Annotated in this window: 50 protein-coding genes and 2 pseudogenes; 19 read left to right on the top strand and 33 right to left on the bottom strand. The window is 46.3% G+C overall.

Annotation, left to right across the window (positions count from 1 at the left end; all coding sequences use genetic code 11):
- Positions 1-131: 131 nt before the first annotated feature.
- On the bottom strand, positions 132-2,447 hold the full coding sequence (locus IQ263_RS02670; protein WP_194066059.1) for a cation:proton antiporter domain-containing protein: 2,316 nt from the start codon (positions 2,445-2,447) through the stop codon (positions 132-134).
- Between the two features lie 118 nt (positions 2,448-2,565).
- On the opposite strand from IQ263_RS02670, the gene IQ263_RS02675 reads away from it, so the two are divergent.
- The 3 genes from IQ263_RS02675 (at position 2,566) to IQ263_RS02685 (ending at position 5,552) form a co-directional block, all read left to right on the top strand.
- Positions 2,566-3,660 carry an acyltransferase family protein gene (locus tag IQ263_RS02675; RefSeq protein WP_194066060.1) on the top strand — a complete coding sequence of 365 codons (1,095 nt, stop codon included), beginning with the start codon at positions 2,566-2,568 and terminating at the stop codon, positions 3,658-3,660.
- Positions 3,661-3,866: 206 nt separating this feature from the next.
- The gene (locus IQ263_RS02680; protein ID WP_194066061.1) at positions 3,867-4,808 is read left to right on the top strand and encodes a M23 family metallopeptidase; all 942 of its coding nucleotides are present in this window, start codon (positions 3,867-3,869) and stop codon (positions 4,806-4,808) included.
- A 207-nt stretch (positions 4,809-5,015) separates the two neighbouring features.
- On the top strand, positions 5,016-5,552 hold the full coding sequence (locus IQ263_RS02685; protein WP_194010712.1) for a late competence development ComFB family protein: 537 nt from the start codon (positions 5,016-5,018) through the stop codon (positions 5,550-5,552).
- Between the two features lie 240 nt (positions 5,553-5,792).
- On the opposite strand, the gene psb29 is transcribed toward IQ263_RS02685, so the two are convergent.
- Positions 5,793-6,506 (bottom strand): photosystem II biogenesis protein Psp29, encoded by a 714-nt coding sequence (gene psb29, locus IQ263_RS02690; protein WP_194066062.1) that lies wholly within the window; start codon positions 6,504-6,506, stop codon positions 5,793-5,795.
- A gap of 331 nt (positions 6,507-6,837) precedes the next feature.
- Here psb29 and IQ263_RS02695 point away from each other — a divergent pair, with 331 nt between their 5' ends.
- Positions 6,838-7,488, top strand: coding sequence for a chromophore lyase CpcT/CpeT (locus IQ263_RS02695; protein ID WP_194066063.1), 651 nt, complete (start codon positions 6,838-6,840; stop codon positions 7,486-7,488).
- Positions 7,489-7,734: 246 nt separating this feature from the next.
- On the opposite strand, the gene IQ263_RS02700 is transcribed toward IQ263_RS02695, so the two are convergent.
- The gene (locus tag IQ263_RS02700) at positions 7,735-8,097 is read right to left on the bottom strand and encodes an STAS domain-containing protein (protein WP_106149243.1); all 363 of its coding nucleotides are present in this window, start codon (positions 8,095-8,097) and stop codon (positions 7,735-7,737) included.
- A gap of 60 nt (positions 8,098-8,157) precedes the next feature.
- The gene (hemF, locus tag IQ263_RS02705; RefSeq protein WP_194066064.1) at positions 8,158-9,201 is read right to left on the bottom strand and encodes an oxygen-dependent coproporphyrinogen oxidase; all 1,044 of its coding nucleotides are present in this window, start codon (positions 9,199-9,201) and stop codon (positions 8,158-8,160) included.
- Between the two features lie 191 nt (positions 9,202-9,392).
- Here hemF and IQ263_RS02710 point away from each other — a divergent pair, with 191 nt between their 5' ends.
- From IQ263_RS02710 to IQ263_RS02725, 4 genes are all read left to right on the top strand, one after another.
- A complete protein-coding gene (locus IQ263_RS02710; RefSeq protein ID WP_194066065.1) occupies positions 9,393-10,463 on the top strand; it encodes an Mrp/NBP35 family ATP-binding protein in 1,071 nt (356 codons plus the stop codon).
- Positions 10,464-10,712: 249 nt separating this feature from the next.
- Positions 10,713-10,904: an NAD(P)H dehydrogenase subunit NdhS gene (locus IQ263_RS02715; protein WP_194066066.1), complete on the top strand. Its 192-nt coding sequence runs from the start codon at positions 10,713-10,715 to the stop codon at positions 10,902-10,904.
- 340 nt (positions 10,905-11,244) lie between these two features.
- Positions 11,245-11,913 carry an HAS-barrel domain-containing protein gene (locus IQ263_RS02720; protein WP_194066067.1) on the top strand — a complete coding sequence of 223 codons (669 nt, stop codon included), beginning with the start codon at positions 11,245-11,247 and terminating at the stop codon, positions 11,911-11,913.
- A 36-nt stretch (positions 11,914-11,949) separates the two neighbouring features.
- Complete coding sequence (locus IQ263_RS02725) at positions 11,950-12,249, top strand: Rieske (2Fe-2S) protein (RefSeq protein WP_194066068.1); 300 nt, start codon at positions 11,950-11,952, stop codon at positions 12,247-12,249.
- Positions 12,250-12,372: 123 nt separating this feature from the next.
- Here IQ263_RS02725 and IQ263_RS02730 read toward each other — a convergent pair whose 3' ends face one another.
- Together IQ263_RS02730 and xrtO are read right to left on the bottom strand one after the other, a co-directional pair.
- On the bottom strand, positions 12,373-15,240 hold the full coding sequence (locus IQ263_RS02730; RefSeq protein WP_194066069.1) for a TIGR02921 family PEP-CTERM protein: 2,868 nt from the start codon (positions 15,238-15,240) through the stop codon (positions 12,373-12,375).
- Positions 15,227-16,783 carry an exosortase O gene (gene xrtO, locus IQ263_RS02735; protein ID WP_228049751.1) on the bottom strand — a complete coding sequence of 519 codons (1,557 nt, stop codon included), beginning with the start codon at positions 16,781-16,783 and terminating at the stop codon, positions 15,227-15,229. Before xrtO ends, IQ263_RS02730 begins: the two co-directional genes overlap by 14 nt.
- A gap of 123 nt (positions 16,784-16,906) precedes the next feature.
- Here xrtO and smpB point away from each other — a divergent pair, with 123 nt between their 5' ends.
- The 3 genes from smpB (at position 16,907) to IQ263_RS02750 (ending at position 19,068) form a co-directional block, all read left to right on the top strand.
- Positions 16,907-17,374 (top strand): SsrA-binding protein SmpB, encoded by a 468-nt coding sequence (gene smpB / locus IQ263_RS02740; protein WP_193971280.1) that lies wholly within the window; start codon positions 16,907-16,909, stop codon positions 17,372-17,374.
- Between the two features lie 780 nt (positions 17,375-18,154).
- A complete protein-coding gene (locus IQ263_RS02745) occupies positions 18,155-18,841 on the top strand; it encodes a tetratricopeptide repeat protein (RefSeq protein ID WP_228049752.1) in 687 nt (228 codons plus the stop codon).
- A complete protein-coding gene (locus tag IQ263_RS02750) occupies positions 18,838-19,068 on the top strand; it encodes an Osc7112_2153 family protein (protein WP_194066071.1) in 231 nt (76 codons plus the stop codon). The genes IQ263_RS02745 and IQ263_RS02750 overlap by 4 nt, the downstream gene beginning before the upstream one ends.
- A 474-nt stretch (positions 19,069-19,542) precedes the next feature.
- Here the strand turns inward: IQ263_RS02750 and IQ263_RS02755 are convergent, their stop codons facing one another.
- The 3 genes from IQ263_RS02755 to IQ263_RS02765 form a co-directional block, all read right to left on the bottom strand.
- Complete coding sequence (locus IQ263_RS02755) at positions 19,543-20,982, bottom strand: IctB family putative bicarbonate transporter (protein WP_194066130.1); 1,440 nt, start codon at positions 20,980-20,982, stop codon at positions 19,543-19,545.
- Between the two features lie 226 nt (positions 20,983-21,208).
- On the bottom strand, positions 21,209-22,102 hold the full coding sequence (locus IQ263_RS02760; RefSeq protein WP_194066072.1) for a sensor histidine kinase: 894 nt from the start codon (positions 22,100-22,102) through the stop codon (positions 21,209-21,211).
- 394 nt (positions 22,103-22,496) lie between these two features.
- A complete protein-coding gene (locus IQ263_RS02765; protein ID WP_194066073.1) occupies positions 22,497-23,939 on the bottom strand; it encodes a 1-acyl-sn-glycerol-3-phosphate acyltransferase in 1,443 nt (480 codons plus the stop codon).
- Positions 23,940-25,065: 1,126 nt separating this feature from the next.
- On the opposite strand from IQ263_RS02765, the gene IQ263_RS29130 reads away from it, so the two are divergent.
- Positions 25,066-25,197, top strand: a complete 132-nt coding sequence (locus tag IQ263_RS29130) for a hypothetical protein (protein WP_255515802.1) — start codon at positions 25,066-25,068, stop codon at positions 25,195-25,197.
- On the opposite strand, the pseudogene IQ263_RS02770 reads toward IQ263_RS29130, so the two are convergent.
- The 13 genes and pseudogenes from IQ263_RS02770 to IQ263_RS02830 all read right to left on the bottom strand — a co-directional run bounded on the left by IQ263_RS02770 (position 25,157) and on the right by IQ263_RS02830 (position 37,914).
- Positions 25,157-27,327: pseudogene (locus IQ263_RS02770) on the bottom strand (S8 family peptidase). The gene IQ263_RS29130 and the pseudogene IQ263_RS02770 overlap by 41 nt on opposite strands.
- Before the next feature lie 702 nt (positions 27,328-28,029).
- Entirely contained in the window at positions 28,030-28,176 is a 147-nt protein-coding gene (locus IQ263_RS02775) for an anacyclamide/piricyclamide family prenylated cyclic peptide (RefSeq protein WP_194066074.1), read from the bottom strand.
- A gap of 303 nt (positions 28,177-28,479) precedes the next feature.
- Complete coding sequence (locus IQ263_RS02780; RefSeq protein ID WP_194066075.1) at positions 28,480-29,991, bottom strand: LamG-like jellyroll fold domain-containing protein; 1,512 nt, start codon at positions 29,989-29,991, stop codon at positions 28,480-28,482.
- Positions 29,992-30,229: 238 nt separating this feature from the next.
- Positions 30,230-30,445 (bottom strand): cyanobactin biosynthesis system PatB/AcyB/McaB family protein, encoded by a 216-nt coding sequence (locus IQ263_RS02785; RefSeq protein ID WP_194066076.1) that lies wholly within the window; start codon positions 30,443-30,445, stop codon positions 30,230-30,232.
- A 12-nt stretch (positions 30,446-30,457) separates the two neighbouring features.
- Positions 30,458-32,443: pseudogene (locus IQ263_RS02790) on the bottom strand (S8 family peptidase).
- A gap of 263 nt (positions 32,444-32,706) precedes the next feature.
- The gene (locus IQ263_RS29700; RefSeq protein ID WP_370588929.1) at positions 32,707-32,913 is read right to left on the bottom strand and encodes a transposase; all 207 of its coding nucleotides are present in this window, start codon (positions 32,911-32,913) and stop codon (positions 32,707-32,709) included.
- Between the two features lie 754 nt (positions 32,914-33,667).
- Positions 33,668-35,674: an RNB domain-containing ribonuclease gene (locus IQ263_RS02800; protein ID WP_194066077.1), complete on the bottom strand. Its 2,007-nt coding sequence runs from the start codon at positions 35,672-35,674 to the stop codon at positions 33,668-33,670.
- Positions 35,675-35,974: 300 nt separating this feature from the next.
- Complete coding sequence (gene rpsR / locus IQ263_RS02805; protein WP_194010705.1) at positions 35,975-36,190, bottom strand: 30S ribosomal protein S18; 216 nt, start codon at positions 36,188-36,190, stop codon at positions 35,975-35,977.
- A gap of 168 nt (positions 36,191-36,358) precedes the next feature.
- A complete protein-coding gene (rpmG, locus tag IQ263_RS02810) occupies positions 36,359-36,547 on the bottom strand; it encodes a 50S ribosomal protein L33 (protein WP_015175916.1) in 189 nt (62 codons plus the stop codon).
- A 38-nt stretch (positions 36,548-36,585) separates the two neighbouring features.
- On the bottom strand, positions 36,586-37,119 hold the full coding sequence (locus IQ263_RS02815) for an RDD family protein (RefSeq protein ID WP_194066078.1): 534 nt from the start codon (positions 37,117-37,119) through the stop codon (positions 36,586-36,588).
- Between the two features lie 101 nt (positions 37,120-37,220).
- Positions 37,221-37,508: a type II toxin-antitoxin system RelE/ParE family toxin gene (locus IQ263_RS02820; RefSeq protein ID WP_228049753.1), complete on the bottom strand. Its 288-nt coding sequence runs from the start codon at positions 37,506-37,508 to the stop codon at positions 37,221-37,223.
- On the bottom strand, positions 37,483-37,713 hold the full coding sequence (locus IQ263_RS02825) for a hypothetical protein (RefSeq protein WP_194066079.1): 231 nt from the start codon (positions 37,711-37,713) through the stop codon (positions 37,483-37,485). The genes IQ263_RS02820 and IQ263_RS02825 overlap by 26 nt, the downstream gene beginning before the upstream one ends.
- A gap of 54 nt (positions 37,714-37,767) precedes the next feature.
- Positions 37,768-37,914: a hypothetical protein gene (locus IQ263_RS02830; protein ID WP_194066080.1), complete on the bottom strand. Its 147-nt coding sequence runs from the start codon at positions 37,912-37,914 to the stop codon at positions 37,768-37,770.
- 165 nt (positions 37,915-38,079) lie between these two features.
- Between IQ263_RS02830 and IQ263_RS02835 the strand changes: the two genes are divergently transcribed.
- Positions 38,080-38,934, top strand: a complete 855-nt coding sequence (locus IQ263_RS02835; protein ID WP_194066081.1) for an SGNH/GDSL hydrolase family protein — start codon at positions 38,080-38,082, stop codon at positions 38,932-38,934.
- A 232-nt stretch (positions 38,935-39,166) separates the two neighbouring features.
- Here the strand turns inward: IQ263_RS02835 and IQ263_RS02840 are convergent, their stop codons facing one another.
- The 3 genes from IQ263_RS02840 to IQ263_RS02850 form a co-directional block, all read right to left on the bottom strand.
- On the bottom strand, positions 39,167-40,066 hold the full coding sequence (locus IQ263_RS02840) for a DUF4436 family protein (RefSeq protein WP_194066082.1): 900 nt from the start codon (positions 40,064-40,066) through the stop codon (positions 39,167-39,169).
- A gap of 172 nt (positions 40,067-40,238) precedes the next feature.
- Entirely contained in the window at positions 40,239-41,735 is a 1,497-nt protein-coding gene (locus tag IQ263_RS02845) for a carotenoid oxygenase family protein (protein ID WP_194066083.1), read from the bottom strand.
- Between the two features lie 201 nt (positions 41,736-41,936).
- Entirely contained in the window at positions 41,937-43,388 is a 1,452-nt protein-coding gene (locus IQ263_RS02850) for a folate/biopterin family MFS transporter (RefSeq protein WP_194066084.1), read from the bottom strand.
- Between the two features lie 221 nt (positions 43,389-43,609).
- Here IQ263_RS02850 and IQ263_RS02855 point away from each other — a divergent pair, with 221 nt between their 5' ends.
- From IQ263_RS02855 to IQ263_RS02865, 3 genes are read left to right on the top strand one after another with little or no spacing between them, the layout of a single operon-like run.
- A complete protein-coding gene (locus IQ263_RS02855) occupies positions 43,610-43,969 on the top strand; it encodes a hypothetical protein (RefSeq protein WP_194066085.1) in 360 nt (119 codons plus the stop codon).
- A complete protein-coding gene (locus IQ263_RS02860; RefSeq protein ID WP_194066086.1) occupies positions 43,953-44,414 on the top strand; it encodes a cupin domain-containing protein in 462 nt (153 codons plus the stop codon). Before IQ263_RS02855 ends, IQ263_RS02860 begins: the two co-directional genes overlap by 17 nt.
- Positions 44,415-44,420: 6 nt before the next feature.
- The gene (locus tag IQ263_RS02865; protein WP_194012047.1) at positions 44,421-45,056 is read left to right on the top strand and encodes a class I SAM-dependent methyltransferase; all 636 of its coding nucleotides are present in this window, start codon (positions 44,421-44,423) and stop codon (positions 45,054-45,056) included.
- A gap of 379 nt (positions 45,057-45,435) precedes the next feature.
- Here the strand turns inward: IQ263_RS02865 and IQ263_RS02870 are convergent, their stop codons facing one another.
- The 3 genes from IQ263_RS02870 to IQ263_RS02880 form a co-directional block, all read right to left on the bottom strand.
- Positions 45,436-45,909, bottom strand: a complete 474-nt coding sequence (locus IQ263_RS02870) for a hypothetical protein (RefSeq protein WP_194012048.1) — start codon at positions 45,907-45,909, stop codon at positions 45,436-45,438.
- A gap of 240 nt (positions 45,910-46,149) precedes the next feature.
- Complete coding sequence (locus tag IQ263_RS02875; protein WP_333192282.1) at positions 46,150-47,433, bottom strand: cation:proton antiporter; 1,284 nt, start codon at positions 47,431-47,433, stop codon at positions 46,150-46,152.
- A gap of 200 nt (positions 47,434-47,633) precedes the next feature.
- The gene (locus IQ263_RS02880) at positions 47,634-48,773 is read right to left on the bottom strand and encodes a universal stress protein (RefSeq protein ID WP_194066088.1); all 1,140 of its coding nucleotides are present in this window, start codon (positions 48,771-48,773) and stop codon (positions 47,634-47,636) included.
- Between IQ263_RS02880 and IQ263_RS29140 the strand changes: the two genes are divergently transcribed.
- Positions 48,765-48,887, top strand: coding sequence for a hypothetical protein (locus tag IQ263_RS29140; RefSeq protein ID WP_255515797.1), 123 nt, complete (start codon positions 48,765-48,767; stop codon positions 48,885-48,887). The genes IQ263_RS02880 and IQ263_RS29140 overlap by 9 nt on opposite strands.
- A gap of 274 nt (positions 48,888-49,161) precedes the next feature.
- Here IQ263_RS29140 and kdpC read toward each other — a convergent pair whose 3' ends face one another.
- The 5 genes from kdpC to kdpA all read right to left on the bottom strand — a co-directional run bounded on the left by kdpC (position 49,162) and on the right by kdpA (position 54,942).
- Positions 49,162-49,791, bottom strand: coding sequence for a K(+)-transporting ATPase subunit C (kdpC, locus tag IQ263_RS02885; RefSeq protein WP_194066089.1), 630 nt, complete (start codon positions 49,789-49,791; stop codon positions 49,162-49,164).
- Between the two features lie 98 nt (positions 49,792-49,889).
- Positions 49,890-50,159 (bottom strand): K(+)-transporting ATPase subunit F, encoded by a 270-nt coding sequence (kdpF, locus tag IQ263_RS02890; protein ID WP_194066090.1) that lies wholly within the window; start codon positions 50,157-50,159, stop codon positions 49,890-49,892.
- 79 nt (positions 50,160-50,238) lie between these two features.
- Entirely contained in the window at positions 50,239-50,847 is a 609-nt protein-coding gene (locus tag IQ263_RS02895) for a Uma2 family endonuclease (protein ID WP_194066091.1), read from the bottom strand.
- A gap of 99 nt (positions 50,848-50,946) precedes the next feature.
- Complete coding sequence (kdpB, locus tag IQ263_RS02900) at positions 50,947-53,043, bottom strand: potassium-transporting ATPase subunit KdpB (protein ID WP_194066092.1); 2,097 nt, start codon at positions 53,041-53,043, stop codon at positions 50,947-50,949.
- A 75-nt stretch (positions 53,044-53,118) separates the two neighbouring features.
- Complete coding sequence (gene kdpA, locus IQ263_RS02905) at positions 53,119-54,942, bottom strand: potassium-transporting ATPase subunit KdpA (protein WP_228049754.1); 1,824 nt, start codon at positions 54,940-54,942, stop codon at positions 53,119-53,121.
- Between the two features lie 827 nt (positions 54,943-55,769).
- On the opposite strand from kdpA, the gene IQ263_RS02910 reads away from it, so the two are divergent.
- Together IQ263_RS02910 and IQ263_RS02915 are read left to right on the top strand one after the other, a co-directional pair.
- Complete coding sequence (locus IQ263_RS02910; RefSeq protein ID WP_194066093.1) at positions 55,770-56,876, top strand: sensor histidine kinase; 1,107 nt, start codon at positions 55,770-55,772, stop codon at positions 56,874-56,876.
- Positions 56,866-57,558: a response regulator transcription factor gene (locus tag IQ263_RS02915; RefSeq protein WP_194066094.1), complete on the top strand. Its 693-nt coding sequence runs from the start codon at positions 56,866-56,868 to the stop codon at positions 57,556-57,558. Before IQ263_RS02910 ends, IQ263_RS02915 begins: the two co-directional genes overlap by 11 nt.
- Positions 57,559-57,671 lie beyond the last annotated feature (113 nt).

Genomic DNA, 57,671 nt, shown 5'->3' on the forward strand with positions numbered 1-57,671 from the left:
GGAGAGTGGGAGATGGGGAGATGGGGAGAGTGGGAGAGGGAAAAATCTTCCCTCGAACCTCTTTCTTCTTCCCTCGAACCTCTGACTAATGACCAATGACTAATGACTAATGACTAATGACTTCAAAATGACTAATCGCTAAACAGCTTTTCGCTGACTTGAGCCGTGACAAAAGGCAGCTTTAAGGCAGGTTGCGGAACCGGGGGCGAGGCCGTCCGCTGCATCAAGCCGAGCTCGTAGAAGCCGCCGCACAGCAGCAAACGATCGCCCTCTAGCAAACTGCTAGTTCCATCCGGCCAGCGAGTAAATTTCCCTTCCCGGCGGATCGCCCGCACTTGCACGCCGTACTGGGCGAGTACATCTACCTCTGACAGTTTTTTGCCAGCCCAAGGGCTTTTTGGTGGCAGCCTCAGCCACTGACAAGAACTGTCGCCATGCGGCACAGAAACTTCCCCCTTCGCCAGCAATTCAAAACTGATGAGTTCTTCCGGTTCTCCCACGACAAAAACTCGATCGCCCAACTGCAAAGCTGTCTTTCCGTTGGGATAATCAATTTCCTCGCCATCTTTGCGGACGATCGCCATCACGCTGACCCCTGTCAACTGCCGCAAATTAGTTTCTTCCAGAGTCATGCCGGCGATCGGAGAGCCCTGTGGCAAGTTGTACCACTCGCTGTTCATATCTCGAACCGCCACCTTCAAATCCCGCGAAATCGCCAAAGGTTCGCGCGCCGGCCGCAATTCCAGATAGCGGCTGCTGCGAATTTGCTGGACTTCCCGCCCGATCGCCATTGGCGAGACACCTATGCCGCCGAGCAAGTGGGCCGACAGTTCTAAACTAGCCTCAAACTCTGGCTGCACAACTTCCCACGCACCTAGTTGATAAAGCAGTTCGATGTCTTTATCTTGGTTGGCCTGCACGACAATATCCAAATCGGGAACTAATTCTAAAGCCCGCTTCAGACACAAGCGAGTGCTCATGGGATCGGGAAGGGCGATCGCCATTGAAGCAGCCCGTTCGATCCCGGCAGATTCCAAAACGTGCAAGCTAGCAGCATTCCCGTAAATGTAGGGAATTCCTAGCACTCTGCAATCTTGAATTCTCCTTTCTGACTCATCGATCACCACAATTGAACAGTTGCGGCCCTGCAGTATTTTGACTAAATTTTTGCCAACTCGCCCGTAGCCACAAATCACAACATGATTTTGTTCCGGCAAATTTTCCGCGATTTCCACAGGTTGAGATGTTTCGTCAAAATATCGCTGCAAAGGCCCGAAATTTTCCGCCCAATTCAATAATTGCGGCACACTTCTCAATACAAACGGAGTCAGCACCAAGGTGACTGCTGTCGTTCCTAAAATTAATAGATAAACTTCTCGCGAAACCAGTCCCATCATTTGACCGGAACTAGCGAGTACAAAGGAAAATTCTCCGATTTGAGCTAAGCCCAAACCTACGATCAATGCTGTTTTTAACGGATAACCAAATAGTCGGACGAGGGGCGTGATTATCAAAAATTTGCCAACAAATACTAGAAATACCAGTCCCAGAATTAATTCTAGATGGCTCCAGAGAAACATCGGGTCGATTAACATACCGATGGTGACAAAAAATAAGGATGCAAAAATATCTCGCAAAGGCTCAACGTAAGTTAGAGTCTGGTCGGCATATTCCACCTCAGAAATCATTAAGCCCGCCACAAATGCGCCCATCTCGATCGAGAAACCCAAATATTCTGTCAGCAGCGCAATACCTAAAGCCAGAACCACAACTCCCAGCAAAAACAGTTCGCGGCTTTCTGTTTTCGCGAGATAGCGCAGCAATTGCGGGACAATCCAAATGCCTGCAACTACAGCACCAGCAGCAAATAAGCCGATCCGCAGCAGAGCCCAAGCTACCGTCATGCCGATCGCCTCTGCAGGCTCGTTGAGAGCCGGCAAAACTGCTAACATCAGCCCCAATGCTAAGTCTTGAACTACTAATATTCCCAGCATGACTTGGCCGTGGGAAGTACCGCTTTCGTTGCGTTCCATCAAGCACTTGAGTACAACTGCTGTAGAGGAAAGCGACAAAATCGACCCTAAAAACACGCCTTGAGCGGGCGATTCTACCCAGCCCACGCCCAAGGAAATTGCAGTTGTAAAGGCGATCGTCAGCACAATTTGCAAGCCCCCCCCGCCCAGACTAATTGCTTTAACTTTCTGGAGTTCGGCGAAGGAAAACTCTACTCCCAAAGCAAACAACAGAAAGGCAACACCGAATTCAGCGAGGGTGTCTACCTGAATTAATTCTTTAATCAGCCCCAAACCTGCAGGCCCAATTACGATCCCTCCTAGGAGGTATCCGAGGATTACTGGCTGTCGCAACAGCGATGCAAAGAGTCCTCCTGCTGCGGCAGCAGCGAGAACTATAACTAAGTCAACGATCAGTCGGAAGTCTTCTTGCACAATTTTATGAAAAAATTATAAAGTTATATTATAGTATCTAATGTGTTGACTATGTTTAGTGGTTGGACTATAGTTGAGGAACCAGCACGACGGCTACCCTTAACTAAGGTATTTTCTAATGACACAGAGTTCAACTCCTCACAAAAAGCTTAAGCTCTTGCAAGTTTATCGAGGCATTGCGGCTTTATTGGTGGTCATGGTTCACATTTACTTTACGAGCGCGGAAACCTTAAATCAAATTACTTTTTTACATTTATTTAAGACTGGGTGGAGCGGTGTAGATTACTTTTTTGTATTGAGCGGTTTTATCATGGTATACGTTCACGGCTCGGCGATAGGTAAAAAAGACCAGTTAAAATCTTTTTTAGTCAAGCGCGCCGTGCGAATTTATCCGATATACTGGATAATTACTCTGACTGTTTGGTGTTTATTTCTAGTAATTCCAGGTTTTGCTAACAATCAAGATTTAAGTGTGGGAAAGGTAATTGCGTCGCTGCTCTTGATTCCTCAAAAAGACAAGCCCATTCTGCAGGTAGGTTGGACTTTAATTTACGAAATATATTTTTATTTATTGTTCAGCATAGCTATCTGGCTGAAGCCTAAACATTCTGTGCCTATTCTTTCGGGTTGGCTATTGGTAACGTTTTTAGTTTTTCGTAAGATTATAAAATTACCCCAGGATTCTTTTTTGCTGGAAACAGTATTTGGAGAGATGAATCTAGAATTTGTTTTGGGCTGCTTGGCTGCGTATATTGTGATTAAATATAACAATAGTATCGGTAAATACAGGTGGATATTGTTTGGGATAGGAAATTTAGGATATGTTATTGTAGGAGTGCTCGCCGCATGGGGAAACATATGGTTCTCGCGCATCCTTAGTTTTGGAATGCTAGCAACTCTGTTAATCATTGCTATCACCTTGATAGACCTCAAGGATTCCCCGAAAATTCCTGATCTTTTAATTTTCTTGGGAGATGCCTCATACTCGATATTTTTGACCCACTTCCCAGTGATTTCAGCAATTACAAAAATAGTGCAAAAGGCAAATTTAGGAAAATATTTCGACGGTTTCTTTGCTCCCGCTCTAGTGGCAGTGTTCGCCGTAGTTTTCGGTTGCATATTCTACTCTCTGATAGAAAAACCATTGACAGTTTTTCTGCGGAAAAATTTTGTAGAAAAAATGTTTATTCCTAAAGCAGAAGGCAGAATCTAAAAAAGCCGAAGGTTTGCCGGCGTTAGAAGCTAAAAATCCCGATACTTTCGGCTGTGGAATGAATCTACTTCTAACTGGTTATTGTTACTTTCGGACAGAGAGAGCCTAAACTGTGATTTTAGTCATCAAAAACTCACTGAGTCTAGATATTTGAGATGTATAGTCAACAGAAATATCTGCTTGACAACCCTTAAGGAAAGCTAACTATGATAATGACTGTGAATCGACGCAAGTGCGGGCAAAGTGCAAAAATAATTGCGGCTGCTATTTTCCGGTGGCGAGGGTTCAAGGCAAACCAGCTAACGGTGAGTTTGAGTGGGGGAATTGTTGCCAGCATTTTCAGTCTGGTATCGCCCGTGCAAGCTTTGCAGGTAGTTGTCACTCCACAAAATCCCGAACTGGGAGATACGCTGTCAGTAATTATTCAGGTTGACGGTAACGGCGGGGAAACTCCAACAGTTTCTTTACAGCAGAAAAACTACCCCGCGTTTCCAATGGGCAACGGCCGCTTTCGGGCCCTGTTACCGACGACACCGGTAGAGAAACCCGGTGCCCGCGTTTTAGAAGTCGCAGGTGACGGACAGATACAGAAGTTGAACGTGCAAGTGCGCGATCGAAATTTTCCCACTCAGTCCATCTGGCTACCTCCGGGTAAAGACTCCGAAGGTACAGATGCCGAGTTCGATCCCGTAGACGCATTTAAAGCACTGGTGACACCCGAAAAGTTTTGGAACGGCAAATTATTGCGCCCTAACTCTGGAGAAGTTACCACTATTTATGGCGTGCAGCGATACTATAATGGAGTATTTGCTAAAGACTACTACCACCGCGGCGTGGATTACGGCGGTGCTTACGGTTCCCCTATAATCGCACCCGCAGCAGGTCGGGTGTCTCTGGTGGGACGCGAATCCCAAGGGTTTAAAATCCACGGAAATGTCGTCGGTATCGACCACGGTCAAGGGGTAGCAAGTATTTTGATGCACCTCAGCCGAATTGATGTCAAGGAAGGCGATTTCGTCAAAGCCGGTCAAGTAATCGGTGCTTTGGGGTCAACTGGAGCTGCGACAGGCCCTCACCTGCATTGGGGGCTGTACGTGCACGGGCAGTCTGTCGATCCCGTACCTTGGCGGCTTCAGGGAATTGAGTAGGAATTTATACGGGTTTTGACGAATAAAGCCGTCAATTATGGGGTAAGTTTGTGGCTAGGGTGTTTAGATAACTGTTATGGGTTATCAGTATTGAGTTAGGATTTGTCTAAAAATTCTCAACTCAATCCTCAAAACTCGAATCTCAAGACGCTAACAATAGCGTCTTCACAAAACTCTATTAATGATGCCGTTGAGTGGGAAGCATATATGAGTATTGAAAAAATTGTTGAACAAGCTTTGCAAGACGGCTATTTAACGCCCTCTATGGAAGCTGAGGTGGGACGGATCTGCAACACGGCTTCGGAATTGTCGATCGAAGAGTATATGGCTCTCGATCGCCTGATGGGCTCGTTGTTAACCGGGGAAGTCGTGGTTCTGCCCCGCAAACAGTTCATCAACGTGATGGAAGAGTTGGTGCTCAGCGAGGCGATCGCCAGGGTGGCCGAGATTGAGGAGAAGACTGACCTGAGTCTGGATGTGGGAGATATTGCGGCTTATGCTTTAAATAGGCTGCCGCCTCTGTATGCTACTACGGAAGAGGGAGCTCATTTTCAAAGAGCTAGGGCTAAAGAACAACTTCACGATTTGATTTCCAAAGAAGTCAACGCAGCGATCGCCCGCAACTTGGACAGGCCAGACACCCCAAACCCCACAGCTTTGGGCAAGTCTTCTGGAAACGAAGTTCTTTCACAGCTAAGCACTTGGCTGCAAGCTAACGCCACTAATTTTGAGCAGCAGCCTTAGTACAACAAACTACTCTATCTTGCTTAAATCAATCCCGCTCTCTTGAGAGAAAGCGGGATTTCTAGTTCTTGAGCAACCCAGATCGATCGCGCGTCCGGTTCATTTAGCGGACACAATGTAATATCAAATCCTCTCTTCATCGGAATAGTAAATTCACAGTTAACAGTTAACAGTTAACAGTTAACCGTTAACATCACCAGGAGTGCGACTGGAATTGATATGACTTGTTTTTTCCAACGATTAATTGTTGCTGTCAGAAGAGTCTGCCGTGGGGCTGACGGTAACTTTTGCCTCTCGCTTTTCCCGTTTTTTCCGTTCCGCTTGGATGACATCTTGAAGCACTATTCGCGCTTGGGCCATTTTTTCCAAATTGCTGCGGTACAAATCTAAATCTTTGCTAACTTTTTCTTCAGGGAGGTGCAAGGCCGCACTGATTTTGGCGATCGCGCCGTTTCGCGTTTCTTGGTCTTTTACCATTTCGGGGTCGGCTTTTTCTAACAACGAAAACAAGCCGATCGCGAACAAGCGACTGTACTTAAATTGAGGGTTGCTGGCGATCGCCCCTAAAGATGCTTGCAAATCTCCTGTATCTTCAAAGCTGGTGGAGCGATCGAGCCACGAGAGCAAATCTGACCCAGAAAGTCTGCCCGCCATGCTTTCCAAGCGCTGAGCGTCTTGTTTGTAGCGTTCGGGATCGTCTTCTAGGGACTTACACAAAGCGTTAAAAATCGAAAGTCTGTCTGCTTCAGGGACGTACCCGAGCATGAATCGATCGAAAGCTGTCACCACGCCCAAAGCATAAATCGGGTCGTATTGAAAATCGGCATTCGCCGAAAGCAAGTGCATTTCTACCATCAACTCTTCCACCACCCGACGGTAAATTGAGTTGATCGGTCGAGTGTGAATCGTATAGAAACTTCGCTTAGTATCTGAAACTGTACGGTTATTGTTCACCTGATGTCTTATAGATAAATAATTTTGCAGCAGCGCGCGCCGCGTGAGTAAAGTCGTGAAAGTCTATGGGCTTTGCTGACAAAAATTGCCAGTTTTTTTTATTTGTACCAGCCCTCAAGCGAGGCAAAATTTTATCTAAAAGATTTTGCGCGCGATCGGCAGCCACAAATAAACTGTCGCACTACCAGGGCAAAACCCAAGTATCTTTACAATCATAGCTCTTCTGGGATCGCTCACCAATCTAATCTTCTGACTTGCCCGCCCAGAACTGGCAACCCATATCACAATAAATGCTGAATGTCAAGTCTAAATACTGAAAAATCCAACAAATATGACAATTTCTCCTGAATTAATAGCTTTAGCCCAGTACATGGCGGGCGAATTTGACAACCGGGAACAAGCGCTAGCAGACCCGGCTTGGTACGTCCACCTTCGTTTGTGGCAAAGACCCCTGCCTGCGGATATATTTTCCGAGCCTGGGATTGCCCTGTTTGCCGAACAAGCCAACATTCTGGAACTAGACAAGCCCTACCGCCCCCGCATCGTGCAACTGAGGCACGCAAAGACAGCGCCGGGACTTATAGAAGCTCAGTATTATATGTTCAAGGATATTGCAGCCGTCAAAGGAGCAGGTAGCAACCCCGACTTGTTAGCAAAACTAACCAGGGAGGAAATCGAATTCCTCCCTGGCTGCACCCTCTCCGTGGCGGTGCAAAATTTAGCCTCAAACCGCTATCGTTTTCGGGCATCTCTGCCGGAGGGAACTCACTGCGGCTTTGCCTACGGCGGGCAAAATTACCAAGTAGACTTGGGATTTGAAGCAGCAGGGGAGGAATTTCTCAGCTACGACAAAGGAATAAGCCCCACGACAGGCAAGGCTATCTGGGGAGCTTTAATGGGCCCTTTGAGATTTGTCAAGCGCCAAGATTTTGCTTCTGAGATACTGGCCAATAGGTTTGGGAGCAAATCAGACGGCGGTTGAAACCGCGTCTAGACAAATAAAATCAGCCTCCGTGGACTAAAGAAGAACAGCGCGTAATTTTCACCGTCTTTGTCTTTAACCTGCACGGCTGCAGGTTTTGTTTGACTTTCTGGCGATTGCAATCGCGCGGTCTTCTTCTGCGGAGACAAGTTTTGTTTGACAAGAAGCGGTTTCAACCGCCGGATTTTCTGGGCGAGTCTCAAGCTTAAATTGTCCTTACGCCGCAACCGATATCGGCGGGATCGCTCAACTGGCGCGCGGCACCCCCTCTAAAGCTTCTTCTTCCGTTTCAAAGATTTCAAACACAGAATCCATCATGGTGACTTCAAACACCAGTTTGGCTTCTGGATGAACATTGCAAATGCGGAAACTTCCCTTAACTTTATCCGCATCGCGCATACCGGCTACCAATGAGGTCAGGCCAGAACTATCGATAAAGTTTACCTGACCAAGATTCACGACGACATGGCGGCTGAGTTTGGAAATACACTCTTGCAACTTGAGGCGGAATTGCCAAGCTGTCGTGATGTCCAACCGTCCTGTCGGTGCTAAGACGATAACTGTTGTACCGTCAGATAGCGTGTGGGTTTTTTGATCAATATGAATCACTGACCCTTCCCTCAAATTTATTACTATTTATCGCGGTGGTTACTTTCCCAGTAGTTTAACTCAGGTCGGTGACTGCTGAGGCATCCAATTCGCCCAATCTTGCGGTTTTAAGAACTTCGAGTAGAGTTCGGCTTCTGGAGAGTTGGGTTCTGGCTCGAAACAATACTCCCAGCGTACCAAAGGTGGCAGGGACATGAGAATCGATTCGGTGCGTCCGTTGGTCTGCAAGCCAAAGGTTGTGCCTCGATCGTACACCAAGTTAAATTCAACGTAGCGGCCGCGGCGGTAAAGTTGGAAATCGCGCTCGCGCTCGCCGTATTCTTTCGATCGGTGCTTTTCTATAATTGGGGTGTAAGCCGGCAAAAATGCGCGACCGCAGTCCTGTACGAAGGCGAACAGCGACTCCCAGCTTCTGGGTTCTGGGTTTCCGGCATTCTTGCTGTATTCAGCAGCTTTTCCTTTGACATTCTGGTCGCGGTAAAGCGGGCCTTGACCGTTTTGGTAGTCAAAAAACAGGCCGCCTACACCGCGAGTTTCTTGGCGGTGCGGCAGGTAGAAATATTCGTCGCACCAGAGTTTAAATGTCTGGTAATAGTCCGAGTGGTGTTTGTCGCAAGCTGCTTTCAGAGTTTTGTGAAAATGAGCTGCATCCTCAGCCAACGGGTAATAAGGAGTCAAATCGACACCGCCACCAAACCACCAAATCGGCCCAGCCTCAAAATAGCGGTAATTGAGGTGAACCGTAGGCAAGTAAGGATTGCGGGGGTGCAGCACCATCGAAGTCCCAGTCGCGTAAAAATCGTGACCTGCCGCTTCTGGGTGCTTCGCAAGAATCAAAGCCGGCAAACTTTCGCCCCAAACTTCGGAAAAATTAACTCCGCCTTGTTCAAAAACATTGCCTTCGCGCATCACGCGAGAACGTCCGCCCCCGCCTTCGGAGCGTTCCCAAGAGTCTTCCTTAAATTTGCTGCCACCGTCGAGCTGTTCGAGGGCTTGACAAATTTCATCTTGTAGGGTTTTCATAAATTGGCTGACTCTAACTCTAGAGTCAGCGGGCGGCAAAAACACAGAAGAGTTGGTTTTAAGTGTGGTAGAAACTGTCATAAGAATTTCTGTTGTCAGATTTGAGTCTTAGACGGGGGATGATTTCCCAATCCAGTCGGCATTGTAATTATGCCACCGCAGGTCTGCAAATGATCGTAATGAAGATACATTAAAAAATAGCAACAAAAATATACTTTAAATTGCGATCGAAAATTCGCTAACCCAATTGCAGAGCTATGGTGGAGAACACAATGCCCGAGACACTCGATATTAGTTCAGTTTTAGAGATCCTGCGACCCGTGCAAGACCCCGAACTGCAAAAAAGTTTGGTGGAATTGAACATGATTCGTAACATTAAAATTGACGGCGGTACAGTCAGTTTTACTTTAGTGCTGACAACGCCTGCTTGCCCGCTGCGAGAATTTATTGTCGAAGATTGCCAAAAAGCGGTCAAAAAGTTGCCAGGAGTCGAAAAAGTGGTGGTGGAAGTGACAGCCGAAACGCCGCAACAGAAGGGAGTGACCGATCGCCAAGGAATAGAAGGAGTCAAAAATATTATCGCAATATCCAGCGGCAAAGGGGGCGTTGGCAAAAGCACGGTAGCGGTAAACGTGGCTGTAGCGCTGGCGCAAACCGGCGCGAAGGTGGGTTTGCTAGATGCGGATATCTACGGGCCCAATGACCCAAATATGTTGGGTTTGGGAGACGCGAAAGTGATGGTTAGGGACGGAAAAAGCGGGGAAAGCCTCGAACCGGCTTTCAACTACGGCGTCAAATTGGTGTCAATGGCGTTTTTAATTGACAAAGACCAGCCTGTAATTTGGCGCGGCCCGATGTTGAACGGGATCATCCGGCAGTTCCTCTATCAGGTGAATTGGGGCGATTTAGACTATCTGATTGTCGATATGCCTCCGGGTACGGGAGACGCACAGTTGACAATGGCGCAAGCGGTGCCGATGGCTGGTGTGGTAATTGTGACGACGCCGCAGACGGTGGCTTTGTTGGATTCCCGCAAGGGGTTGAAGATGTTCCAGCAGTTGGGAGTCTCGGTATTGGGAATTGTGGAAAACATGAGCTATTTTGTCCCGCCGGATATGCCTGACAAGCAATATGATATTTTCGGTTCCGGTGGCGGGGAAAGGACGGCTGCGGAGTTGGGAGTGCCGCTGTTAGGCCGCATTCCGCTGGAAATTCCGCTGCGGGAAGGTGGCGATTCCGGTGTGCCGATCGTGGTGGGACAACCGGATTCTGCTTCGGCGAGGGAGTTGCGGGCGATCGCGGGTAGGATTGCTGGTAAGGTTTCGGTAGCAGCCTTAGCCTAACAAAATTAGTCGGGGACGCATCGGTGCCGAGAAACCGGGTTTTTGTGATGTTTACTTCGTTGCAGCCTGCCGATTCATAAAAAACCCGGTTTCTTGAGTCCCAGCGCCTCCCGAACTAACTTTTAGTCTCCTTCGGGGGATGTTCCTAGGAACTCAGATGAGGGATGTTCTGCCTTGGGTTTTAGGCTCAAGTCTCGATCGCCAAAAAACAGTAAACTATAAACAGTCAAACTTAACTTTCAAACAATTATGATTTTTCCAGGTTCGGCAGTTCGAGTTAAAGATAAGGGCGAGATTTACTACGGCTTTCAAGGACTTGTCCAGCGAGTTACCGACGGGAAAGTCGCGGTATTGTTTGAAGGCGGCAACTGGGACAAGCTGATATCATTTCGGCTGTCGCAGTTAGAACTTGTGGATGCTACGGCTGGTCGGGTGAAGTAGTCATTGGTCATTAGTCATTGGTCATTAGTCATTGGTCTGAAGAGAATTGAGAATTGGGAATTGGTAAGCTAACCAAAACCTGAACACTCACGGAATAAGCTGTCGCGCATTGAGATTGTATATTCAGGACGTGCTTTGAGACCAACCCACTCACAGTTAGATTGTTTGTTGGTAGACAATTGAAATGCTCAAAAACAGATAGTTAATAAGTAACAGAAAACCAATGACTAATGATCAATAATTAATAACCAATAACTAACAACCAATAACCAATAACTAATAACCAATAACTAATAACCAGTAACTAATAACCAATAACTAATAACTAATAACTAAAATTATGCGTTTACCTTTACCCCAATTTGCTACAAAAGAGCGCCATCCCGATCGCATTGCTGAGGTAATCGAGACGGCAACTTCGGAATTTATGGCTCAATGTTTGGAACCGGATGACTTGAGTTTTCCGGTGATGCCGCCTTTTGGAAGTTGGGTTAAGGCGCTGGATGAAGAGTCAAAAAATCAAATCTACGGTGTGGTTTATTACGCGACGACTAGCCCGATCGACTCGGTGCACAGAGCTCGCGCCTTGGGTTTGTCGCTAGAAGAGTTGCGGGAAGAACAACCGCAGATTTTTGCGATGCTCAAAACCGAGTTTAGAGTGGCGATTGTCGGGTATGAAGCGCCACCGGAAAAGTTCAACGGTAACGGCCCGTCGAGGGGTAAAATTTATCAGTATTTGCCGCCGCGCCCGCCGCAAATTCACCAGGCGGTTTATTGTTGCGAACCGGATGAGGTGATTGATTTTACGGTGAAGTTGGATTTTTTGAGGACGCTGCTGGGGGTGACTAATGCGCCGGTGGATGCGCTGACGGCGGCGACGATTCGGGAGATTTATCAGTTGCGAATGCGCGATCGATCTTGGTTGGTGGAAGCGGGCAGGAGTTTGAGTGTTTTGTTGAAGGATGATTATGACAGGTTGCGGTTGATTTTGAGTCAGATTCATCCGTAGAATATGGGATAAGTAAATAGAAAAGTATAATTTTTTATGTGGGTAGAGATCGCAGCGCTAAATCAGATTCCCGAACGGGATATTTTGAAAGTAAAAGTTGAGGATATTTCGCTGATTTTGAATCGCCAAGGTGCAAATATCACTTGTTACCGCAATGCTTGCACGCATTTAGAATATCCGATCGATATGGGTAAGGTTGATAGCGGTATCATTACCTGTCCGTTTCACAAATTTAGGTTTAAGTTAGATACTGGTAAGTGCTTGAATTCACCGGATTCGCTGGAATCTTATCCGGTAAAGATTGAGGGCGAGATCGTTTTTGTCAATATCGATTAGTCATAGTTTACTTGTTTTCTGAGTCCCCAGCGCCAAGCCAAGAAACCGGGTTTCTCCGATAATTTAGGCATCCTCACCGAGATTGAGGAAGAAACCCGGTTTCTGAGTCAGGGCGCGCGCTTTTCAACTTACCGTTTTTGCGCGACGCTGACGGAGGAAAATCGCCAAAAGCCCGATCGCCCCAACGATCAAAAGCAGCCATTCTTCCGGTTCAGGAACCCCAGAAACATTCAAAGGATTGCTAGGTTTAGTCAACTCCTCCTTACCCGATTCTACCTCGCGTTCAAATCGATCGTTTTTACCTTCCGCCGCCTTTAGCTGCGCCCTTTGCTCGTCATTAACTAACACAATCATCGAAGAATAGGGCGTGACGACTTTAAAAGTTTTAGCAAGCGAGTGCATCGCATCCAATTGAGTCAATTGATTAGCAGTTTTCTGCTTGCTGAGTGCCGTTATCAACTGTCGCGCCGCTATCGGTTTAAAACCTTCATTTTCATCATTAGTTATTTTCGGAACCCCTGCAGCCACCTTCGGAGTTTTGGCATAACTCCAAGCATAACCATCAACAACATTAACTACAGATTTCCCCGACGCTGCCATCGTCGCCACTCGCTGCATTGCTTCTTTGATATCGGTAGAAACTCCGCCGCCGCTATCTTGAATCACCTTTAAAGTAGCGTCGTCATAGCCAGGGGGCAAACCTCCTAAATGCACTGTCCATAAAGGTGCAGCTAGGGAAACGCTGGTTTTGCGATCGTCCGATAACTCGTAACTGTGGCGATCGCTCACCAAGAATACAGTATCATAACTTCTATTGCCGCGCAACTGTGCAAACTGTTGCAGAATATCCTTAGGTTGGACAGTACCATAAAACGTCAACTTTCCTACATCAAAACTGCGTAGATTTTCCACCAACCTCGGCGGCATCCCCGCCGCACTCGACACATATAAATCCACACTGTTTGTAGCTAAAACATTCTTTTTTAACCAATCAAAAGTCTCCTTAAGTTCTTGACTTTCTGCCGCCATACTCCGAGAAGTATCCAGCACCAAAGCCAACTTTTTAACGTTTGGCAAAAAGTAATTTATCTCAATCAGCGGCTGAGCCGAAACAGTATTTTGGCCTGGTAAATTCGCTAAATACGGTATTGTTTTTGGCGTTGCAACTGCGGGTAAAAATGCTGGAAGCCAAGTTTCTTTTGCCTCCTTACCCTTGTATTTAATCTCCTTTCCAGCGATAACTCGGCGAGTATTTTGATTCCAAAAAATATTGCGTTTTTCCGCTAAACTCGGCATCGCCCAACCCTGGGCTTGTCGCAGGACTTTGTAAGTCAGCCACAAGTGCATTTCCGTCGGCCCATTAGTAGGTGCAAACTCTCGTTTAGGCGGAACAGGAAAAGCTCGCAAGCGATATTGTTTCGGGCCAATTTGTTCGAGCAAAGCCGGATCTACCCTTTCTACTACCTGCTGGTTGTAAACTTGTTGGGCGGCACCTCTGGGCGACACAGTAAAAGCAAAACGCTTTTGCAAATCCCCAGTATCGCCCAGCCAAACTCCTGTAACTGCGGCGCTTTCCGGCAGAGAAAAGTAATAAAATACTTCTTGCAAGTTGGGCGTTTGATTTTTGTAAACTTCGTAGATTTGAACGTCAGCCCAATCGCCGTTTTCTTTGACTGTAACTTCTTGGGAATCCAACCATACTTTTTCCTCATTGACATTCAACAAACCAGCCTTAGCTTCTTCCCGGTTAGATGTTGACTGCACCGCGTGTTTTACTGCTTCTGTGTCACCTTTTTGAATTTCAGTATCGAAGAATCCAGCGTAAAGTTTTTCGGCTTTTTTGACATCGGAACCGGAGCCTTGATACAAAAACGACGACATTAAAATATTATAGCTGTTCTGTACGCTTTTAGCTGCTTGGTCAGGCAGATTTAAAGTATTTTTGTACAGCGAGTAAATGTGGTCATTTTCTCCCACAGTGCTCAGGTAGCGGTAAGGAGACAAATAGGCGTTAACTAAGCCCGATCGAATCATATCAGACTTGGCTAATAAAGTTTGACGCGCCGTCTCATTAGCTGCGGGAGTTTCCAGAATTTTCATTGCTTGAATTTGCGGCTGCTGCTGCAAAGCTGCGAAAATAGCCAACCAAGCTGCCATAACTCCCAAGCTGCCCGCGATTGCTTGATTTTTTCCGTATTGCGAAGCAAAACTCTTTAATATTTTGCGGGCAGATTGGATGTAGAGAAAGCCGTAAAGCGAAGGCATTACTACGAATAAGCTGGAGGTAAAACCAAACAAGATTAAGGATAATGGCAGCCACCAAATTATTTCAAATGAACTGTACTTGAAAGATTCAATCAGTGGTGTCACCCAAGCAAAACTAAAAAATCCAACTATTATCACAATTGCGACAGGCAGTGCGTAAAACATCAGCAATGCGGCTGCCCAAATGCCAACTAGCAACATTAAGCTGTGAACTCCTAACTGTATCCAGGCAATTTGTTTGTTGCCAATTAATCCACTCACAGGTTGCGGTTTGCTTTCAGCATCTTGAGATGTTGCAACATCTTGAATATTTTCTATTTTTCCTAAATATCCGTAGAAGATTTCTACTAAAAATCCTGCTATACACAATCCTATTGTCCCAATAATTTGAGAGCTAGGTGGATTTAGTTCCCGCAGCAGAAATAACCTGATTAAGCAGAGCAAAAATAAGGGCGCTTCTACGCCGTAAAAAAGACGCATTAGCTGCAATGGTTGGTTGCTAAAACGCTTGTTGAATCCGATGGTTGTAAATACTGTCGGTACGGCTATTAGTGCTGTTAAGGTTAAGGAAAATTCCAGGGGGATAATTCCGTCTATTGTGGCTTGGATTAACGGGATTCCCAGGTAGGGCAAAATTCCCAGATAAACAATTGACAAAAACGTCAGGTTCCACAGCCAAAATATTAACTGAAAAATTATGTTCAATGCCAGCTTAATTTTTTTCATTTTTTGCTGTTTTTAAGCTATAATTAACGGTGTTATGTACGTTTTTAGCAAAAGATTGGACTTCGGAACTTTTGGGGTTTACGGAATTGTCAAAAAGAATTGACACAAGCACCCAAGTATGATTTTTGTGGTTGATGTCGCGGCGGATTCGCTCTAAGAAATTATCGGTTGTTTGCTCGGAAGATTGTAGCCAGTAGGTGGCAGATAGTTGGTTGTCTTTGACAGACAGCCAGCGGGCTGCGATGGCAGGAGTTAGCTGTTTTCTTTCTATGCGGTTGACGGGGATGCCGCTGGCGATAAAGCACAACTCTGGTGCGTGATAAGTCTGCCAGGATGTGCTGGCTACGGTTAGCATGGAACCGCGCAAGTTACCGGAGATAAATCTCTTTTTTTCTGTTTTGGTGTCTGGGTAATTGCCGAAGAATTTTTGTTCGCTGGGATTCAGGGGGATTGGTTCGGATATGATTTGTTCGGGAAATTTCAGGGGGGCGATCGCTACTTGTTCGCTTTCTACATGATAGAATTGAGAAATTGCTGCCAACACAGCGACGGCCGCAATTAGTCCGGCTTTTGCTAAGGGCTGATTTTTGAGGATTTCTGCATCTGGTTGCGACTCAAGATTAATTTGTTTGGCTGCGGAAATTTTTGGTATTTTTTGCAGCATCAACCAACTCACAAAACAAGCGCTAACTAAACCGACTATTCCCAGGGGTACGTGCAGGATTTCGGCATAAATTGGCTGTTGAAAAACTTGGGCAACTAATACTAATACGACTACCCGCAAAGCGTTAGCCGAAACTAACATTATGAAGTTGACGGCGCATACTGCGAGCCATTTAAAACCCAATTGACGGCTTTCTAACCAGGTAGCAGCTAGCAAAAATAGTGTCCCTACTAAGAGGGTTTTAATGCCGCTGCAAGGTACGTCTACTTGAGCGATGCCGTTTTCTAAGACGATGATATCGTAGGAAGAAATAGCCCCGATTTGGAAAACCGATAGCAATTTTTCTACTACCTGAGCTGTCAGCACTCGCGCCGGCAAACCCAATCCGTTATTGAGCTGAGTGTTGAATGGTAAAATACAAGCTAGCAGCCCCGCGATTGGCAGGTTTTTTCGCCAAAAGTTCGGCTCTACCATTAAGCCGTACAGCCCGTAGGTTCCGAGGATAAATAGCAGGATGGTAATTTGTTTGATGTCTATTATGCACCCTGCGGCGATCGAGCAAACGCTCGCACCCAACATTAATACCAGCGGATAGCGCCTCACAACGAATTTGGGGGACAATGCGGGCGGGCGAGTTCCCGAAATGAGCGATCGCACTACTAATGCTACAATCAGAAAACTAATTACTATCTTGTACAGTGTCGGTATCTCAACAAACGAGGATAACAGCCATTTAACTGCCGAGATATTGGCAAAAAACCAAGTGAGCGACAGTAAAAAAGGAGCTAACCAAACCAAATTAACCGCAGGATAAGGAGTAACAGAATCTGGAATTCCAGAATCTGGAATATTGGTGCGCTGCATGATACCGCTTGACATTCACGTTGGTGACATCTTAGCTCAGCAACATTGGTAATGCCTAGACCTGAAATTTAAGTTTTGTCAAGCTTTTATTTTTTCTACAGACAAGCTAGCGTTATAATAATTTCAGCGGAGGTAAAAATGAGCGAAAAAAGTCCGGGATACAAAATTGTTAGCGATAACCGACAAGCGCGGCATCTCTATGAAATTATAGAGACCTATCAGGTGGGCATCGAGTTGAAAGGAACCGAAGTTAAATCTATTCGGGAAGGAAAAGCGAATTTGCGGGACGGATACGGCTTAGTTCGGAACGGCGAACTGTGGCTGATCAACGTTCATATTTCGCCTTGGAGAAGTGCTAGCAACTATTTTAATCACGAACCAAGACGCACTCGCAAATTGCTGATGCACAAGCAGGAAATTCGTAAACTAATTGGGAAAGTGGAAGAAAAAGGTTTGACTTTAGTGCCGTTAAAAATGTATTTGAAAGGCGGCTGGGTTAAACTCGATATCGGTTTGGGTAAAGGTAAAAAATTGTATGACAAGCGCGAAGATTTGAAGAAACGCGAAGACAAGCGGGATATGGAACGCGCAATCAAGCAATTTTAGTGATTGGACGAATATTCTCAAAGCCTGTAAAGAACAGGCTTTTCGAGTCCTATCTACATGAGTTATCGTTTATTTTTGTTAGTAATTAGTAGACTTGAGTTACATAAATATTCGCTTTGTTAACCACAGATTTCAGGCAGATAAACACTGACGGATGCAGATAATTCCATGTTATCTGTGTTTGATTTGAGTACAACTCCAGTCTAGTGATTAGCGATTAATCATTAGATTTGAATTGCTCTTCATTCTCTTTCTGTTATTAAAATACATCTGCGGTTTTCCGATCGATGGAAGATTTATAGCGGTTCTCAAGCGTGGTGAGGATAGCCCGGTTTGGCCTATGCCCTATGCCCCATGCCCTATGCCCTATACAGGATAGTATCTCATCTTTCTGAGACTCGGCTATATGCAATCAGTCTATTGTCGATCGCCCCACAACTAAGTATTATTACTCACAACATCCGTAGCAGTCAAGGCTCTTTCTCCTTTCAAGCTGAGGGCTTGCAGCTTTTTTCTGGCTTTTTTCTGAAACTATCCGGATAGGTGTTCGAACCCCGCGAAGAATTAACCTATGCTCGAATACATCTAGGTACTGGCAGCATTACCCAAGCATTCGGCTGTGGAGTTGCAAACCAGAAATGAGAAATAGGCTCAGGTCTAAGTCAATTCGTAAGATGATGATGTCATGAGGGTGGCAATTAAATACGGCAAACAAATTATCACTTAACTAACAGTGAAAATTTGCCAAAAACGACACCATTAGCTAATATTTTTAATGTCATGAAACAGCCAGGGAAAAAGTATCACCAGTCCAAGTGGGCGGCCTTCCTGCTCATCCTAACAGTAGGTTTTGGTGGTTGGCAATTTGGGTTGCCGGAACTCGCATCACTGTTTAATAATAGAGGCTTGGAAAACTACAAAGCCAATCGATTGGCCGATACTCAACAAGCCTATGAGTTGGCGCTCGTTGTAGACCCCAAAAGCCGCGCGGCTCTTTACAATTTGGGATGGCTTTGCGAAGAGGTGCAAGATTTGCAATGCGCCCGAGGAAAATATCTGCAAGCTGCCAAACTAGGTCTGCCTGCTGCTTACAGCAATTTGGCGAGGTTATATATTCTTGAGAATAAAAACTATGCTGCTGCGGTTCACTTGCTGTGGCAAGGTTTGAAAGTAGCTGAGGACGATCGAGTTAAATATTCTTTACTTAAAAATTTGGGATGGGCGCGGCTGAAACAGGCTCGATATTCAGAAGCATTGCAACATCTGGATGCAGCCATTAAGCTTGATAGTGAAGGCCCAGCAACTTATTGCCTGAAAGCGCAAGTCCTAGAAGGGATGAAAAAAACGAAGGAAGCGCTACCGCAGTGGAAAATTTGTCTAAAGTATGCGGATTCTCAAGAGTTCGATGAGGATATATGGATAGGAATGGCACGTCAACGATTAAAAGAGGAAAAAACAAATAAATGAAACGCACATTTTTGCTTTCATCAACCATACTGGCAATTATCACAGTATTGCAGTTCAGTCAAGCCTCAAAAGCACAGCCCACTCCTGCAACTGTTCAATCTACAGTTAATGAATCATCCGAAACGCCGTTCAGCTCGAATCAGTCAACGTGGCGGCGTTGCAGAGATAGAGATGGTGGAAATTATCCGTGTCCGAGATTCGTCATGCCTTCGGAGAGCGCAGAATAAAAGTTATTTTCCATAAATTTTGTAGGGTGTGACACCAGCACTTTACATTTGCAGGTATGTAGTATGTAGTAATTTTATGTAGGGTGCGTGCAGCGCGCACCCTACTATCGATCGTGGCTGTGTTCGTACAGCCATCAAGTAATATCGTTTCCTCTCTTCATCGGAATAGTAAATTCAAGCGTTGACTGTTGACTGTTGACTGTTAACTGTTGACTGTTGACTGTTGACTGTTGACTGTTGACTGTTGACTGTTAACATCATAAGGAATACAACCGGATTTGATATAATATCATGTCCGGTCGATTGATAACAATAAAATTGGATCGCACGCGCGATCCGTTTTTGTGATGGTAATTTACCGGAGATGATATCAAAAGCTCGAAGAGCTCCTGCAACCGGCGAGCTTCGGGGAAAGCACTAAAAGAAACAAATGCTTTTTGCAAAAGAACAGATGTTCTGTGCCAGCATTTTTATCTACTCGCTGTCTGTCAAAGCTGAATTTTGCTGCTCCTGCGAGTTCCTGTAAAAACTAGCAACGATCGCCACCATCAACCACCACAGCATATTAACTTCTGGTCTGTACCAAACGGTATCGACAAAACCGTGGGCCATCATGCCGGTTAAAGTTGCGATCGCCGCAATCAACCAAAACCCTTGATTCGATTTAAGATTTGGGGACGCTTCCTCTAAATTAGAGATATTAAATTGCGCGTCGCGCAATTTTTTGATCTGCAACAAACCTTGATTGACGGTGACAGTCATCAGCCACAGGAAAGACATTAAACCGATAAAGCCTGTTTCTACGGCAATTTCCAGCAGCACGGAATAAGCGCTCAAAGCAGTGAATTTCGGCTTCATATAAAGCGGATAAACTTTATTAAAGGCAGTATTTCCGGGGCCAATTCCGAGAATTGGCCGATCGCGAATCATGTCAATCACCGCATTCCAAACATTAATCCGAAAATTGTTGCTGCTGTCGCCGCGGCCGACAAACATACTCGAAACTCGATCGCGCAACGGCGCCACCAAAAGCACTCCCAAAATTAACGCACCAGCCAAACCTCCCAACCCTAACGGCAGCGCCCAAGTGCGCCAGAACCGAGGCATAGAAGGGCTGTACCAGTACCAAAGCAGCACTAAAAACACGACAAGCAGAGCCACAAAACCGATCCAAGCACCCCGGCTGTCGGTGTAGCGCAAACACGCGCAATTCACCACCAGCATCGTCAAGGCTAACAGTTTTGTTCCCCATCCTTTCCACACAAAAAGTGCGGCGGCGCTTAAGGCAATTGCTGGCAGTAAATAGGAACCGAGCAAATTTGGATTGCCCAAAAAGCTGTAAACTCGCGTGAGATCGGCTTGAGTTGATGTCGGATCGTTCCAAGTAGCTAATGGTGGCACTTGATCGATCCACTGCCGCACGCCGTAGAAACTGACTACTAGAGCGACATTTAAATATACTGCAATCAACCAGGAACGCAGGCGGGGGTCTCGCAATATCCGCGCCATGAGGGCAAAAAACAGCAAATACAGCGTTAGCTTGCCCCAACCGACAAAAGCGGCGGCTTTCACCGGCGACATGGCGGTGGCGACGGTGGCAATACCCCAGTACAGCAGTACCAGCAAGTGAATGGGTGTGAGGGCGATCGCGCGATCGTCAGAAACAGTGAGCAGCACCCAAAATGCTGCACCAGCAGCCATCAACAGCCCCACCAAGGCATTGTTCACCAACGGGCCCATACTGAACGTCAAGGCCAGCAAACCAAAACCCAGAGGCTCCGCCCACTGCATCAGCCAGCTACTTTCTCGCCAACTGCGCGCATTGCCGATCGCCCAATTCAATAAATAACTGCCCTTTTGCCACTGAGAGAGCGGCAAATTTGCCAGACTTAACTGTTGCCAAACTGAATTCATTTCTATTTTAGATTTGTAATTAGTCATTAGTCATTGGTCATTAGTCATTGGTCATTAGTCATTAGGGAATTGTTAGCTGTTAACTGTTAACTGTTGACTGTTAACAACTGTTTTCCTGCCAACTGCCAACTGCCAACTAACAATTAACAACTGCCAACTAACAACTGCCAACTAACAACTGCCAACTAACAACTGCCAACTACCAACTACCAACTGCCAACTGACTTCACCCTTCCAACAACTCCGTAGCATTAGTGCAGGGGAGCCAGAGCACGTAGCGATATCCAGATTCCGGGGTGCCTTGAATCGAGAGTTGGCCGCCTTGAATTTCCACCAACTGGCAGCAAAGCAGCAGCCCCAATCGTTCCCTAGCCCCGTAACCAGCTAACACCGGTGCGGTATCCGCGGCATTCTCGGCCACCAAAGCCGCCAACTCAGAAAACGCCAGCGTTAACCGCTGGGCACTCTGTATCTGTGTCGTCAGTTGCGGTTCGAGTTCCGGGGAAGAGGTTTCGGAGTTCGATCGCCAACCGCTACCTGCTGTGGCCTTCAACAAGTAGTCGGAGTAGAGTTTAGCATGGGGCAAACTTTCTCCCAACCAAGGATGAAAAACCCAAACTCCGATGTTGATACCGTCTTCTTTCCGAGAAACGTGGACTCGAATCACGCTGCCTGCCCCAGCCGATTGAATAATGCTAAAAATTAAGTGGTGCAGCATTTGCTGAACCTTATCCTTATCTGCCAACCAGATGCGCGGCCCGGGCCCGATGGTGAAATTAATTTCTTGCTCTCGCCTACTTGCCGCCGGCGACAGGGTTGTCACAACTTGCTGACACAAACCTTCTATATCGACTGCGACTCGCTTCAAGGTGAAAGCCGATTCATCGAGATTTGCTAGTTCCAAAATTTCTTCAACTAGCGATCGCAAACACCGACTGCTGTCTTGAATCACGTCGATATATTCTTTTTGCTTGCTCGTCAACGGCCCGTAAATTTCTTGGCTCAACACGCTCGCCATGCCGATGACAGAAGTGAGTGGGGTGAGCAATTCCTGCGCTAAATGATTCAGCAGTTTTACCTTGATTGAGTTAGTCAACAAATCGATAGGTTTGTTATTCATCGGTGATTTTTTTGGTTTTATTATGGCTCGTTGATTATTAGTGGTTCATTATACCTCTTTCTCAAGTCTATAACAACTTGTTGGCAGTTGCAGACTTTAGTTAACTGATGACTGTTGACTGTTAACTGTTGGCTGTTGGCTGTTGGCTGCTGACTGTTGACTGTTAGTTGTTAGTTGTTGTTTGTTAGTTGTTAGTTGTTAGTTGTTAGTTATTGTTTGTTAGTTATTGTTTGTTAGTTGTTAGGAATTGAGAATGGGAAATTGGGAATTCGTAGCAAGTAACCAATAACCAATAACCAATAACCAACAACCAATAACCAATAACCAATAACCAATAACCAACAACCAATAACCAATAACCAATAACTACTAACTACTGACTACTGACTACTGACTAATTAATCATTGCTTCTAAAGCTGATTGCAAATCTTGAGTGAGTTCGGCAACTGCTAACCGGCGGCCCTTTTGATATCCCTGCCAGCGATCGCCCACTGAGAGGGGTTCGCCCACGGTCATTTGCACCTGCTGTTTGCCCAAAGAAGGTCGCCCGAAAGGATTTCCGCCTTTGATGCGAGTCAGTACATCCCACAGCAGTAAAGTTGTTTCTGCCAAACGTTCTGCAGTCAGTTTTTCTTGGACGTACCTGCCGGTAACGGAGACGAAACTTTCGACAAGTCTCATGTGCCACATCCGCAGACTTGCTTCTTCGGCGAGGCGATCGGCTAATCCTCTTTCTAAGGGACAAAGTGCTGCAATATCTTTGATATCTTCTCGATAGATATAGTCCCAGCCTGCTTGTTCCAGACGGCGACAGCGGTCTATCAAACTACCTTTGGGCTTTAAGTTAAAATATTCTTCTGCTACTTGCAAAGCCACGTCTAACAGTGCTGTCAGTCGAGCAACCATCACTTCATTGCCCGAATCGTTGGCAGTTGTATCTGGTAGCGATAATGATGTTAAAATAGAGGTCGTTGGCTGTATTTTTTTATGATAAAAACGGCTGTAAAACTCGGACATTACTGTTAACAAGTGGCTGCCAAGTCGAATCAGGCGCAGATATTGAAATTTGTAATTTTCCTCTTCGGGATCGAAATTTTCTGCCTCTAAATTGGCGGTGTTGGTGCGGTCTAAGGGTGGGAGTCCGCAATCTATTTCTAATTGAGTTAAAAGTTTTTCTAGGGGTTCCCAAGGCGGGTTGACATAGCGGTATTGAATGCCGATCGGCACAATTAACACTTTTTCCTCAGTACGTCCGGCTTTGAACAAATCTTCAACGCACCAGAAGCCCATTTGAGCGATTCCCGGTTCGAGGGGGCTAACTATTTCATTGTGGCCGTTGGTAGCGCCTTCTGGGGCGGCGGCGATGGGAAATTGGCTGTTGGCGAATAAATCGCGGGCCGATCGCAATCCGGCGCGATCGATTTTACCGCGAACGATCGGAGTACCGCCGAGGCGAGAATACAGCCAGCCGACTCCAGCACCGGCCCAGAGGGGAATTCCGCGATCGTAGATAAAGTGGGAATGTACCGGGAATTGTAGGGGAATGCCTTTGGCGCGCGCTGTTTGGGGTACGAGTTTCCAAATTAGTTGTCCCAAACAGTAGGGATCGTCGGAGTTGGGGTGGCGGAAGGCTAGCAGGAAGCGAACTTTCTGATTTTGAAATTGGTGGAATAGTTCGGCGAGGGTTTCGACGTTTTCGGCTTGAATGTGGCTGATATTCGTCCGAAATCGCAGCCAGCAGGGGAGTATTTGTTGGCAGCCAAGCATTACTAGGGGGTTATAGGCTGGGGGGATGAATTCTAGCGGTGGCTGAACTTGGCTAATTGAATTCGGCATTTGGGGATTTGAGATTGGAGATTTCTAGACTGCAGTAAGAATTGGAAATTTTTACTGGTTTTCTACTCTATCAGGACTTACGCAGAAGGAGTAAAAAAACAGGTTTTTTACCCTATAGCCGCGGCTGCAACGACATATTTTGGTAAAAAACCCCCGTTTCTGCATAAGTTTTATATAACTGATATCTTGCACCATTCGAGGGCAAGCTATAAGGGCGGGTTCATCAACAGCCTTCTCATGTTGCAAACAGGTTAAATAAACCCGCCCCCACCCACCAAAAAGCTCCTTATTGATATTGGTGCAACAGCTCAGATACAGCAGATTCCACGTTTATGAAGGACACCCGCCTATCGATCTATGTCGCCGTAGGGACACGGCACTGCCGTGTCCCTACTTCAATAAACCTGGAATACGCTGTATAACCCATTTGGGATCTGTGATGGTGAGCTAAAATCAGAAAGAAATGCCGTAGGGCAGCAGCTTAACTGACTCATAGTGGAAAATCATCAGAAAATTGGGTAGAAACCTCGTCCTTTTAGGACGGCTTTATATTACAATATAATTGGTCAACGACCCACCCGAGACGATGGATCAAACAGCCTATACGAGCGAAGTTCAGCCTTGTGCTGGCGGCGAAGCAAAATCGGTAGACCGGGAAAAGAGGATAGGGCAATGGTAAACATCCCTAGAATCAAAACTACGAAGAATTCCGTTTGGTATTCGATACGTAAAAACCGCAGGGCTTGCGGGGTTAGTCTGTGGAGCGAACATAAGACCAAATCTCTTTTAGGGTGGAGGCAGTTGCGAAGAAGCAGAAATTCAAATCGTGAGGTTTGGGAATCCCCGTACCTTCAGGTCGGGGTGGATGTCAATGAGCCATTACTACCCCAGAAGCAGAAAACTAGACCCCCTGTGCGGACAAAGAGACAAATCTGGGAGGGGATATTCGATCGACTAAACAATGGCTGTAGTAGAAGGATCGAGGCTAGAGGAATGGGAGTTTGTAGGGGCGGCAAGAGGCGATATTTTTTGCAGCCTCATATCAATTCCGTTAGCATCGGAATGATATAAACGGAGGACACGGCAGTGCCGTGTCCCTACAATCGATCGTGGTAGGGACACGGCAGTGCCGTGTCCTCGCTTATCATTCCGGCACTGCCGTGTCCTCGCTTATCATTCCGGTGCAGCCGGAATTGATATCACATCACGCCTCCAGCTTACTTCGGCACAGACCACGATCGCACTTCACCCAAAGTAACGGGCATGGGATCTCTCACGTCAATAGTGAACCGGAAAACTTTCTTGGCCCGACTGCTGTTTTCTGGGTCAAAAAACTTCAATTTCACATCCCAACAGTCGCTATCCAGACGGCAGAAAGGGCTTTTTCCACTTCAATCCTGTCGAGTTCCATCCCCCTAGCAACCGCTTCTGCAAAGGTGGAGGCAGCTTGGAAGGCGTTGGTTGCAGCGAAATTGAGGGCGCGATCGTGCGCTGTTTGGCCTAAATTTCGCAAGTCAAAATAGATGCGGTGCAGGAAGCTAGTTAAAGAACGCCCGATCGCTTCGGAGTTCGTATCGCTGTCAGAGTCGCGCACCGTTTCCAAAGCTGCGGCGATCAGGCTATTGACTCGCCAGCCATACATTCCTCGGGTATTTTGAACAGTAATTACTGGTACTATTTGGCCAGAAAATAGCTCCACCGTGCGATCGCTCAATCTCCCGGGTATACTCACCCGCTCAATAAAATCTTCGCTATCTTCGGCAAGCACCTGTCCGGCTAACATTAACTGGAGAGTTTCATACACATCCGCCCCAAAAGGCCCTTTCGGTTCAATGGCATAAACCGGCGTTAATTCCAGATTCAGCGTCCAAATTAAAGCTTTCCCTTCCGAGGGGTTTTGTTCCAGATAATCAACCATCTGGCGAGCATCGTAGGGATTAGCGGGGACTGCGGTGCCGTCAATTTCATAGGCCGGCATCAGTTGTTTGAAGGTATCGCGCCGCGCTTCGCTGCCGAAGTCGTAGCCGAGGGTTCCCAAGGCATAAACTAGGTTTGATGGAATGCTGGCGGTGACGGTGCCGGCAGCTTGGCTGGCGGTGACAGGAGTGCTCGACATAGTGGCAATTTCTGAGGGACGGGTTTCCAGAGTGGTGGAAGCAAGGAGGGGTTGAGACTGAGCTAAAACCCCCTCTTGCTTGCTGGCAAAGGAGTTTTCACCCTTCAATGGTCGGGAAAATTCCGTCGCCGTCGCCCCGATTGGGGAAAGAGAGAAGACTTGGCCCAGAGGTTCTACAAAATCTGTACGATCGCTGCCAGAGGCGACAACAGCCCTTAGCGGTTCCCCTGTCAGCAACCTCACCGCACCCGGAATGTTGAGTTTTCCGTGCAAACAGCGCTCTGGTTCTTCTACTTCTTCAGGATCGCAAGGGATGGCGCTGTTTAAAATGGCGGCGCGGACGGCTTCAGCATCCGGCTTTTCGCCTCGCTGCAATTGCAAGCTCATTAACAGGGCAGAAACGCCGGTAATAATAGGAGCCGCGCAACTCGTGCCTCTTTTCCGCGTTGGCTCGTCAGTTCCCAACCGCGCCCCTAATATATTTTCTCCAAATGCCATGATGCCTTGCTCGTTGTAGTTACCCCCCCAATTGCTGAATTGGAAGGGAAGACCGTCATCTCGTATCGCTCCCACTGTGAGAACACCAGGCAACAGGGCGGGGACGCACCAACACTCGCCTTTATCGTTACCAGCAGGTGCGACAACTAAAATGCCGTTATCCTGGCACTGCTTGACGGCGCGGGCGATCAGTTCGTGCGCCAGTCCCGTTTGGGTGGGGTGGCAGGCGGCGCAGTGGATGATATTTGCCCCTTGTTTCATTGCCAAGTTGAAGGCGCGCGCAAGGTTGAGGGGCGAGATGAATTCGCTGCGTTCGCCACTGATGTCGATCGGAATATTGATGCCGGTGCAGTCTGGAGCCATGCCGGGGACGGGGGAACCGTGCTGGCCAAAAAGTGTACTCGCAACATGGGTGGCGTGGAAATCGGAGCCTAGGCGTATGAGAATCGGTTCGGGGATGGTTTTTTTAAAAGCCTCTATTTCTGCTTCTTTGGCTTGAATTTTAGCGTCTTGGGCCCCTGTTTCGTTGTCTTTTTCTAGCTGTGAGACTTCTTTTACCAGGGCTTCTAGTGTCCTGAATCTATCGAGATAAACTGGCTCAATGGGTTCGGATTCTTCCTGCCAGTAGGGGCGTAGTTGGCTGAAGTTGGCCCCAAGGAAGCAGGCGCGGGCCATGTCGGCGGAACCGTCTAGGACGGCAATAGTGATGCGAGGGTCGCCTAGAGTGCGCGTCCAGAGTTCAGGGAGGCCGGGGATAGCTATGAGGTCGGGCATTGTAGATTTTAGTAGATGTTAAATGTTAGCGTGCAATGGTAAGGCTCAAGTTAGTTTCAATTTTTTGAAAATTAGTGAATTTGGTTATAGTTAAGTCTGTAACAGTTGCATTTTTAGTGAACCTAATTATTTATATTATTTTTTATAGAAGTCTGACATTACTGTTACACCTTTTGTTTCCCTTCAACTCCTTTGATACTACAAATTAAAATTTTCAAGTTTCCGGCAAGAGTTTCTTTTTCGAGGTATACCGTATACTGATTGATTTCTGTAATAGGTCTGGCTTTTATTAACCATATTGTTGTGCCAACCATTATCTATAAAATTGTTAGGATTCACAAGATATCCATATTTCTATATGTTCCTAAATAATTACCCGAAAACGTCGCCCGTGCCAAGTAGACCAGAAAGTACAAAGGCTTTAGTCAAAATTACAACACCAAAGAGAAGACCCCAACAAAGTGCTACTGGGTAGTAACCTGCTTGCCAGGGTTCATCTCTCTGACTAAAGTTTTCACTCTCGCCTCAACCAGGCGTCAAAAGCGGTCATCTGAGTCCCCTCGGAGACTCCTCCCATATCCGGTATCGAAAAACCTAGAAACGACAAGGACTTTACGTCAATTCATCGCGGTAAATTGTGAACCAAAGGAAGTAGAAAAAGACTTTTGAGCTTTTTTGAGGCGAGTGAGAAAATGGAAACGATTACTCGGCGTCGTCGCCCGCAAAAGGAGGAATTGGTATAGGGATGAATATGGACGCCTCGACGCTTTGAGCAGCTTGGCTGTTGTTATTACCTACAGTTGTCCGCACGACAGGGGCAGTTTGTTGGGGTTTGAGACTCTTTTTCATGATTTTTATTTCCTAATTAAGCGTGCAATTTGATTAGTAGGGAAAGTTTTTAGTTTTTCCCGTTGGCTAGTGGCTGCAATGAATGCAGAGCGCCTAGTGATTAGCACTTAGAAAGGGATAGTTTTTTGGGAATCCCTCTGCACTAATAATAGCTACACAATTTTGAAACGTCAAGCATTTTTTTGTTATTTATTTGGCTGGTTTTTATTGTCAACTTCCAGGGAAAACAGCGGCTGAATCTCTTAAAGATTAACCGCTTTTCGCTTAATTTAGTGATTCCAATGATGGAATTTTTGCCTGCTTTTAACTCCAAATTCTCCCCCGACGGAAAGGCACCTTTGGCTTATCTACTTGCGCCTCAGACAACTTCTTCCACCAGTAACCATAATCTTCCAAACCCGTCGAATTTAACAACCGATCCTTCGGGTCCGGAGCATCAATAATTGGCATTAACGACTGACCCCAAACTGCCTCCCCAAAAATCTTGCCATTTTGAGGTTTTTTCGCCTTCTCCCGCGCCAAAGTCCCCGACCCTTCTGACAGCGACCAATACCCCACTAACCCCGTTTCATCGCCTTTTAAACGGTGAACTAATTTCGATTGAATTTCCTTAGCGGTGCGGACTTTATTCCACAGACGAACCTCGGCAATTTTCCCATTAAACCAATAATCTCCGTAACCCGGTTGCTCCGTGTTCCCCGCACCAATACGGAAGGGACGTTTACTATTTGCTTTAAACTTGATATTCTCTCGCTTGCTCACTTCCTGGCCGTTGACATAGAAATAAGCTGTATCAGATTTTCCATCGTACACCCCCGTCAAATGTACCCAAACATTAATCTCAATATCCCGCCCACCCAAAACAATCCAACTCGCTCCCACCTCGCCGCTACCCAGCCAAAACTCCCATTTCTGCGAGGGAGTCGCATAGAACATATAGCCCTTGCAACCATTCACATCCGACCCATCCCGCGACATTAATACCGATCGGTATCCGTCGCCCCCAATGAACATCACCCACGCCTCAACGGTGAACGTAGCGGGATTGATTTCCTTGGCATAATCAATATCAATCTTGTCATCAATGCCGTCAAAATTCAGCACTGTTTGCAAGCGTTCTTGTGGAGCATTTGCATTCGTCATAGTCAGCATCTCCTGTGTTTCAATTACTTCGGGGATAACGGGAACCTCAGACAACTCCCAAGTTGCCTCATGAACAATCCCGTGATTAGCATTTTGAGTCTTGTCGCAAACTGTATTGCCCGTACCTTCATTTAAAGGCCAATAGCCTGCTAGTCCCGGTTCATTTCCTGCCAAACAGCGGGACATATCAGCTTGAAGTTCTGCTTGAATGCGGCATTTATTCCAGATGCGGACTTCAGAAAGTTGACCCTTCCAAGATTCTGCACCTTGAGGATTTTTCCTGCCAATTTCCCAACTAATGCTGCTTGATTTGCGCCGCCGGCTGCCGACAAAAGTCTGCATGAGTTCACCATTGACGTAAAAGTGAAGCTTGCTGTTAGCTTCAAACACCAGCGCTAGATGAAACCAAGTGCCGGCTACAAGCTTAGCTGAGGTAGTATTGTAATTTTTACTCTTATAAATCGTGAATCGGAGCTGGCTGTTAAATAAACCAAAACCCCAAGCAGGATGCTCCGAAAATACCCTTTGCACCCCCTTAGTTGTTTTAGTTTTCACCCAAGCTTCTACCGTAAAGTTGTTGCCTAAATCGCAGGAAATATGGGGGAGGGCAACATAACTCTCTACCCCGTCAAAGGTCAGAACTGGTCGGCTGTTATTTAGGAGATTAGTCATCACTTTGATTCCTGCTGGCTTCAGAGTTTAGATATGAATTGGCTCTGCGGGCAAAGTTTCCCATTTCATACCGCAGATTCCACATTTATGAAGTACACCCGCCTATCGTGAGCTTCCCCCCCGTAGGGACACGGCACTGCCGTGTCCCTACTTCACAAACCTGGAATACGCTGTATCTAAACTTTTTAGTTTAAAAATCAGCCGTTATTTTTGGCGAAAAAGAGGAGAAAAGTGGTTTTTACCGCCTGCCCCCCCAGCAGCCACAGCTAGAACTTTTAAGTTGTTGATAGCTCCGGTAAGCAAACGGCGCCGGGTCATTGTAATTTGCCCCGTGCATCAATCGGATGCGAATGTCAACCAACTCTTCTGACCGACCATTCACTACATCGACAGAGCGGTGGGGGTGAATGAGTTCTGGTCTTTTCACCGGTGGTGATAATTTTGGCAGATTCATAATATGTCCAAATTAGTAAGGAGTAGACCAAGAACGCACTTCGCCCAGCGTCACCGGGATCGTGTCGCTCACATCAATGGTAAAGCGGTAAACTTTCTTAGCACGGCGGCTATTTTCTGGGTCAAAAAACTTTAATTTCACATCCCAGCAATCACTATCAAGCCGGCAGAACGGGCTTTTTTCTACCGTAATGCTGTCGAGTTCCATGCCTGTTGCCACTGCTGCGGCGAAGGTAGAAGCCGCTTGGAAAGCGTTAGTAGCAGCAAAATTTAGCGCTCGGTCTTGGGAAGTTGTCCCTAAGTTCCGCAAATCGTAGTAAATCCGGTTGAGGAAGCTACCGAGGGTGCGTCGCATCGTTTCTTCGGTTGCTTCTGTTGCCGTGGCGCGGACTGTTTCTAAAGCGGCGGTGACGAGGGTATTAACTTTCTAACTGTAAATTCCTCGCGTGTTGTGCGGTTCGATCACCGGCACTACTTGGCCAGAGAATAGTTTAACGGTTTTGCCGCTCAGAACCCCCGGAATGCTGACTCGTTCCACATAGTCTTCACTGTCTTCCGCCTCTACTTGGCCTGCCAAAAATTCTTGCAAAAGACCGTACACGTCGCGGCCAAAAGCTCCGACCGGCTCAATGGCGTAAATGGGTGTCAGTTCCAGGTTTAGCGTCCAAATTAAAGACTTCGCCTCTGAGGGGTTTTGTTCGAGATAGTCTGCCATCTGGCGGGCATCGTAGGGATTAGCCGGCACGGCGGTATTGTCAATTTCATAGGCCGGCATCAGTTGCTTGAACGAGTCGCGCCTCGCCTCGCTGCCGAAGTCGTAACCCAATGTTCCCAAGGCGTAGACAAGCTGGACATCTTCGAGGTCGCTGGGTGCTTGGCTGGGGGCGATGCCGGTCGATCAGTTGTTGCTCATAATAGAATTGCTTGGGCTGCTAAATGAACGAATTTGTGTGGATGTTAGTAGAGATTCGGGGGTGGGTGGGAGAGATGTTGAAGAAAGCAGTGCGCTTTCTAAGCTTTCTTGTAGTTGCTGTTGGGCTTGTACGGTTTCTTCTAAAACTGTTTGAGTTATTCCTTCGCAACCGCAGCCAGCAGCCTCGACGCCTTCTAATTGCTCTGACATTTTTCCTCCTTGTATTAAATAACTTGCACCCAAAACATTGAGCTTGCCAACTAGACAGCGGTCTGCACTTTCTGTATCGGCATAGCAGGGTAAGGCACTTTTTAAAATGGCCTCCCGCACTTTGCTCGGATCGGGCTTTTGTCCCTGCTTAATTTGCAGGCTGAGCAACAAAGCAGCCACCCCTGAAATAACGGGGGTGGCAAAGCTGGTGCCGCTAAGTCGGGTAGTGCCTCCTCCGGGCTTGGCTCCTAGGATGTTTTCTCCCGGGGCTAGAATACCTTGATCCTTGTAGGTTTTTCCCCAGTTACTAAAATTTAGAGGCTGACCTCGATCGTCCATTGCTCCCACTGCCAAAACTGCCGGCAGTGCAGCAGGTACGTGCAAGCAATTGCAACCGTCGTTCCCAGCCGCAGCCACGATTAAAACGTTGTTGTCGTTGCACAGTTGCACGGCACTTTCGAGCCAGCCTTCGGCTTCGCCTATTTCGGTCAGTTGACCGCCGCTGATGTTGATAATATGAGCGCCCGCGCTGACAGCACTTTCGATCGCACGAGCTATATCTAGCTGAGACACCCTAGATCGGTTGTCGGAAAAGATGGGAACGATTAATCCCCGGCATTTAGGGGCAATTCCGGGTATTTCTGAGCCGTGTTGCCCGAAGATTATGCTGGCAACGTGGGTACCGTGCAGAGACATGGCACCGGTGGCAGATAGTTCTTCCTGCACCAATGTGGGTAGCCGTTGGAGGTTTGCTCCGGCCAAACAAGCGTGATCCCGGTCTACTAAGCCATCTAGTACCGCTACACAAACTTGGGAATCACCGCCAGTTTTTTCCCAAAGGCTTTGAATTCCAGGAATTTGGGTTACATCGGCCATTAAATTTATAAAATCCTTTGGCTTAGAGCGTCTCAAGCCTCAAGAACAGAAGCTTTCAAAATATAATAAGTAATTTTGTCCTCACAAACATTTTGTTTTGTAACATTTAATTTTAAATTTTGTAAAATTTTTTACTGGTGGCCCCGCCATCCAATAAAAAACCTAAATTTTGTCTTTTAGCTATTAATTTTTTAATCAAAACTTACGCCAAACTGTTTGTAATGCCCCGATACAGTGGCGTTACCTGGTCTAGAATTCCCTGACTAGCGCCACTCCTTGTCATGCCAGAATACGGTCGAGTAGGGGGGCAAGTCTCTGGGCAGATCGCACCAATTACAGCCATTCTTTAGTCGATCAAATATCCCCTCCAAGATTTGTCTCTTTGTCCGCACAGGGGGTCTAGTTTTCTGCTTCTCGGGTAGTAAGGGCTCAAGGATTTCCCACTTTGACACTCTCAGGGCTAAAGCCACTCAGATTCTTAAGACATTCCGGCCTTAATATCCCTATTGCTAGGGTTCCTGGGCGCAATCCTGTTGCCTAAAAAGGTGGGCTGCTATCCTTGTATTTGAACAAGATCCTCAAGCGTTTAGGGTCTTTAACCCAGGTTTCGCGGAGTCCCCGCGTACCGATACCAAGTTAGACTTTTGATTCTTTTTTGGGTTGAACTTAATCTTGATTGCTATTTTTCCTTACTTTGCAGCCAGTTACTCAATAGCAATCAATTTAATTTCTACTTATTATGAATATACACCAAAAACATTGATCAAACCAAACTTGTCACATATCTTAAGAAATTCAATACTGACACTTCCACTTGTAAAGCCGTTTTAATACCTTTTATACTTTTCAAATGTTAAGAATTAAGAAAGATTCACGGCGGTTAAAACCGCCGTGAATCTTTCATCTCAGGTCTAAAGACTCAGAGTTTTCCGCTTACCGAGTGTTTTTTATAAGTCAGTTAAGCTGCGGTCGTAGGGCATTTATTTCTGATTTTAGCTCACCATCAGAGCTGCCAAATGGGTTATACAGCGTATCCCAGGTTTGTGAATTGTAGGGACACGGCAGTGCCGTGTCCCTAGGGGGATCTATCGCTCCGGGGTGTACTTCATAAATGTGGAATTTGCTGTATATAAATAGATGCCTAATTTTTTTGCTTAACCGCAGAGGACACATAGGAATAGACGATATAGATCATCTTAAAGCCCCAATCCCAAATCTCAAATCCTATTGTGCGGGTTCAAGAATCACTTCTTGGAAGTTAATCACATCCGATCGCGGATCGCAATGTGTGACTTTGACTTCTAGCCGATCGCCAATTTCGACCGATCGACCAAATCGCATCGCCAATTCTAAGCCCAATTCTTCCAATAAAATCAATGCGAGATTGCTATCTTCCCTCAGCCAGCGCAGCATTAAAGCTTCCCAAACTCGATCGGGATTGCGCCGCAAATATTCCAATCCCCAATAGCGGTTAGTTTGGCGTTCGACGGTAGAAGCTTCTCTGACTGCGGTGCCGAGACACATCACAATATCCTGTATTTCTTGGGCAGAAAAAGGCAGTGGTTCGCCCCGCAGGTGGGCTTTAATTTGGAAGTGAGCCAGCAAGTCGGTATAGCGGCGGATGGGAGAAGTAACTTGAGCGTACAATTCCAAACCCAAGCCTGCGTGACGTCCGGGGGTCAAGCCCATTTCGCTGCGGGGCATACAGCGGCGCAGGGCGCAAGCGCGGGCGGGGCCTGCGGGTACGGCCAGCAGTTCTTCATCGGGGGGGAGTTCTGGCTGGGGCTGATAGCGGTAGGGTATTGGCAGGCTGTGAGTTTGACCGTAGCGGGCGGCGACTTCGCCAGCTAAAATCATCATTTCAGCTACTAGCATTCGGGCTGTGGACTCGTCGATGACGTGGATGTCGATGTCCTCGCCGTGGACTTTAATGACGGATTCGGGCATGAAAATGTTGATTGCGCCTTGGACTTCGCGCCATTTTTGCCGCAGTTTGGCCGCAATGGCGATCGCCCCTATTTCCGGTTCTGCTTCGATTCCCAACTCCAGCATTTCGTCTACATCATCGTAGGTTAAGCGGTAGGTTGGTTTGATCTTGCTGATGTGGATGCTGTAATCTTGAGCCGCGCCGATTTCGTCTAAGGTGACGCTAAAGCTGAGGGCGTTGCACTCTTTGCCTTGAACCAAGCTCATCGGCCCGGCGGCCAATGCTGAGGGAAACATCGGGATCGAGCCGGTGGGCAGATAAACTGTAGTGGTGCGCTTTCTGGCTTCGAGGTCGAGTTCGTCTCCGGGGGAAAGCAAGCTGGTGGGATCGGCAATGTGTATCCACAGCCGTTGCTGGCCGTTTTCGAGGAATTCTAAGCTTAGTCCGTCGTCGATTTCGGTGGTGCTTTCGTCGTCGATCGTGTAAACCTTGAGGTGAGTTAAGTCGAGACGGTTTGTCTCCGAGTCGGTTGGGGGATTTTCTAGGCAGCTTTGGGCCACTTCTAATACCTTTGCGGACAATTGTAGGGGAATTTGGCTGCGCCGCAAAAACAGGTTTTCGTGGGTGCTCCACAGGCCGAGATCGACTAGGAGTTGAAATGCTGCTTCGGGGTTTTCGGAGCGTTCTAAGCTGGCTAAAGTTTCTAAGGCCGGGGTGCGGTGCGTGGCTTCTTCTCCGAGGGTTGCAAAGCGTTCTAGGGCGTCGAGGCGAGTTCGATCGCTATTAATCCACTCGACATTTTCCCCAGCCAGCCGCTGTTTGACTCGATCCCAAAATCCTTGGGATTCTTGGTGTCGCTGCTGTTCTACTTCTTGCTGGTGTTTGATTTCGGCTACTTGGGCGGCCGATCGCGGTTCGTAACGATCGCCCTTTTGTTTGAAATACAGTTTGTCTGTTGAGAGCAAACAGTATGCTGCGTAGCACTGGGCCGGAGTGCGATCGGAAAATAGCAGCATGGCGAGGGATTCGGGATCTGTGCTTTCTCCGTCGCCCACTAGGAGTTCCCAAGCGACTTCTAAACTCGACGGATCTGAGTAACCTTCTACTTCTTTAAGAAATTTGGGAATGTCGGAGGGTTTGTAACTTTCTCCGACTGCTTCGTAGCTAATTTGCTTGGGCGGTATGCTGTGCGGTTGGCCTTTTTCGTCTACCACTACCCAGTTTTTCTTGCCGTCGGGGCGATCGGCAACTGCCAGACGGCGATCGCCGTGCACTCTAAATTCTACTAACGTTCCCTTCTCCACTTGCCAGCTTTATTAATTTTTATTGGAATATTTCACTCTTGCTATTTGTCTGGTTGCGATCCGGGGATTTTAGATTTTGGATGTTTATCTTTTTTACATCTCTTGTTAAAACTAACATCTAAAAAGTTGGGCTTTTTGTGCTTTAATTTTTAACTTTTTAGATTTTGATTAAGACTTACGCACCACCGACTAAATACCCAATCTTGCGCTCGATTAGCGATTTTCGCTTGCGACAAAAAGACGTTGTTTTCGCGTAAGTCCTATCTTTCCAAAATCTAAAATCTAAAATCCAAAATCGAATTAGCCTTCTTGATTTACGAAGGGCATCAAAGCTACAATTCTTGCTCTTTTGATGCTTCTGGTCAAATCTCGCTGCTGTTTTGCCGTCAAACCGGTAATCCGGCGGGGCAGTATTTTACCGCGTTCTGTGACGTATTTTTTGAGCAACTCGACATCTTTGTAGTCGATCGGGTCTCCTGGCTTGATTGGCGAAACGCGCCGGCGAAAGTAAGTCATGGTTCTTTGTTTGTTGACTGTTAACTGTTGACTGTTAGTTTTTAGTTATTAGCCGTTAGTTGCTAGGCATCAGGAAAGCATTTGTTAGTTATCTGCTGTTCGCGGGTCAATGTCAATTGCCAACGACTGATGACTGATGACTGATGACTAATGACTAATGACTAATGACTACTTAATCTCTTTGTGGGCAGTGTGCTTGTTGCAATGGGGGCAGAACTTTTTGAGTTCCAGCCGCGCCGTCGTGTTGCGACGGTTCTTGGTGGTGGTGTACCGAGACACGCCTTTGGAGCGTTTGCTCGCGTTGGTTCGGCACTCAGTACACTCTAGAGTAATTATGATCCGGACACCTTTAGCCATAATTCTAAATAAATTTCGACTAATTTAAACACAATTTATTATCGTCTCACACTGGTCTGCACTTGGTCAAGTAATCTTCTAACTTTGATGTCGAGGGAGTAGCCGCGCTTGGTGCCGATGACGATCGTCTTGCTGAGTCGATCGTGAAAAGCTTGGGGAAACCGGGCGGTGTCGATGAAGGCAGTGCTACAGTCGATCGCCAGCGGCAGAATCAGCAGCAAGACGGCGGCGTTGGTAGATGTGAGCCCGCCTACACCCGCAAAGGCTAGGGCGGCGCAAATGCCCAGCAATCCCTCGCGCTTGCAAAGTTTCTGCACTCCGGGAATCCGTTCGAGTCTAACATCGATAATTTTCATGTCCAACGCCCAGCGCCCAAGACTTTGACCGTGGTTTTTCCTGACAATGGGTACGCGCAGGATCATCCACAGCAGGAAAAAAAAGATGGTTTGGACGATCGGATTTGCGCCGAGAAGCAAGCTGGGCAACCCAACTGCGATCGCGTCGATGCAGAAAGCAGCAGCGCGACGGCCTATCGATACTTTCGGAAGCAAGGGAACTAAATCGGAACTCATGGGCCAAAAAGAATTACTTTGAAATGCGTAAGTCTTGTTTCTATCATAATCCAAATCAAGGGGCTTGCAGCCGTAGGGCATAGCGTCAAGGCGCAGCTACATTAATAAACGTCATCATGGCTTCCAATATCCACCAATAGAATAACCATTTCTAATAATTCCTCATCGTCAGAAAATTTAAAAATTATTCTGCAATCGTAAGCAACAGAACAAGACCATAACCCGGCTAAATCCCCTCCTAACTTGTGAGACTTCAAAGATGGCATAAATGGATCATCTGTCAACAGCCTTAAAACCTTAGCAATTTGATCCTTTAATTGTGGATTTTTCTTTGTAATCTTCCTAAAAGACCGATTAAATCCACTACTCCAGACAACTTCCATCATCATCTCCTAGTAAATCTGCGATCAAATCATCAACGCTTCCTCTCTTTGCTGTCCCATTCTTAAATGCCTGCATCACCTCCTGAGCATTAGCCAAAATTTCAGCCCGCCGATTTTCAATCCGTCGCTTGCGGATCAACTCAAATAAACGCTCCTGATCTTCTATTGTCAATCTTTCAATAGACTCAATAATTTCTTGAAAAGTCATCATCTAACCTCCTTAATAATTCCCCAAGATATTAGCAATACCTTTAATAACCCGTTCTCAATTAGGCAAATAATTATCGCCTTTGTTGATAAATTCCAAAATGCGATCGACATAAACTCGATCTAGTTCTAAATTCAGAGAAACTTGTTCTCTACCAAAACCCGATCCTGAATCAAACAGCTTCACCCATGCACCGACTGACAAAAGCCACTAACATCACGATCGGTCTCCCTGCCACATTTCACTATATTATACTAGGTGATTAGGGCATTTGAAATCGCTGAAACCATTGATTTTATTGCTTCTTGGTTTTTTCTTCGGCTATAGTTGCCAAGCTCAAAAGTTAAACTTTTAGTCAAAAACTACAGAATGTCTGCAAAAGCGATATCGCCCCGTCCCAAAACCCCAAAACAGCAAGTGTTAGTCAGACTAGCCCTCGCCGTAATTGCTGCCGTTATCATCTTTAACATTCCTCACTCCTTACTTCCCGTGTTTACAGAATCCCTATCCCAAGCAACCCCGCCACCAGAAATCCAAAACCTCCTCGCCGGCAAGGGCAGAATTGTCACAGTAGGCGACAGCATCACCGAAGCCGGCAAATATCCCGGAGGTTACGTTTGGCTGCTGCAACGCTATCTGAATGCCCTGTATCCCGATCGCCAAATCGAAGTCGTCAACGCCGGCATCTCCGGTAACAAGGCGAGTGATATGCAGGCGCGTTTTCAGAAAGATGCGATCGACAAACAGCCAGATTTAATCACCATTAACGCCGGAGTCAACGACGTTTGGCACGCCTTCTTCGACTTCCAAAAGCTTCAGTTTCATCCCCAAGGCAACCTAGCCACCGGAGTATCGCTAGCAGAATACATAGACAAAATAACCCAAATGGTGCAGGCATCAAAAGCCGCCGGAATTCGAGTTGCCCTGCTTTCTCCTACTCCAATTCGCGAAATTCTGGACGGCCCGGAAAATCGCAGATTGCAAGAATACGTAGTAGCGATGAGAGAAATCGCCAAACAAAATCAGTGCTTGTTTATCGATTTAAATGCACCTTTTCGGGAAGTAATTAGCACCTATCAAAAACACGCGGGAAAAACTCTGAATTTGTTAGCAGCCGATGGAGTTCATCCAAATCCATCGGGATATAGAATTATTGCTTTTACTATCTTGCGCGGTTTAGGCGTACCCGCCCAGGATATTGAGAATTTGCAGGTAAAAAATTAGTCAGTAGTCAGTAGTCAGTAGTCAGTAGTCAGTAGTTATTGGTTATTGGTTATTGGTTATTGGTTATTGGTTATTGGTTATTTGTTATTGGTTATTGGTTATTGGTTATTGGTTATTTGTTATTGGTTATTGGTTATTGGTTATTTGTTAGCTCTAATGCCCAATTTCCAATGCCCAATGCCCAATTCCCAATCCCTCCGCAACGCTAGAGCCCAATTCCCAATTCCCGTTATCATTCAACCGGCGGATGATACCGCTTCAACCAACAGCTACCAATAATCACCAACGCCACCACAACAATAATTTCAGTCCAAAAAAACGATAGGAAATCGCTAGCAGTTCCCACTGGTGGCACCCCCGGCTGAGCGTTGCGAATTGCCGGAAAAGCAAACAGCATTACACCAGTCCAGCTCAGCATTCCCACTTCCGGCAACTTGCCAGATTTCATCACTTTTAGTGCTAGCAACAGCGCCATAATTGACAGCACCCACATGATGACAATAATCACCAAGGCAAAGAATTTCACTGGAAGCGATCGAGTTGCAGAAACATCGATGTAAATAAAGATAGATGAATTTTCTTCCAGCGGCTTATAACTAATATCGAAGCCAGGAACATCAGCATTAAATTTAAATTTCAGCGGCACTGGATTTACTTGAAAAGGAGCAAATTTTTTGCCTATCGAAGCCAGCGGATCGAGGGAAATTGCTACTTTAGCAATGTGCGTATCAAAGGGATAATTGTTAATTTTGCCCTCGATTAAGTTAAACTTTAATGCAGGTACAATCATCGGCTTACCTTCTTTAAAGGTAATTTCTGAATCTTCTACATTCGCACCGTTAACGGTCATTAACAAATCTTGAGCAGGGTAAGTTGGCCCTTTTTTATAAATACCTTTTAGTTCAAATTGCAAGCGAGTTTCTAATTGGTTTTTCACTGGATCTACTCCAATTACTGTCATTGTGACCTCAACCAAGCCTTTTGGTGTTACAGAGATTTCTGGAGATAATTTGTAAGGCTCTTGGGCATTAGCATTGTAAGAGTAAATAGATAAAATAATTGCCAAAAATATGACTGTGCTGCAAATTAAAACGAGTATTTTTTTGAGATGATTGTTGTTTACAATTTGCATTAATTATGGAGATTTGATACTTTAAAATCTTGTGAGCTTTTCTACAGCAAACCCTTGACAACAAAGGTTTAATCCTTCGGACTTTAGTCCTAGTTATGGATGCGGACTCGCATTCCGAACGATCAAACCTTTTCCATCGCAATTTGAGTTCCTCTTGCATCGCTAACAGTTACTACGAATCGATAGGAAGCAGTACATTTGGTGTAAAACTTCCGTGCAAACCGTAGGGAATGTGCTGTTTTAAATGGAGGCGCGCTAGGGGCCCTTTGGTGATGTCGCTAGCATCTAGAATCGCTAAGGTCGATCGATGATTAGCTGCATCATACATCAAAACCAGCAGCCAGCCGTCATCCTCCGCCATAGCATCGGGACGGGGAACAAAAACAGGTTCCCCCGCAAAACCGCGCGGCGCAGCACTCCAAATTTGCTGTTCTCCTGTCTGGAAATCCATTTTAAGAATAGCTTGCAAAGGAGCATTTCCCGCCGGAGCATCCGCAGCGCCAATATAAAGATATCGGTAAGGCTGTCCGACGTTGTTGGGATGCAATGTCGGAAACTCGCAGCACCGAGTTTCAATTACTTGATGGTTGACAGTTTTTTCATTCAAATTTAACTTAAACCGCCACAATTCCCCCGCTGGAATGCTGTCAAAATCAAGCTCGCGAAAATCGCCGTCCGCCTCGACGGTTGGGAATGAGTCGTAGCAAACAGAGTCAACAAAAACTTCGCCGTTTTCTTCCCAGGCGTTGCAGTGGTGGAAGACAAAGCAAGGTTCGGTTTCTAATACTTTTACCTCGTCGGTGCCGTTGCGGGGAATTAAAATTGCTTGCGTCGGGCGGTTGGGCGAAAATTGAATGCACTGGGATGCACTCCGCATTCCTAACAAGAATGGTAGGGGATTGAAGCTGACGGGATTTTGGAAGAATATGCAGTAATTCGGGGTAATTACCATGTCGTGCAGGAAGGCAAAACCGGGGATTGCGTGGGCGTGTTTTTGTAAAAGTTTGCCGCTTGTGTCGAGTTCGTAAATGGTAATTGTACTTGACAAACCGGGCTTGACGGAAAAGTTGACTAATCTGTCTCCGGCTCCATTTTTGCCTTTTTCAATTCTGGGGTGGGCAGCGAAGGCTTCACCGGGTTCTAAGATGCCGTCTAGGGTGTCTAATCCGAGTGTTTCTAGGCTCCGGGGGTCGAGTCTGTAGGGCTGTGCTGCTTCCCAGAGTGCTAGCAGTTTGTCGCCCCAATAAATGATGTTGGTGTTGGCTATGTTTTTGATTTTGACGTCAAAGATGTTGCTAAGCCAGCCTCCGGGTTTCTGTGTGCCGAAAACGCCTCGGTGCAGGATTTTTCCGGCTTTTTGTTCGGCGAGGTAGCCTTCGGTGCGGACGAATCTGTTGCGGAAGTGGGCGCGGCCGTCGGAAATTGCGATCGCACAAACCATCCCGTCGCCGTCGAAGGGGTGATGGATGCGCTGGCCGTTGACATCTAGCAAACCGGGTCCGTTGCGAAAGAATGTGCCTTGCAAGCTTTCTGGGATTTCGCCTTCTATGTCGTCAATCCAGTAGTCGGATTCGTTGGGTTGGGATTCGTAGCCGCGCTGCCAGTCTGTGCGATCGTATGATGGTTTTTGGGCCGCTGTTTGGGGTTGGGAATTTTGTAAGTTTTGCATGGGTAGAATAAGCTTTTATTGATTTAACCGCAGAGACCGCAGAGGGCGCAGAGAGGCTGAAAGTGGGAGAGTGGGAGAGTGGGACAATAGGAAAGGGACACAAAGGCATTGGTCATTAGTCAAAATTGAAGAAATCCCAAATTTTGAATTCTTCCTAATCACTAATAACTAATAACTAATAACTAATGACTAATGACTTCTTTAGCTATCTGCGGTGCGTTTTTCTGACCTGACTGTCGGTACTAAGTCAGGAAAATATTCGGGTATGAAGTTCTGTCCGCCTTGTTTTGCGCCTCCTAGTTCTGCTTCTAGTAGGGGGAGTGATTGTCGATCGTTTTGGTCGCCACTTTCTGCATTTTCTGCAGGAAGCCAATTTAGGAATGGCAGGGGTAGCAGTGTGGAGAGGTTTGTGATGATTATTAGCAGCCAGAGGTTGTCGAAATTGCTCTCAGTAATTCCGAGTAAGTGGGTCAAAAGTGCACCGCCTTCGTGGGACAAAAGTCCGGCTAAGTTGGTGACTGACATTAACACGGCAAATAATGTAGCTTCGACACCGGGAGGACACAATCGCGCCGAGAGAACTAGCACCGGCATATAGGCAATTTGTCCGATTACTGTCAGGATCAGGCTGTCTCCGATGCTGAACCACTGGTCGTCTATTCCTAATGCTCGATTGGCATGAGTTACTAATAATAATGTAGTCATACCCAAGGCTGTGGCAATTACTGTTGACCAGCCGAAAATTACTCTAAATGGAATTGCTTTGAGGTATCGCTGAAACAGCCAAATACCGAGGAGGGAAGCAATGCTGGTGACGAGGCGCACTCTACCGAGAAATTCTGGTTGAAAGCCTAGTTCGTTGGTGGTGAAGAAGAAGAAGGCGGAGTCTGAGCTTGGGGTGGCTTGCCATAGGAATAGAAAGGCGGTGGGCAACCAAATTGTTTTTTGGGTAACAGCTTGACGCAGTTGTTTGAATTGGTTTTTTACTGTGTCAAAGTGGGCTTGTTTGTTGACTTTTTCTTCCTCAATTAACCAGGCTGTTGCTGATACGATTAGGGGGAAAGATGCGGTGATTAAAAAGATAGTGTGGGTGCTCAAGTGTTGCATCAGGTAGCCGCTGAGGTAGGCGGTGATTAGTCCGCCGAGGGCTGATGCACCCCAGGATAAGGATTGCAGGGAACCTGCGTCGGCGACGGATTCTTTTCTAGCTCTTTCGACTATGAGGGAGTCGGCGATGACGTCGCTGACGGCGAGGGAGAGGGAACTCAGGGCGATCGCCCCTGTGGCGGCCAGTGGCGTGTGTACAATTGTTGCGAGGCTCACCCATGCTGACGTGCCCAAGAGCCCGGAGAGGACGATGTAAGGTCGTCTGCGGTAGCCGAATATGGGCAAACCGTCCGACATGAAGCCGAACAAGGGTTTGATAATCCAAGGTAGGGCGACAACACCCATCATTGCTGATACTTCGGCCGGAGTCATGCCAAGATCGTCTTTCAGGAAGAAGCTGACGGCTAAGCGAGCTAGTCCGAGAATGCCTTGGACGAAGTAAATCAGTAAGATGGCTATGAGTTCGGGGGTTGGCTCATTCCCGAAGAATACTTTTTCTTTTAAAGATTCTTTGAGTTTGCTGGCGCCAGAGGGTGAAAGAAGCATTTGTGCAATATTTCTTAATGAATCTAAATATTATATAACACATTCTTAATGGGTTGCGGAAACTGTCGAAGGTGGGATGCTAGGGTGACGGGCGACTGCCAGCGGGTATAAAATTGTGATGAGCCTGGATTTAAGGACTTTTTGCGATCGATGAAAGCAGAAATTAGAATTGTCTCTCTGGCTGTGGTTTTGGTTTGAGGATTGGGGGCTAATTTAGCTTTATGGCTCAGCGATTTCGATCGGTTTCTGTAGATGGCGTTGATGCGCCTGCTGATTTGTTTGAAAGAAACAAAAATAAGGTTTTTCAGTGGCCTGCGGTGACTACTTTTCGCAGGGGAGAACGCCTGCAAGCGGTGACGGGAAATCATGCCGAGCAAATTATGATTGCTGATTTTCCGGGTAAACCTTGGCTGCCGATTTTAACGGATCGGGGTAATTGTTTTGTGCGGACTAATTCGGGAAAATTCTACTACTTTGAATTTTTTGAAATAATTAACCGCGAAGACGCGAAGTACGCGAAGCAAGAAAAGAAAGAGATGTCACAAATACTGAAAGGAGTATTTTATGATTGTGAATCCTGAAAATGTGCCGGATATTACAGGCTCTAAATATCCCCTGCAATTTCAATCGGCGGTGGCGGGAAGGGTGAAAAAACGCTTGGGGAATGCTGCTGGATTGCAGAATTTTGGGGTAAATTTGGTGCGGCTGGCACCGGGAAGTTGTTCTGCTCTGAGACATTGGCACTCTCGTCAAGATGAGTTAGTGTATGTTCTGGAAGGGGAGATTACTCTGATTTCTAATGCGGGTGAGGAAGTGCTGCAACCGGGTATGGCGGCGGGTTTTCGGGCTGGTGATCCTGACGGGCATCATTTGGTTAACCGCACGAATGCTGATGTGGTTTATCTGGAAATTGGCGATCGCACTCCGGGAGATTCAGCAAATTATCCCGATGACGATTTAGTTGCTAAAGCTGACGGTAATAGTTGGATTTTTACGCACAAAAACGGCGAGATTTATGAGGGTTAAAAAATTATGAGTCAAGTGAATCTTTGGACTTCGGCGGAACACGCTTTGTGGTATCTGGCTAAGGCTGATGGTATTCCTCACCGCACTGAGGGTGAGGCGGTTTTGTTGGAGGAGGTGCCGCAAACTGTGCGCCGGATTCTGGATGTGGGCACGGGTGATGGACGGTTGTTGGGTTTGCTGAAGTGCGATCGCCCGAATGTTGAGTGTGTGGCGATCGACTTTTCCCCGACAATGCTGGAAAAAGCCAGAATTCGCTTTGCTGATGACAAGAATGTCACGGTAATCGAGCACAATTTTGACGAATCGCTGCCGGATTTGGGCAAGTTTGATGCGATCGTTTCTAGTTTTGCGATTCATCACGTAAATAACCATCGCAAATTAGCCCTCTACACCGAGATTTTTGAGCTTTTGGAACCCGGAGGCATTTTTGGAAATTTGGAGCACGTAGCGTCCCCAACAAAGGCTTTACACGAGAAGTTTCGAGAGGCGCTTGGTATTAGCGATTCGCCCGACGATCCGTCTAATAAATTGCTCGATGTGGAAACGCAATTGCGCTGGTTTAGGGAAATTGGTTTTGGTGAGGTAGATTGTTATTGGAAGTGGCGGGAACTCGCTTTATTAGTTGGGGTGAAACCTTTTTAGCTGCGGGTAAGGACTGCATTGTCGTGTCCTTTTAAAATTGGAAATAGTCACAATTAGTAAGGTGCGTCATATTTTTAAACCCTCAATAATCGTTCTAGAAATTCACCTGACGCACCCTACAGCTTGATTTGAGTATGCCAGTTGTCTAAGTCCTGAATATAAGAGGTTGCTGTCGTAGTATAAGTCGATCGCGAACAGTTCTGGTTATTTTCAAATAACCAACAGAGTATTAAGGAGAGAACAGGCGAACTCTTAACCCAAACGATACAGAAAGCAACCGTTTTTTGGAGTAGCAAGCAAATTGAACCTCCAATTTACACTTTTAGTTAGTTGGATGGAAGATATTGTCCGGTCGCTCGCACATTGGGATATTACTCAGTTAGAGGGCTGCTTTAAGAGTTATCAACCAAACGACCGAATTAACAGCAAACAAAAAGGTATAAAAAATATAGATTGATGGAGCGCAGATAGCTCGACCTAAAGAAGGCACTTTAAATATTTTCAAAAAACCGAGCGGGTGAACTAAACCTTCCGGTATAGAACGGGTCTTAAAACTTTCATCTAAGGCCCTTTCATCATTCAAGAATTGGGTGATTGCATGGACTCTTTGTATGTGATAAAATTGCACCCTCCAGTAGGTTGCTTCTAAAAACCAGAAACCAAAAATTACAACATATCCCAGCGGAACCAAGGCATCTATTTTGTTGGCAAACACCCAACCAATCAACGCTACCCAAATGGTAATTGCCGCAGTTTTTAACTGCAGCAAAATTGTATTGAAATTAGCTATTTTTGTCTCTAGTTGCTCTGCTCCTTGTTGCAGCATTGCTAGCTGAAATTCAAATCGATCCATGTTTGATTCCGCGAACGTTTATATTAGAGTTATCCAAAAAATTATAATCTTCTTTTCTTTCGGTGTCGTTAGAGAACTTCGCCTGACGCACCCTACAAGTCGATTTTAGATTATACAGTAAGGTGCGTCAGCTCCCGAAATTCCCGATCGCCGTTAGAGAACTTCACCTGACGCACCCTACAAGTCGATTGTTGTGTGACAGTTACGTGCAGGACTATTAAATTCACGAACCTTACTAAATTAAATTAAATCCGATACTTGAGGTTTAATTCGGCGCTCGTACCAGTTCATCAACGGGGTGGCGCTAATGCCGTGGACTATCACAGAAATTACGATGGTTGTAAAGGTAATCCAGGCAATTATTTCGGCATTTTCGCCTTTTAAACCTTTACCAAAAGCATAGGTAAGATAATAGATAGAACCGACACCACGAATGCCAAACCAACCGCACAGCAAGCGGCTGGCGGGATGCAAAGGACTGCCTAGCGTACTGATCCAAGCTCCCACAGGCCGGATCAAAAAGATTAACAATCCAGCTACTAAGAGCGAGTAGCCTCCATAAGCGAGCATAGGTTCTAGGCGCAGGAGCGAACCTAAGAGTAAAATAGTTCCTACTTCCATTAACTTTTCAATGCGCTCGGTAAAATTTAGTTGGGAAAGCGGTTTGTCGGGGTTGCGGTAACTGCGCTGCACGACTATTCCTGCTACAAAAACTGCGAGGAATCCGTAGCCGTTGACTACTTCTGTGAGGGAATAGGTGAGCAGAATTGTGCTGAGAGCGATGAAATCTTCCATTAATTCGTCGGCCGGTCTGTAGCGTTGCAATTGGCGATCGATCCAAGTGACGGCTTTAGCTACTAAAATGCCCATCACGAGACCTGCGGCGATCGCCCAAATTAAGTCAACTGCTACCCACTGCGAAAACCAGTTCGACCAGTTGTCATCTTTGATCGCATAAATTCCGAAGTAAACAAAGGGAAAAGATAAAGCATCGTTTAAACCGCCTTCCGATGTTAAACCAAAACGCAATTCATCGCGATCCTCTATATTAGCTACTTGAACTTCTGACGCTAAAACTGGGTCGGTGGGAGCGAGAATTGCTCCCAATAAAATAGCCGGGCCCCAATCTAATTTCACAAACCAATGAGCTAGCGCAGCCACAGCAAAAATCGAAATTGGCATTAAAAAACCGATCAGCCGCGCTGTGGAATTCCAAGCCCAAAGTTGCAGCGGGCGATTCATTTTTAAGCCGCAACTGAACAGAGAAACAATCACTACAAATTCTGTAAGTCTTTCTAAAAATATAGCTTCGGGGCGCAATTCAATCAGCTTGATACCGTAAGGCCCGAACCCGATACCGACAACTAAATAAATTAAGGCATAAGACAGTGGCAATCGCGAAATCCATCCCGAACCCAAGGTGACTGTCAGCAGGAGGATGCCAATCGCTAGCAAGTTGAGAATGTAATTATCTACCATAGCGATCGCACTTTTAATCAGGTTTAACAAGTGCGATTTTCGCATCTAAAAGCTTTTGGCGCATCTACCAACCGCTAGAGTCTGTTATCCTCCGAAAGTTATATCTATTTGTTATCTGTTATGTGTTATTTGTTACTAACAACTAACAACTAACAACTAACAACTAACAACTAACAACTAACAACTAACAACTAACAACTAACAACTGCCAACTGCCAACTGCTTTCCTAACAACTGCCAACTGACTAATGACTTTTTTCGGTAGCGATGATGTGCAAATCTACGTGTTTGAGCGATCGCACTAACTGTTGAGTCAAAGAACCCCGCAGCAGCAATTTCCACCGCGATTGCTGGCTTTCACCGATCACAATTTGAGTAATGCGATACTCTTTAGCTACATCGGAAATTGCTTTGGCTATTTTATTACCGTTGACTCGCAAAAATTGTCCATTAAATTCCTGACAGAGTTTCTCACAAGTTTCAACGTGCAAGCTTTCTGATTTTGTTAAAAATTTGTCTGGATCGTTAACAAACAAAGCATAAAAGGGAGCATTCATGTAGTTAGCAATCCTCCCGCCCCGCCGCAGCAGTTGCAAGGAATTGGGATAAGTCGAGACGCATACTAAAACTCGTTCGTGAATGTTGCAATATTGACCTTTTAAAGTTGCTGCGTCCTCTTCAACGTTGTCTGCCACTTCTCGCAGGGCGAGTTCTCGCAAAGCAATTAAATGACGGCGCTGGAAAAAGTTTTTTAAAGATTGTTCAATTTTTTCGGGTGCATAAATTTTGCCTTCTCGCAACCGTGTCTCTAAAGTTTCCGGCGTGACATCGATAACCACTACTTCGTCAGCTTCTTCTAGAATGCGATCGGGAATTCTTTCTCTGACTACAACTCCGGTAATTCGTGCTACTAAATCGTTGAGGCTTTCGATGTGCTGAATGTTAAGGGTGGAGAAAACATCAATTCCAGCATTCAGAACTTCTTCGACATCTTGATATCGTTTTTCTCGCTGAGAACCGGGAATATTTGTATGGGCTAGTTCGTCAATTAATGCTAATTGGGGGCGGCGCAATATGACGGCTTCCACATCCATTTCGGCGAGCATTTTTTCGCCGCGCAGCATTTGTTTTCGCGGCAATATTTCTAATCCTTTTCCTTTTTCGGCGGTTTCTTTTCGCCCGTGGGTTTCTAACAGTCCGACAACTACGTCAATGCCTTCTAATTTGAGTCGATGCCCTTCTTCCAGCATTCGGAAAGTTTTGCCCACACCGGGGGCCATGCCGATAAATATTTTGTGCTTTCCCCGGCGGGTGCGATCGCAATTGCGGTAGGGTTGGGCATAAACCGCGTCTGAATTGTTGGTGAGTTCGCTAGAGTGAATCATAGCTTAATAGATAAGTTGGCAGTTGGCAGTTGGCAGTTGGCAGTTGGTATTTGGCAGTTGGCAGTTGTTAGGAAAGCAGTTGGCAGTTGGCAGTTGTTAGTTGGTAGTTGTTAGTTGTTAGTTGTTAGTTGTTAGTTGGCAGGAAAACAGTTGTTAACAGTCAACAGTCAACATTCAACAGTCAACAGTCAACATTCAACATTCAACAGTCAACAGTCAACAGTTAGCTGTTAACAGCTAACAATTCCCTAATGACTACTGACTACTGACTAATGACTAAGGACTAATGACTAATGACTAATGACTACTGACTAATGACTAATGACTAATGACTAATGACTAATGACTACTGACTAATGACTACTGACTAATGACTACTGACTCTAAATTATTGTAAACTATCGAGAGCTAAATTGAGTTTGAGGACGTTAACTCCCGGTTCGCCGAAAATTCCGAGAAATCTGCCGTCTGTATTTTTGGATACCAACATTTCTACTTGATTGAGATTGATCGATCGCACTTTTGCTATCCGCTCAATTTGCGCCCTAGCTGATTCTACACTAATGTGCGGATCTAGACCAGAGCCGGAGGTGTAGACTAAATCAGCAGTCGGTTTGATGCCAGCTTGGTTGAGGCGGGCTAATTCTACTTGCACGCCTTGAAAACCATCTTTTTCATTGCCTCGATTCAGCAAATCCGAGTTACTGGGAGCAAGGTTGCTAGCTCCCGAAACCCCCGTTCTTTGAGCTAAATTATCTGCCTTTGTAGGATCGAAATCAGTAGGTGCAAAGCTGCTGTAATTGGTGGTGGTGGGGCGGCTCCAAAAATATTTATCCGAACTGAATGATTGACCGATTAAGGATGAACCGACTACAACTCCCTGCTTACTAATTAAGCTCCCATTTGCCTGCGAGTTGAAAGCGAGTTGACCGATTGCTAGCATTATCAAGGGATAAATAATAGCCGTGATTCCCCACAAGACTAAGGTTACGCGAATCGCTCTGATTAATTCTCTCATAAATTACCTCAATGAAGGAAGAAGGAAGTTCGGCAACGGATTATGTAACGGATGTAACGGATGTAACGGATTTTGTAAGGGGTGTAATGGATGTTTGCTTAAAATCTTTCCGGTTGGAAAATTACAGTAAACAAATAAACTGCGAGTCCGATGATTACTAAACCCAAAAGGCTTAAACCCCATGCAGCTTTTTTAGTTAAACCTTCATCCGTAGCGGCATACACAGCGGGAGCTATTATCAAGTTAAAGCACATTACTAGAAATAGCTGCACCGGGATTGGGTGGCGTTTACACAGCATTTCTCCTAACTCAACGGTGTCTTGAAAATCTCTAGGCAAAACATCATTCAGCAAAGCGTTTCGTTTCATGATTTTTCCTTTTTTTTACATTAAATTGCTTGACAATTTGAAATGAGCATCGACGAGGCAGAGCCTGGGAACGAGTCTGTTAAGCTTGCTCTGGTCGATCGCGCAGTGCATTGCGAAACTCAACTACAGCATCGTATTGATCGGGGATATTTGCACAACGAACGAACAATGTTAAATCCAAATCAGGTAGCAATTCACTGCGATCGACTTGTTTGTATTCTTCGTCTTGCAAACGGTACAGGGCTAGCTTGCCTTTTCTCCAAAACCACACTTCGGGAACCTTGACTCGCCTGTAGATTTCCAGAGTATTTACTCCGCCGCTGGTGACAACTACTTCTATTACAATGTCGGGAATCTCTTTCTTAGTTTCCAGATTGAATGATTCATCAGGCTCTTTCCTTCCTCCTAGTTGGATACTGCCGAGAGTCTTGCTACCACGCTTGTAAAATCGGATGTTTGCGTGTTGAAAATAAGCCAGCAGTAAGAGACTGATAGTGCTTTTACCATCTTCATGTTCTTCTGAAAGAGGAGACATAATATCTAAGGTTCCATAGAGGTAGGCTAGCCGCACATTTGGAAAATCTTCTAAAGCTGCTTCTATTGCTTCCAATTTCTCCCAGCTAACATCATAAAGCGTGAGGCACTGGTTGCTTTCACTGACTGGTTTATCCAAAAGTTGAGGATTCATAGGTCATTTTGCAATGAGTGGTTTTCAGATGAGCGTCGAGGCAGAACCTCTAAATCTATTCTATCCATTAAATCTCGTACTCTGCTCGCTACCGAACCTCTATGCTAGCCCGACTGCGGTAATCAACACATCGATTATTTTGATGGCGATAAACGGCGCGACTGCTCCGCCCAATCCGTAGATTAAAATGTTCCGCTGCAATAGTTGATTTGCTGTCAGCGGTCGAAATTTCACCCCGGTTAATGCTAGGGGAATTAATGCGGGAATAATTAAAGCATTGTAAACTAATGCGGATAAAATTGCTGATTGACCGCTGGCTAAACCCATGATGTTTAATGCGCCAACGGGGGCAAACATGGCGGGAATAATTGCAAAATATTTGGCGATGTCGTTGGCTAGGGAAAATGTAGTCAGCGCGCCGCGAGTAATTAGCAATTGTTTGCCAATTGTCACTAAGTCAATGAGTTTTGTGGGGTCAGAATCTAAGTCCACCATGTTCGCAGCTTCTTTCGCGGCTTGGGTTCCAGAATTCATCGCGAGTCCCACGTTTGCTTGGGCTAGGGCGGGTGCGTCGTTGGTTCCGTCTCCCGTCATTGCTACTAATTTGCCTTCGGCTTGTTGCTTGCGAATTACTTCGATTTTGTCTTCGGGAGTTGCTTCGGCTATGAAGTCGTCAACTCCGGCTTCGTCGGCAATTACTGATGCTGTAATTCGGTTATCTCCGGTGAGCATGATGGTGCGAATTCCCATTTTTCGGAGTTGGTCAAACCGATCGCGAATTCCCGGTTTAATCACATCTTTCAAATAGATAATGCCGTAGGTGTCGTTACCTTGACAAACCGCTAACGGCGTGCCTCCCAAGCGCGAAACTCGCTCGTAAGCTGCATCGAGATCCGGCCCGAAATTGCCGCCGCGCGATCGCACAAAACCCTTCACCGCATCCACCGCACCCTTGCGAACCTCCGTCCCGTCGGGCAAATCGGTACCCGACATCCGGGTTTTTGCCGAAAAATCCAGCCCGGTTGCGTTAGCGCGATCGAAATTCACCGTTGCGCCCAATTTTTCGGCCAAACGGACGATCGACTTTCCCTCTGGAGTATCGTCAAACACGCTAGCAGCCAGCGCCACACTCGCAACCTGATCCAGCGAGTGACCGTTGACCGGAATGAATTCCTCAGCTAAACGGTTCCCCAGCGTGATCGTCCCCGTTTTGTCCAAAATCAGCGTATTCACGTCGCCGCAAGCCTCTACGGCGCGGCCAGAGGTCGCTATGACGTTAAACTGAGCGACGCGATCCATCCCCGCAATGCCGATCGCGCTCAACAAACCGCCAATGGTTGTTGGAATCAGCGCCACCAGCAGCGAAATCAGCGTCACCACGCCCACAGGAGTTTTCACATAATTGCCGATCGGCGGAATCGTTGACACCACAATCAAAAACACCAGAGTCAGCACCGCCAGCAGCACCGTCAGCGCGATCTCGTTCGGCGTTTTCGAGCGTTCTGCGCCCTCTACCAGCGCGATCATCCTGTCCAAAAAGCCCTTACCGGGGTCGGCCATCACCCGCAGCGTCAGTTCGTCGGAAAGGATGCGTGTCCCGCCGGTGACGGAACTGGCGATGTCCGAACCCGGTTCCTTGAGCACTGGGGCGGATTCGCCGGTGATCGCAGATTCGTCTACAGATGCGACACCTGCGATCACTTCGCCGTCAGCGGGAATGATATCGCCTGCGATCGCTTTAATTTGATCGCCGCGTCTCAGGGCTGTCGAACTTACTTCTTGAATTGAACCGTCTGGTAAGAGTTTGCGGGCTGTGGTGTCGGCTTTGGTCGATCGCAGCGCGTCTGCTTGTGCTTTGCCGCGCCCTTCTGCTACTGCTTCGGCAAAATTAGCAAATACCAAAGTGAAGAACAAAATAAATGTGACTAAACCGTTGAAAACTCTCTGATTTTCGCCGGGAACCGGGCCGAACAGCGTGGGGTCGATCGTTAATAATGCAGTCACAATTGTGCCAACCCACACCACAAACATCACGGGATTTTTCAGCATCACCCGTGGGTCTAGCTTGACAAAAGCTTCTTTGAAAGCTCTTTGATAAAGACCTTTTGTATTTGCTTTGGGCGTATGTTTGCGAGACTCGCGAGGGCCTCTGGAACGGAGATTTTTCTGAGAATTAGGGGTATTGGAAGAAGCCATAATTTAGATTTTTAATGAACCGCAGAGGACACAGAGAACACGGAGAAAGAGGAGGGTGAGATTGACAATTTTTTGCTATTGAGGTGGAGGAGTTGGTGTTGCTTCGGGTGTTGTCGCTTCTGGTGTTGGTGTTACTAAAGGCGAAGGCGTTGCTAAAGGCGATGGTGTTGCTAAAGGTGGCGCAGTTATCGGTGTGGGTTCAAATTTGCCGCTGCTAATTTCAAATCCTTCTGCAATTGGCCCCAAAGCTAGAACTGGGAAAAATGTCAGCGCGCCCAGAATTATGATTACTCCTGCGGTTACGCTGGTGAATAAAATGGAATCGGTTCTTAGTGTTCCGGTTGTTTCGGGAACCAGTTGTTTGTTTGTCATGCTGTCCGCTAGCAACAGCATCGCCACAATTGGAACGTAGCGCCCTAAAAGCAAACTAAAACAGGTGCTTAAATTCCACCAAAGTCCTGTTGCTGCGGGTTGAGAATCTCCTAATCCTTCAAAGCCAGAACCGTTGTTAGCTGCGGCTGAAGCGTATTCGTACATCACTTGTGAAATGCCGTGGAATCCGGGGTTGCTGATGCCGCTCAAGCTGTCGGGAAATGCGAGGGTAATTGCGCCAGGGATTAAAACTGCGATCGGGTGAACTAACAAAACCACGCTGGCTAAAACAATTTCCTGCTTTTCAATTTTACGTCCCAAAAATTCCGGCGTTCTACCCACCATCAATCCTGTGAGAAATACGCTCAAAATCAGGTAAATAAATAAGTAAGCTGTTCCGGTTCCTTGTCCGCCCCAAACAATTTGCAGAAACAAGTTAGACAGAGTAGCAAAACCTGCCGGAGGCATTAAAGAATCGTGCATCCCGTTCACGGCACCGCACATTGTACCAGTTGTAGTCACTGCCCAAAGTACAGTTTCTGCCCAGCCAAATCTAACTTCTTTTCCTTCTAAATTTGGTTGCACGGAACCCAGTAAATTATTGACTTGAGGATTTCCTTGATATTCGCCAACTGCTGCAACGCCAATCAAGGCAACAAACATTATAAATACCATCCAAAAAATTAGCCATCCCTGTTTTTTGTTGTTGGCAAATCTGCCGTAAGTATGAATGAATGCTGCTGGGATGCAAACCATTGCTAGGATTTCCAGCAGGTTACTAAAAGGGTTGGGGTTTTCAAAGGGGTGAGCAGAGTTAACCCCGAAAAATCCGCCGCCGTTTTCTCCTAGTTGTTTGATGCTTTCAAAGTGAGCTACTGGGCCGCGGGCAATAACTTGGGTGCTGCCTTCTAAGGTGGTGGCAACTTGTGGCCCTGCTAGGGTTTCCGGTACTCCTGAAATTAGCAATAGCAAGGCGATTATTAAAGATAATGGCAGGAGAATTCTGGTGATTGATTGAATTAAATCGATGTAAAAGTTACCTAACGGGCGCCCGGTAAGTCCCCGAATAAAGGCAATTCCTACTGCTAAACCTGTGGCGGCTGAGGTAAACATTAAAAAACCCAAAGTTAACTGCGATAGATAACTATATGTTGTCTCGCCGGAGTAATGCTGTTGGTCGGTATTTGTGAGGAATGAAATTGTTGTGTGTAGGGCGGTATCCCAGGTTGGTGCGCTGAGGCTGGTGGGATTTAAAGGTAGCACTCCCTGAAGCATGAAGATTAGAAAAACAAATATGCCCATTGCTACATTGCTGTATAATAGCGATCGCGCATATTGCCAGCCTGTCATGGAATCTACAACACGGATGTTGCCTGCTTTATAGATGAGTTGTTCTACTGGTTTAATGGCGGGATCGAGGATGGTTCGTTCTCCCATGTACACCCGCGCCATGTAATTGCCCAAGATGGGCGCGATCGCGATTAAAATGATTAGGGTTAATCCGATTTGAGTTAATCCTTGCAGCATAACTTAGTTAAAAAATCCTCGTTGTTGAATAAATGCGCTTCACTCCTCGGAAAATGGCTTCGGAAGGAAGTCCACAAAACGGGGTGAGTTTTCTTTAAGGTTACTTCTAGTTCGCAGCCTATCGCCCGATTAATTGCTACTGCTAAGATACGATCTCCGCAGAAAATCGTTGGAATTTCGCTGGCTAGAATTAATCGATTTTCTCTTGTTAATCCCAAGCAATAGCAGTTATCGGGCAATTGTATGGCACTTAGTGCTATGCCGCAATAACTGCTGTTAAATTGGATGGGTACTTGAATGAGTTTTGGTTCTACAAAGCTCATGAACGACTCCCGTAGGCCGCAAGGTTAGGTTTACTCTTATTGATTACTCTACTGAATTTTGGGGTGTTTGATAATTAGTCTTAAGATATAAGTTACTGTTTAGGATTTATGCTTGTTTGCTATATATTTTTAGTAATAGGCGAATGTTTAGATGATGTCTAAAATCTATACTTGCAGGTATAGATGCTGTGTAAACGCTGTTTCTTGCGGGACAATGTACTGAATATTTCAGGACTGATCTCAAATCCTCTCTTCATCGGAATAGTAAATTCACTGTTGACTGTTGACTGTTGACTGTTGACTGTTGACTGTTGGCTGTTGACTGTTGGCTGTTAACAGTTAATATCATGTATGAGTGCAGCCGGAATTGATATTACGCACTCCGACTCAAAAAATCGGGTTTTTAGCGCAATTAGGGGCTAAAATTGAGTTGTTTGGTAAAAAACTAGGTTTTTGAGGGTCAATTCTTTCGGGACTGGTCATTTTAAAATGGATTGATTAGGAATGTTTAAAAGCTTATTAAAAATCCCCAAAAATGTACTACTTCAAGAGAAGTATTTGCGCGGAAGATGGTCGATCGCCATTTTGTTTGCTATTGTGATCGCGCTGGAATTTAGCACTCCCTCGGAGTATCTGTTTGGATACTTGTACACGGGGCCGATTATACTGGCAAATTCGCGCTTGAGTCGGTTGGGGAAATTACAAATTACGCTGGTAGCGGCAGCTTTGACTCTGTTGAATGTGTTTATCCCTCCTGGAGAAACGATCGCCCTAGCAACTTTTGCAAATAGAGCGATCGCAGTTATGGCTTTGGGAGTGACGGGATATTTGAGCGATCGCAACCAGCAGTACCAAGAAGCGATCGCAGTCGCCAAAGCTCAGTTGCAGTCTCAGCAGCAGCTAGCCAGCATCCGAGAGGATTTTGTCTCTACTTTGACTCACGACTTGAAAACGCCGATGCTGGGGGCGATAGAAACAATTAAAGCTTTTAAATCGGCAAAATTTGGCGATGTTACTCCCAGTCAGCAAAAGGTTCTCGAAACAATGGCGCGATCGCACAAAATGTCGCTACAATTAGTAGAAACCCTGTTAGATATTTACCGCAACGATACTGAAGGTTTGAAACTGCAACTTGCTCCTGTAAATTTAGTAGCTTTAGCAACAGAGGTAATTGCCACACTCGCAGATTTATCGGCGGCGCGTCGAGTTTATATTAGTACGAGTTACGGAGAGTCAGATTTCCGTCGCTCTTTGTGGGTAAACGGCGATGCAGTCCAACTTCAGCGCGTTTTTGTTAATTTGCTAACAAACGCGCTCAACCATTCTCCCCGAGGTGGCAAAGTAGAAATTGTGATGGCATCTCATTCAAATTATCAGGTAGTGAAAGTGAGCGATAGCGGGTTGGGAATTACCGCAGGGGAACTCTCGCACCTATTCGAGCGTTTTTATCAAGGAAATAGCGATCGACAAGCTAAAGGATCGGGATTGGGATTATACTTATCTCGCCAAATTATTGACGCGCACGGCGGTATAATTTGGGCAGAAAACAAATTACCCCACGGTGCTTTGTTTGGATTCCGACTACCAGCAATCTCCGCCAATGAAACCTAATTCTCCCTTACGAATTCTGCTAGTTGAAGACGACGAACTGTTTCGGTTGGGACTGCAAACTCGATTGCAGCAGGAAAGTTGCTTGCAAATAATTGCCGAGGCGGAAGATGGCGAAACTGCGGTTGAATTGACTCAAGAATACTTGCCGGATGTGGTGGTTTTGGATGTAGGTTTGCCGGGAATTGGTGGTATTGAAGCGTGCCGCCAAATTAAACAGCGACATCCAGAAATTCCCATTTTAATTTTAACATCCCATTCCCAAAAATCGTTAATTGAAAGATTGATGGCTGCGGGAGCTCACGGATATTGTCTCAAGGGAATTGCGGCGGAAACTTTGGTTTTGGCAATTCGATCGGTAGCGTCGGGCGCTTCTTGGTGGGATAAGGGCGCAACTGCGGAAATTAGGGCAGTTTTTACTCATCCTGAACCTGTGAAAGTCGGGGGAAAATCGGAAGTTTTAGACAATCCGCTGACGAAGCGAGAACAGGAAATATTGGCTTTAGTTGCTAGTGGGAAAAGCAATCAGGAAATTGCACAAATATTGTACATTGTGCCGGGGACTGTGCGGGTGCACGTTCACGCGATTTTGCAAAAGTTAGAAGTGCGCGATCGCACTCAAGCAGCAGTGCTCGCCATTCAGAAAGGATTGGTAGCAGAAGAACTGTTAGGCGATCGATCTTAAGTCTGGTAGTTTATAATAATTGAGACTTACGCATCAAACCCAAAGAAACCCGGTTTTTTTGAGATTGAGGGTTTTCAGGCGTGTATTTTCCCAAAAACCCGGTTTCTAGCTAT

Source organism: Tychonema sp. LEGE 06208, assembly GCF_015207505.1.
Lineage (GTDB): Bacteria > Cyanobacteriota > Cyanobacteriia > Cyanobacteriales > Microcoleaceae > Microcoleus.

Bases quoted from the DNA above. Each gene is read 5' to 3' on its own strand.
- IQ263_RS02755 (WP_194066130.1), bottom strand. From the start codon at position 20,982: ATGAATTCAGTTTGGCAACAGTTAAGTCTGGCAAATTTGCCGCTCTCT.
- IQ263_RS02915 (WP_194066094.1), top strand. From the start codon at position 56,866: ATGAAACCTAATTCTCCCTTACGAATTCTGCTAGTTGAAGACGACGAA.
- smpB (WP_193971280.1), top strand. From the start codon at position 16,907: ATGAGCGAAAAAAGTCCGGGATACAAAATTGTTAGCGATAACCGACAA.
- IQ263_RS02910 (WP_194066093.1), top strand. From the start codon at position 55,770: ATGTTTAAAAGCTTATTAAAAATCCCCAAAAATGTACTACTTCAAGAG.
- IQ263_RS02725 (WP_194066068.1), top strand. From the start codon at position 11,950: ATGTGGGTAGAGATCGCAGCGCTAAATCAGATTCCCGAACGGGATATT.
- kdpB (WP_194066092.1), bottom strand. From the start codon at position 53,043: ATGGCTTCTTCCAATACCCCTAATTCTCAGAAAAATCTCCGTTCCAGA.
- IQ263_RS02730 (WP_194066069.1), bottom strand. From the start codon at position 15,240: ATGAAAAAAATTAAGCTGGCATTGAACATAATTTTTCAGTTAATATTT.
- kdpA (WP_228049754.1), bottom strand. From the start codon at position 54,942: ATGCTGCAAGGATTAACTCAAATCGGATTAACCCTAATCATTTTAATC.
- IQ263_RS02870 (WP_194012048.1), bottom strand. From the start codon at position 45,909: ATGGATCGATTTGAATTTCAGCTAGCAATGCTGCAACAAGGAGCAGAG.
- IQ263_RS02855 (WP_194066085.1), top strand. From the start codon at position 43,610: ATGGCTCAGCGATTTCGATCGGTTTCTGTAGATGGCGTTGATGCGCCT.
- kdpC (WP_194066089.1), bottom strand. From the start codon at position 49,791: ATGAGAGAATTAATCAGAGCGATTCGCGTAACCTTAGTCTTGTGGGGA.
- IQ263_RS02720 (WP_194066067.1), top strand. From the start codon at position 11,245: ATGCGTTTACCTTTACCCCAATTTGCTACAAAAGAGCGCCATCCCGAT.
- IQ263_RS02715 (WP_194066066.1), top strand. From the start codon at position 10,713: ATGATTTTTCCAGGTTCGGCAGTTCGAGTTAAAGATAAGGGCGAGATT.
- IQ263_RS02880 (WP_194066088.1), bottom strand. From the start codon at position 48,773: ATGATTCACTCTAGCGAACTCACCAACAATTCAGACGCGGTTTATGCC.
- IQ263_RS02675 (WP_194066060.1), top strand. From the start codon at position 2,566: ATGACACAGAGTTCAACTCCTCACAAAAAGCTTAAGCTCTTGCAAGTT.
- IQ263_RS02680 (WP_194066061.1), top strand. From the start codon at position 3,867: ATGATAATGACTGTGAATCGACGCAAGTGCGGGCAAAGTGCAAAAATA.
- IQ263_RS02780 (WP_194066075.1), bottom strand. From the start codon at position 29,991: ATGACTAATCTCCTAAATAACAGCCGACCAGTTCTGACCTTTGACGGG.
- IQ263_RS02895 (WP_194066091.1), bottom strand. From the start codon at position 50,847: ATGAATCCTCAACTTTTGGATAAACCAGTCAGTGAAAGCAACCAGTGC.
- IQ263_RS02840 (WP_194066082.1), bottom strand. From the start codon at position 40,066: ATGCAAATTGTAAACAACAATCATCTCAAAAAAATACTCGTTTTAATT.
- IQ263_RS02765 (WP_194066073.1), bottom strand. From the start codon at position 23,939: ATGCCGAATTCAATTAGCCAAGTTCAGCCACCGCTAGAATTCATCCCC.
- IQ263_RS02775 (WP_194066074.1), bottom strand. From the start codon at position 28,176: ATGAAAAAGAGTCTCAAACCCCAACAAACTGCCCCTGTCGTGCGGACA.
- IQ263_RS02695 (WP_194066063.1), top strand. From the start codon at position 6,838: ATGACAATTTCTCCTGAATTAATAGCTTTAGCCCAGTACATGGCGGGC.
- IQ263_RS02835 (WP_194066081.1), top strand. From the start codon at position 38,080: ATGTCTGCAAAAGCGATATCGCCCCGTCCCAAAACCCCAAAACAGCAA.
- IQ263_RS02860 (WP_194066086.1), top strand. From the start codon at position 43,953: ATGATTGTGAATCCTGAAAATGTGCCGGATATTACAGGCTCTAAATAT.
- IQ263_RS02745 (WP_228049752.1), top strand. From the start codon at position 18,155: ATGAAACAGCCAGGGAAAAAGTATCACCAGTCCAAGTGGGCGGCCTTC.
- xrtO (WP_228049751.1), bottom strand. From the start codon at position 16,783: ATGTCAAGCGGTATCATGCAGCGCACCAATATTCCAGATTCTGGAATT.
- IQ263_RS02850 (WP_194066084.1), bottom strand. From the start codon at position 43,388: ATGCTTCTTTCACCCTCTGGCGCCAGCAAACTCAAAGAATCTTTAAAA.
- kdpF (WP_194066090.1), bottom strand. From the start codon at position 50,159: ATGAAACGAAACGCTTTGCTGAATGATGTTTTGCCTAGAGATTTTCAA.
- IQ263_RS02815 (WP_194066078.1), bottom strand. From the start codon at position 37,119: ATGAGTTCCGATTTAGTTCCCTTGCTTCCGAAAGTATCGATAGGCCGT.
- IQ263_RS02825 (WP_194066079.1), bottom strand. From the start codon at position 37,713: ATGATGACTTTTCAAGAAATTATTGAGTCTATTGAAAGATTGACAATA.
- IQ263_RS02865 (WP_194012047.1), top strand. From the start codon at position 44,421: ATGAGTCAAGTGAATCTTTGGACTTCGGCGGAACACGCTTTGTGGTAT.
- IQ263_RS02750 (WP_194066071.1), top strand. From the start codon at position 18,838: ATGAAACGCACATTTTTGCTTTCATCAACCATACTGGCAATTATCACA.
- IQ263_RS02875 (WP_333192282.1), bottom strand. From the start codon at position 47,433: ATGCGAAAATCGCACTTGTTAAACCTGATTAAAAGTGCGATCGCTATG.
- IQ263_RS02760 (WP_194066072.1), bottom strand. From the start codon at position 22,102: ATGAATAACAAACCTATCGATTTGTTGACTAACTCAATCAAGGTAAAA.
- IQ263_RS02710 (WP_194066065.1), top strand. From the start codon at position 9,393: ATGCCCGAGACACTCGATATTAGTTCAGTTTTAGAGATCCTGCGACCC.
- hemF (WP_194066064.1), bottom strand. From the start codon at position 9,201: ATGACAGTTTCTACCACACTTAAAACCAACTCTTCTGTGTTTTTGCCG.
- IQ263_RS02685 (WP_194010712.1), top strand. From the start codon at position 5,016: ATGAGTATTGAAAAAATTGTTGAACAAGCTTTGCAAGACGGCTATTTA.
- IQ263_RS02845 (WP_194066083.1), bottom strand. From the start codon at position 41,735: ATGCAAAACTTACAAAATTCCCAACCCCAAACAGCGGCCCAAAAACCA.
- IQ263_RS02785 (WP_194066076.1), bottom strand. From the start codon at position 30,445: ATGAATCTGCCAAAATTATCACCACCGGTGAAAAGACCAGAACTCATT.
- IQ263_RS02820 (WP_228049753.1), bottom strand. From the start codon at position 37,508: ATGATGATGGAAGTTGTCTGGAGTAGTGGATTTAATCGGTCTTTTAGG.
- rpmG (WP_015175916.1), bottom strand. From the start codon at position 36,547: ATGGCTAAAGGTGTCCGGATCATAATTACTCTAGAGTGTACTGAGTGC.
- rpsR (WP_194010705.1), bottom strand. From the start codon at position 36,190: ATGACTTACTTTCGCCGGCGCGTTTCGCCAATCAAGCCAGGAGACCCG.